The organism is Nocardia sp. NPDC050412 (genome assembly GCF_044458825.1).
In the GTDB taxonomy this organism is placed as follows: domain Bacteria; phylum Actinomycetota; class Actinomycetes; order Mycobacteriales; family Mycobacteriaceae; genus Nocardia.
Genome location: NZ_JBITIJ010000004.1, coordinates 149,075 through 205,286 on the forward strand (window position 1 = coordinate 149,075; position 56,212 = coordinate 205,286).

The following is a 56,212-nucleotide window of genomic DNA, read 5'->3' on the forward strand; positions in this document are numbered from 1 at the left end:
GGCCCTGCGTGGCTACGCAAGCTACCGCCTCCGGGCCCGTCGCTCACACCGCTGTGTCCAATTCGCGATGTCGCGGGGCCCTGCGTGGCTACGCAAGCTACCGCCTCCGGGCCCGTCGCTCACACCGCTGTGTCCAATTCGCGATGTCGCGGGGCCCTGCGTGGCTACGCAAGATACCGCCTCCGGACCCGTCGCTCACACCGCTGTGTCCAATTCGCGATGTCGCGGGGCCCTGCGTGGCTACGCAAGCTACCGCCTCCGGACCCGTCGCTCACACCGCTGTGTCCAATTCGCGATGTCGCGGGGCCCTGCGTGGCTACGCAAGCTACCGCCTCCGGGCCCGTCGCTCACATCGCTGTGTGCTTCGGCGTGTTGTCCGACACACCGTTCAGGTTCAGGGTTTTGGTCGACCAATCCCAGACTTCCTGGAACAGCGCCTGGTTTTCCGAGAGCTTCACGCCCAGCGAGGGCACCATTTCCTTCAGCTTGGGTGACCAGTCGGCGTACTCGCGCGGGAAGCAGCGCTGCAGCACGTCGATCATGGCGGTCACACAGGTCGACGCGCCGGGCGACGCGCCGAGCAGACCCGCGATGGTGCCGTCTTCGGCGGCGATAACCGCCGTGCCGAACTCGAGCACGCCGCCCGCACCCTTGCGCCGAATGACCTGCACGCGCTGTCCTGCGGTGATCAGCTCCCAGTCGTGACCGTCCGCGCGCGGAATGAACTCCTCCAGCGTGGCCACCTTGCCCGCCTCGGACTTGAGCAGCTCGCTGATCAGGTACTTGGTCAGGCCGAGTTCGGTGACGCCGACGCCGAGCAGCGAGAAGATGTTGTTCGGCTTGACCGACTTGAACAAATCGGTGTTTTTACCGTCCTTGAGGAACTTCGGCGTCCAGCCGGCGTACGGGCCGAACAGCAGGCCGGGACGGCCCTTGATGATGCGAGTGTCCAAGTGCGGCACCGACATCGGCGGCGCGCCGACGGCGGCCTTGCCGTAGACCTTGGCCTCGTGCTTGTAGATCAGGTCCGGGTTGGTGCAGCGGATGAACTGACCACTGATCGGGAAGCCGCCGAAACCCCTGGCCTCCTTGATGCCCGCCTTCTGCAGCAGCGGCAGCGCACCGCCGCCGGCGCCGACGAAGACGAATTTACTGATGAGCGTGCGGGTTTGGCGGGTGCGCAGGTTGCGCACCTTGACCAGCCAGGAACCGTCGGACTGCTTGGTGAGGTTGCGCACCTCGTGACCGAAGGCCAGATCGACACCGGAGCGGCCGAGGTAGGCCAGCAGTTCGCTGGTGAGCGAACCGAAGTCGATATCGGTGCCCTCATCGGTCCAGTTGAGCGCGATCGGATCGGAGAAGTCGCGGCCCCTGGCCATCAGCGGCAGCCGCTTGGCGAATTCGTCGGGGCTGTCGATGTATTCCATCGTCGAGAACAGCGGATGCCGCGACAGCGCCTCGTACCGCTTGCGTAGGTAGTCGACGTTGTCCGCGCCGTGCACGAAGCTGACGTGCGGGATGGGGTTGATGAAGGCGGAGGGATCGCCGAGGATGCCGTTCTCCACGCCGTAGGACCAGAACTGGCGCGAGACCTGGAAGCGCTCGTTGATGTCGATGGCCTTGCTGATATCGACCGAGCCGTCCGGATTCTGCGGGCTGTAGTTCAGCTCGCATAGTGCCGAGTGTCCGGTGCCCGCGTTGTTCCACGGATCGCTGCTCTCGGCGGCGGCCGCGTCCAGCCGCTCGAACAGGGAGATCGACCATTCCGGCTGCAACTGCCGAAGCAGTGCGCCGAGAGTGGCACTCATGATGCCGGCACCGATGAGTACTACATCGGTCTTTTCAGTGATGGCAGCGTTCGGCACGGGTAGATCGACTTCCTTGTCCTTCTGCGCACGCCCACCCCCACGGTGGGCCTGCTGGGCACGGGCGCTATGTGGTTGTTGCGAGTCCTGCGTGACTCGGCGGGGTGTAGGTTACCCGCCGTTCACCTAGCCCAATTGTGCACCTCACCTGTTCGAAGTCCGGCAACGAACCCAACGAATGTGACATACATTCCTTCCGGGCTTCGATCTTCGAAACGGCGCTGACGTCGCCTACATTGATCGTTGTGACGAACGAAGTCTCGCTCAGCGTGTCCGATATCACGGCCCCGGCCACCGAGCGCTGGCAGCCCGATGTCCTCGGCGCGGGCTATGAGCAGCGCACTCTGCCGCTCGGTCCGGACCCCGATGGTGAGGGCGAGGCCGTGGCAACCCTCGTTCGCTATACCCCCGACACCGATGCCGCCGCTAGCGATCGCTTGCGGGTCACTCGAAACGACACAGCCACCGAGCCCGCGGTGCTCTACGTGCACGGTTTCACCGACTACTTCTTCCAGCAGCATCTTGCCGAACACTTCGCCGGGCGCGGGCATCGCTTCTACGCGCTGGATCTACGCAAGTGCGGTCGCTCGCTGCGGGAGGGCCAGACGCCGCACTACGTCACCGATCTGGCGCTCTACGACGCCGAACTGAACGAGTCGCTACGCATCGTCCAGGAGGAGGCGGGCGACAACGTGCTGCTGGTCGCGCATTCGACCGGCGGACTCGTCGCGGCGCTCTGGCTGGACCGGCTCAACAAGACGAATGGCACGGCCAAATCGGGCATCGTCGGGCTGGTGCTCAACAGCCCGTGGTTCGACCTGCAGGGTCCCTCGTACTACCGGACCATCGGCACCCCGGTGATCAGGTTGCTCGGCCGGTTCCGGTCGATGTTCGAACTACCCGGCGCCAAGATCAGCTCCTATGGTGACAGCCTGCACCACAGCGTCGCGGGCGAGTGGCATTACAACCTGGATTGGAAACCGCTCGCGGGCTTCCCGGTCCGGTTGGGCTGGTTGCGCGCGATTCGCAACGGGCACGCGCAACTGCAGGCGGGTCTGTCGGTCGGCGTGCCCGCGTTGATTCTGCGTTCGCGCATCACGAAATTCGCGCGCAAATACGGTCCGGCCGTCGATGTGGCGGATGCGGTGCTCGATGTGCGCCAGATTCAGCGCTGGTCGGGCTGCCTGGGCGATCGGACCAATATCGTCCCGATCGACGGCGCGCGCCACGATGTCTTCCTGTCCTCGGCCGAACCGCTGACCAAGGCCTTCGCCGAACTAGACAGCTGGCTGGACTGGTTGACGGTTTTTCGCAAGAAGACCGCGGGTTCACCAGAGGCTGGTGCGTAACACGATCTCGGTGGCCAATTCGTGGTCGGCCTCGGTCGCCACATTGTCGACATCGATCTCCACCACCCGGAATTCGCCGTAGACGTAGCGACCGGAGGCATCGGCGACCGAACGCGGCAGATTCTTGGTGACCAGCACGGTGGCGGCGACCTCCACCGGTCGACATGTCGGGTCCGCCACGGTGCCGTCGGCGGCGGGTATCGCGGGATGGCCGCGGTCGGCGACGACAAGGCTGATGAACCGGCCGAATCCACCCGCGCAGACCTGCCAGCCCAACTGCGCGCCCGCGCCGCGTCCGGCGACATTCACCCAGGGGATGCCGAGTTCGTCGAGGATGGCGTGCACGCCCGCCGGATCCAGGTCCGCCACCGATTCCACCGCGATGGTGCGCAGGTCCGAGGTGTGCAGGCGCGCACACACCTGGTCGTAGACGTCGACCGGATCACCGGCATCGGGCAACAGCAGCACGCTGTGCCGAGACTCCGGGCCGTCGACCCGTACGGTCCATGCCCGGTCACCGACCGTGATCCGCCGAGATTTCATGCCGGAGTACGCTACACGCCCGAACTGAACGGGACCGCGTGTCAGTTACCCGCGAGTCAGGAACATAAACATTTCGGTTATTGTCCGCGCAGGTCAGAGGGGACTGCTGCCGACTGCCAGGCCGGAGACGATGGTCGGCGGATCGGCAGGTCCGCCGTCGGTGAGCAGGCGTTCGATGTGGGCGATATCGAGGTGCTGTTCGATCAGGTCGGCGAGCAGGTCGAGTTGGGACGAGCGGATCGCGGCTACCGAAATGTTGTCGGCGACGACGAAACCGTGCCGCCCGGCGTGGGCGGCGACTATGCGGAGCCAGGAGCGACGGAACTCATCCGATTCCAGTAGGCCATGCAGGTGGGTGCCCCAGATCGCCCCGCGCACTGTGCCCTCGGGTGTACTGTCCACCTCCAGCCAGGCCGGATCACCGCTGCGCTCAACACGACCGTGGTGAATCTCGTAGCCGTGCACGGGAATTCCGTTACCCCGTCCGGCACTTCGCTGCAGCACCTTCGGATCGGCGAATTCGATCTCCAGATCGAGCAGACCCAACCCCGCGACCGTCCCCGCATTCGATTCGACCCGATCGACGATGCGACTGCCGAGCATCTGATATCCACCGCAGATGCCGAGAACCGGCCGACCCGCTACGGCCCTAGCCCTTAGCGCATCGGCAATTCCGGTGCGCCGCAACCACTCCAGATCCGAAACGGTCGCCTTGCTGCCCGGCAGCACCACCAGATCCGCATCGGCAAGCCGGGACGGGTCGCTGACCCAGCGCACCGCGACACCGGGCTCACACGCCAGCGCTTCGACATCGGTGGAATTGGAGATGCGCGGCAGACGGATGGCGGCGACCGTGAGCCATTCGGTGCCGCGCGGCGGGCCGGAGCGGCCGACCGGTGCGTCGGCGATGGTGCCGAGGGAGTCTTCCGCGTCGATCCACAGTTCGTCCGCGTACGGGATGACGCCGAGGGTCGGGCGCCCGGTCAGCTCGGTGAGCCGATCGAGTCCGGGACGCAGCAACTCGACATCACCGCGGAACTTGTTGACGATGAATCCGGAAATCAGTTGCTGGTCTTCGGGTTCCAGTACCGCAACGGTGCCGAATAGGTGCGCGAGCACGCCGCCGCGGTCGATATCGCCGACCACGAGGACCGGTAGTCGCGCCGCCTGGGCCAGACCCATATTCGCCAGATCGGTGGCGCGCAGGTTGATTTCGGCGGGCGAACCCGCGCCCTCGCAGATCACCACATCGAATTCGGTGCGCAGCGAATCCAGTTCGGCGGTAACGACTTCGCGCAGATCCTGGCGGTGCTGGAAATAGTCGCGCGCGCCGACGGTGCCGATTGCCTTGCCGCGCACCACGAGTTGGGAGCGTCGGTCGCTGCCGGGTTTGAGCAGGACCGGGTTGAACCGCACGCTCGGCTCCAGCCCACACGCTGCCGCCTGCAGCGCCTGCGCCCGACCGATCTCGCCGCCGTCGAGGGTGACCACCGAGTTGTTCGACATGTTCTGCGCCTTGAACGGCGCGACTCGAACGCCGCGCCGGGCGAGCATGCGGCAAAGTCCGGCCACTACAACGCTTTTCCCCGCGTCGGAGGTTGTTCCGGCGATCAGCAGCGCGCCTTTCAATGCGCTGGCTCCGTCAGCGGTGCGTACGCCACATCCCCGGCATCGCACCGCGCACGAGCCGACCCCGGGCACGCGCGCGCATGACGGGCTCGCATCACGGCAGGGTCAGGATCTCGGCGCCCGCCTCGATCACGACCCAACAGCGCGAGCACAGAACTGCGCGGTCCACACGTCACGGCAGGGTCAGGATCTCGGCGCCCGCCTCGATCACGACCCAACAGCGCGAGCACAGAACTGCGCGGTCCACGCGTCATGGCAAGGTGAGAATTTCGGCGCCCGTGTCGGTCACGACCAGCGTGTGTTCGAATTGCGCTGTCCACTTGCGATCCTTGGTGACCACGGTCCAGCCGTCGTCCCAGATCTCGTAGTCGATACCGCCGAGGTTGATCATCGGCTCGATGGTGAAGGTCATGCCGGGCTCGATCACCGATTCGATGGCGGGCTGGTCGTAGTGCAGGATGACCAGGCCGCTGTGGAAGGTGGGGCCGACACCGTGCCCGGTGAAATCGCGCACCACGCCGTAGCCGAACCGGTTGGCGTAGGACTCGATGACGCGCCCGATCACATTGAGTGCCCGGCCCGGCCGAACCGCCTTGATCGCCCGCATCGTCGCCTCATGCGTGCGCTCGACCAGCAGTCGCACCTCCTCGTCGACATCACCGGCCAGGAAGGTCTTGTTGGTGTCGCCGTGCACGCCGTCGATGTAGGCGGTCACATCGATGTTGACGATGTCGCCGTCCTGGATCACCGTCGAGTCCGGAATGCCGTGGCAGATCACCTCGTTCAGCGAGGTGCAGCACGACTTCGGAAAACCCTTGTAGCCCAATGTCGATGGGTATGCGCCGTGGTCGCACATGTACTCGTGCGCGATCCGGTCCAGCTCATCGGTGGTGACCCCGGGCGCGACCGCCTTGCCCGCCTCTTCGAGCGCCTGTGCGGCGATCTTGCCCGCGATCCGCATCTTCTCGATGGTCTCGGCCGTCTGCACCCAGGGTTCGCTGCCCTCGTTCACGGTCTTCTTCCACGCATACTCCGGACGCTCGATCGAGCGCGGAACCTCACGGGTGGGCGAGAGCGTGCCGGGAACAAGCGGCTGGCGGGAACGCACTGACATGGACCAAGAGTATCCGCACCGGTCAGCGCGCATTGTCCTTGCCCGCGCCACGAACCCGCGGTCCATAGATGGAATAGTTGCGGACCATGGTCCGTTTAGGCTAGTGGTTGACGTAGAAACTACACACGAACAGGACTCGAGCTGTGGAACTGGGACTCACGACTTTCGCGGAGCTATACCCGGTCGGCGACCGACCTGCGCCCACCGCGGCCGAACGGCTGCGCGAGGTCGTCGACGAGGCGGTCGCCACCGAGCGCGCCGGACTCGATGTCTATGGCGTCGGCGAACATCACCGCAAGGATTTCGCGGCATCCGCTCCCGCGGTGGTGCTGGCCGCAATCGCGGCACGGACCGAGCACATTCAGCTGACCAGCGCGGTGAGCGTGTTGAGCTCCGATGATCCGGTACGGGTGTACCAGGATTTCGCTACGCTGGACGGACTCTCGAACGGTCGCGCCGAGCTGATGGCCGGACGTGGTTCGTTCACCGAGAGCTTTCCGTTGTTCGGTTACGACCTGAGCGACTACGACGAGCTGTTCGAGGAGAAGCTGGCGCTACTGCTTCACATTCGCGCGGACGAACCGGTGACCTGGAACGGCAAATTCCGTGCCCCGCTGCGCGATGCGGTGATCTACCCACGCACCGACAACCGGCCGCTGCCGGTCTGGATCGCGGTGGGCGGCAGCCCGGAATCCGTGGTCCGCGCCGGACTGCTCGGCTTACCGCTGGCGATCGCGATCATCGGGGGTCAGCCCGCTCGCTTCAAGCCGCTGGTGGACCTATACCACCGCGCACTCGAAGAGGGCGGCCACGAGAAGCAGCCGGTGGCAGTGCACGCGCACGGCTATATCGCCGATACCGACGAACAGGCCGTCGCCGACTTCTACGAGCCGTATGCCGGGGCGATGAGCACCATTGGGCGCGAACGCGGTTGGGGCCCGATGACCCGCGCGCAGTTCGATGCCCTGCGCTCCCAGAGCGGTTCGCTCTTCGTCGGCACGCCGGACTATGTCGCCGAAAAGATCACCGATATCCGTGACACCCTCGGCCTGGACCGCTTCATGCTGCACACCAGCGTCGGTACGCTGCCGCATGAAAAGGTGCTGCACAATATCGAATTGCTCGGCGCGAAGGTCGCACCCCAGCTGCGCTGAAGAACCCTCACGAGGTCAGAACGTTCTGCCGGTGCCGGGGTTGCGGTGTCGGCAGCACGGTGAGGACTCCCAAATCCGGTCGCGCAGGCGTTGTAAAACCTTGCCGGTCACGGTTTTCGGCTGCGCGGAAAGCCATACGATGGCCCCATGTCAGCACTGCCCCTGATCTTCACCGCAGGCTGGGCGAGCGGGGTCAATGCCTATGCGGTGGTCCTGCTGCTCGGGCTATTCGGCGTGACCGGTCTATCCGATGACGTGCCCGAGGCGCTGCAGCGCACCGATGTGCTGATCGCCGCCGGTGTGTTGTTCCTCATCGAGGCCGTCGCGGACAAGGTCCCCTATCTCGACAGCTTCTGGGATGCGGTGCACACCATCGTGCGCCCCGCATCGGGTGCGGTCGTCGCCGCACTACTCGCGGGCCAGGACGGATCGCTGCCCCAACTGGCAGCCGGAGCGGTCGGCGGAACCACTGCCCTGGCAAGTCATCTCGTGAAGGCCGGGACACGGATGGCGATCAACACCTCGCCAGAGCCCGCGAGCAATATCGTGATGAGTCTCGTCGAGGACCTGACCGTCGGCGGCATTGTCACCATCGCGATCTTCCACCCGGTCGTGGCGGCCATCTGCGCGGGCACACTGCTGGTGATCGGTGTGATCCTGGTGTATCTACTGGCGAGCCGGATCCGCCGCTACCGAATTCGCCGCAGACAGCGCCGCGAGGCCAAGCGCGCCGCGGCCGTCTAGGCCGGTTTGCGCCACACCAGCGAGTAGCGCCAAAAGACCAGCCGCCGCACCCGCGCACCGGGCAGAATCGACGCGACCCGCGCCCGCACCTGCCGCGTCGTCAGCGGCGGATCGAGCACAACCGGCATGACATCGTGCGTTGCCTCGACCGCATACCAACTCCCCCGCCCACGCGCCCGAAGAATCCGAAACACGATCCCGAACAACCGATGCCCGATCACGGCCGCCAACTCGACGGGCAATTCCCGAAGGAGATCGGGCCGGGGCAATGCCACAGCGGCGATCACCCCACCCGGCCGAACTGCCCGCGCCAACACCGGCAGCACCTCATCGAGCGGCATATGGTGCAACGTGCTGATCGATACGATCGCGTCATAGGAACCCTCGGCGAGCGGCGCTGTCAGCACATCCCCGAGGATGCAGCCGACATTGTCCGGCGTCGCCTGCTTCGCGGCATCGATCATCATCGGTGACCGGTCGATCGCATCGACATGCTCGGCCCGCCGCGCAAGTTCTCCCGCGAATGCCCCGGCCCCACAACCAACGTCCAACACCCGAGTACACGGGGCGGGCAGCTGCCGCATGAGAAAACCTTGGTAGTAAGCGTTATGGCTCCAATTGAGCTTGCTCATCGAAAACACTTTGCCACGCGTGTGCCGAAACTTCAGCCGCGTCCGAGTTTATGTTCCGATCGCGGCGGAATTCCGTTGCGGGGCAGAGGATATTGATCGGCCCCCTGCTGCGCGGCGGGTGATCGACACTGAGCTGGCACGAACTCGGATGGTCCGGGTGCCATTCTTCGATCACACCATTGGAGACAGTATGACCGAGTCGGTCATCCAGCTGCCCACCGCTGGAGAAACGGTTCTCGAAACCTATGAGCGAATCGCTCGACGCGGGCCACTGGTTCCGATCGAGCTGACCGGCGGCGTCGCGGCTTGGAGCGCGGTGAGCTATCGGGCGGTGAGCGAGGTGCTCGCGGGCGACGGCACAATCTTCAGCAAGAACGCCCAGAAGTGTCCGGCGCTGCACGATGGCACCATTCCAGCGGATTGGCCGATGCGCGCGTTGACCGATATCGACCATATGCTGAACAAGGACGGCGAGGACCATCGGCGGTTACGCAAGACGATCAGCGCCGCATTCACACCCGCTCGGGTGGCCGGGCTCGAGCCCCGGATTCATCAGATCGCCAACGAAATGATCGATGACTTCGCCGACGAACAGGGCGAATTCGACCTCGTCCAGCGATTCACTACCCCGTTTCCCGTGCGGGTGATCTGTGAACTGTTCGGTGTGGAGAAGGCGGACCGCGCCCGAATCCGGGACTGGTCCACCACGATCGTGTCGCACACCAGCACCATTGAGCAGATGCAGACGGCGATGGGGGAGATGATCGCGTTCTTCACCGAGCTCATCGAGGGCAAACGACGCGAGCCGGGCGACGACCTCACCTCCGCCTTGATTGCGGCCAATACCGACAATCTGACCACCGACGAGCTGGTCAATATGCTGTGGCTGGTGATCGTGGCCGGACACGAGACAACCGTGCACCTGCTGGCCAACGCGATCATCGCCCTCAGTGAGAACCCCAGGCAACTGGACAAGGCCCTCACCCAGGACCGCTGGCCGGATGTGGTCGAGGAGGCATTGCGTTACCGGTCGCCGGTGTACAGCGCGAATCTCCGTTATGCCCAGCAGGATGTCACCATCGCGGGCGTCGACCTGCCGAAGGGGGCGATCGTCATCTGGTACGGCGGTGTCGGACGGGACCCGCAGCACTACCCGAATGCCGATGTCTTCGACATCGATCATGATCACCGCGGTCAGCTGGCCTTCGGGCGCGGGCCGCACATCTGCCTCGGCGCTCCGCTGGCCCGGCTGGAAGCACGTATCGCGCTGTCCACGCTTTTCAACCGCTTCCCGCTGTTACATCTGACGCAGGACTCGGCGTCGCTTCCGGTCAGCCCGCAAATCCTCACCGCGGGCCCGCTGACTCTGCCGGTGCGGTTGTATCCATCCGAATGACCGCCGGTGTCGGCTGGTCGATGGTCTCGGCCAGCCGGCGTTTGCGGAATTCCCTCGGGGTTTCGCCGTAGCGCGTCTTGAACGCGGCGGAGAACCACGTCACGGTGAATCCGCTGCGCTCGGCGATCTCGCCGATTGTCAGTGTGGTGCCCGGGTTTTCGAGCATGGCGCGCGCCGCACGCAATGATTCATCCTGGCGCACTTCACGATACGTGGTTCCGGCGTGCTCGAGCGCGATGCGTAACTGCCGTGGCGACCAGCTCAACGCCCGCGCCACCGCGGCCAGCCGCAGATCGGCGACCCCGATATTGTCGCGCACATACCGGCGCACCGCCTCAGCCGTCTCGGCCAGATGTGCCCGTTGCGGACTGCTATCGCCGACGGCCATCATGCACAGCAGCTCGGTGGTCCGGTCGCAGACCGCATTGAATTGCCGGCCGGTGAGCCGGGATCGCTCGGCATGGGTTTCGCGGATCATGGTGCGGGCGATGCGCCCGAGTCCGGATTCGAGGTCGAATACCGGTCGGCGCGTACCCAACGGTGCTATCGCGTGGTCGACGTCGGTGCGCGGGATCTGGAAGCCGAATGCCACCGAGCTGGGTACCCATAATCGCAGCCTCTGGTCCAAGCCCGTAAGAACAGCCTGTCCCGGTGCGACACAAGTGATTTCGTGATCATCGGCGACAGTGAACGAGCCGCGCTCCGGGATCACCAGCCAGTAGAAGTTCTCGGCGGGCATCCGGCGGATGTGTGACGGCGTGCGGAAGGCCTGTCGGTCGCCCGGCTGATCCCAGCGCAGCAGGTTGTAGCTCGTCGTGTGCTGCGTGATCAGCGTGACCTGCCACTGGCTCCGATCTCGGTACCGGTGGTCCATCGGAACGATGCTGTTGGCCACAGCGGTCCATTCATCGACACCGGTCACGTACAGTTCGTCGTATCTCATGTCGACACACTCCGATCGCCTCGACGAATAACGATATCCGCCCTGCTCACGGTGAACAATCGGGTGGATTCGCCGACCGAATATCCTGCCCTACAGCCGAACTCGCGTATCGACAATCTTCCCGATAACACAAGTTTCCTGCCCCGAAACATAAAATGGGTGGGCGGGCCGACCGCACTGCCGAGCGACTGCCTTCTACTCGGACTCCGACCGGGCACGTAAGCTCTCTGCCCCACAACGGAATTGCGCGCGCTCGCCGATCGTCGAGTTCGGGCGACTGCCCGGCCACGTTGACACAGGTCCGGCTCGCGGGTTACGCATGAGTCATGCACAACGACCGGCGAATCTGATCGTGGGCACGCTACTGGCCTTGGTTTCCGCATTGAGCTATGGGCTGTCGGATTTCGTGGGCGGAGTCGCGTCACGGCGCATCGGATTCGGGCGTGTTGCCCTGTTGGGCCAGCTCGGCGGGTTCGTCGCCACTGCCCTCGTCGGTCCGTTCGTCTCCCACACAGCGCCTCAGCCGATGGATCTCGGATGGGGAGCACTATCCGGTGTCGGGACCGGTATCGCGATGACCTTCCTGTTCCGCGGAATCAGCCGCGGGGCAATGTCGGTGGTGGTACCGGTCAGCGCCGTCGGTGGTGTCGCGCTGCCGGTTCTGATCGGAACCGCCCTGCTCGGTGAACATCCGGCACCATTGGCGTGGGTCGGGATCGTGCTCGCACTGCCCGCGCTCTGGCTCGTCGCGGGCGGCACCACCGGCAGCGGTCTGATTGTCGGTGCCGCCATCGGTGACGGACTGATCGCCGGTCTCGGCATCGCCGTGCAGTATCTGGCGCTGGCACAAGCCGCGCCCGCGGCCGGAATCTGGCCGGTGACGGCGGGCCGGGCCGCGGCCGTCCTCCTCGTCGCCCTGCTCGCATGGCAACTCGCATCCGAATCCGGGGATACCGCACCGGCCCAACGACATCGAAACGACCTCTTAGCCGCATGTTCCGGCATCCTCGCCGCCGTAGCGCTGGTGTCCTACCTACTCGCGACCCGGACTCAGTACCTGGCCGTCGCAGTTGTGCTGTCTTCGCTCTATCCGGTAGTCCCGGTAATTCTGGGCGTGTCCGCCCTGAAGGAGCGACTGCGCCGAGGCCAGGTCATCGGGCTGGCCGCGGCATTGATCGCCAGCACGATCATCGCCACTTCCTGATACGTCTCAATACGGGATGCTGCTCACAGCAGCTGGGACAGCATGATGAACCCGACGGTGATCGCAAGGACAGATGCGAGCCACGATAGCCGCATACCGAGCGTTCGGCCGGTACCGATGTGCTCGGCCCGCTGTCTTCACAGGGCAATCTGAAAAGGGTTCCGTTCCAGGGGCGCTCGACATATATTCGAATGCATGTTCGAAGCACTGAGCGGAGTCGGTGCAACCTCGGTCCCGCCGGTTCGGCGCTATCCGATGCATCGGACATATCCTCACAGCACGGATCGAACGGTGGCGCGATAGAGGGGGTTCTCGAAGGATGGCGGTACAGGCGACGAAGTTGTTGCGGGATATCGAGCCGTTGACGGCAGCCGAGCGACAGCATGCGATCGCGGCGGGGGCGTTGCGTTTGGCGGGGAGGCCTGAGCTCCGGCAGCTACTCGCCGAGCTGGCGGGGCGGGGGTACTACGAGCGGGTCATCGCGATTCGTATGGCTGCGGTCGTCGCGGACGTCGCGGTCGTCGCGGACCATGAGCATCTGCTGGCCGAACTCGATTCGGGCGGACCGGAATTCGGTACGCGAGCGGTTGTCGGGCTGGTGCGGACGGGCGTAGATCCCGAAGTGCTGATCGAGCGGCTGCTCCGGATGTCACAGCGGATACGGCGAACCATGTATCGAGCCCTCGGCTACGGTCAGCGCTCCCAACTCGCCGATCCCCTGCTCCCGCAAGTGCGACGCTGGTTCGGCGATGCCGAGGCCGCGCGGGTACTGCCGAATTGCTCACCTCCGGTGGTCGCCAAGTATTTGCCCGAACTCGATTACGCGGTCGAGAACTGGGCAGCGTTGGGCCGCAGGCATATCGATGCGGTCCTCGACCATGTCGAAGGACTGGCAGCGGAAGCGGGCGAGTCGGATTGGCCGAATCTGTGGCGATGGATTGCGGCCGGATCCGTCCCGGCCGCCCAACGCCACCCGGATCGGCTGCTCGCCCTCGCTACCAGGGCAGTCCGGTACACCTCGATCTATGAACTGAGTTCGGCGGCCGGACAACTCGCCCGGCACGACCCGGCCCGGGTTGCCGAGCTGATTCTGGATCCGACCGCCAATGGCACCGGCTTGAGCGGAACCGCCCTGTGGCGGGCACTGGGCGGACTACCCGACGATCGGCTGGTCGCACTGGGCACGGTCTACTCCGGATACCAGCGCGACCGGTTTCTGCGCACACTTCCGCTGGCCCGCCGCACCATCGTGGTGCGGCAGGTCTTCGCCCGAACCGGCGTCGATCCGGACCAAGTCCCGATGACCGCGCTCGATGCCCTACCGCACCAGGAACGTACGGCCCTCGCGCGGGAACTCCTCGACCGGCCCGGTGGGGCCGATGTGCGCGCGGTCCGCGAACGGTTGATCGCTCGTCTGCCCTGGAACGAAGCCGAACCGATATTGGCCGAGGCGATTCGACGCCCGACCGTGGATGAGCGGGCGCAGGCATACCCGCTGTTCATCACGGCGGCCGCGGGCACTCGCGATCCCGCGGTCGTCGCCACCATGCTCGAATCCCTGCGCCGCCTGCGCAATGAACAGGACCCGGTGCGCTACACCGCACTCCAGGCGGTCAACAACCTTCCGCCATCACTGCTGCGCGCCGAACACCTCACCGTCCTCGAACAACTCGGCACCGAGGCACTGCAAGCGCGCGACTGCTCCTACCCGACCAGGACGACCATCTCCGGACTGGCACGAACCCTGCTCCGCCGCGGCGTCGAGATTGATGACCCATCGTTCACCGACACCGCACTGCGCCTGATCGAAAGCCTTGCGACCCACGCGGTTTTTCCCGATCTGAATGACCTGGACCGATCGCTGCCACATGGCACGGAACAGCGGATCTTCGCGGCACTTCGCGGACGAATCGACAATGACGCCGCCCGCGACCAATGGCGCCTGACCCTCGATTTGGCCGATGGCCTCAACAAGCGCTCCTGGAAGATCCCTGCCCTGCAACAACTCCTGATACGAGCATGCGGAGCTCGCGACGACCAGGTGGTCCGGCGGGCGGTGCGACTGGCACTGAGCAATCCGTCCACTCGCGACCAGACCCTCACCACCTTGCTCCACCGGGACCGCTCCCTGATCACGCTGGATATCGTGCAGCGGCTGATCGCCACCCGACGCACCGATCTACTCGATTCGCTCCTCGGCTCCGCGACCCCCGGCCGCTTCGCATCGCCGAAAGTGCGGTTGGTGCCCGACTTCTACTCGGGATTCGACCGCTGGACTCCACCGCAGGTCGAATCGTATGCCCGACTGCTGACCAGCCACTTCGAGTCGAAGAAGTCATCGCAATACGAGAAGGTGCGGGCGGTAAGGATTTTGGGTCGGTTGCCGGGCAGCGCGGACCGCCTCGCGGAATACACCGAGCATCCCGATATTCCCATCGCCGAGGCGGCACTTACCGCATTGGGACGCAGCGACCAAACCGAAGCGGCAATCGAATTGCTCGCCCGCCACGTCGACACCGATCGAGCGCGTGCGGCGGTCAGCAGCATCGCGACCTGCGCTAAAAGCCTCGGCCCCGATAAGGTTGCGAACGCTGTCGCACCACTCGTCGACTCCCCCAAGATCACCTCACGTAAGGAAGGTGTCCGGCTGCTCGCCGAACTGCACGCCCCCGACGCGATGGATGCGCTCCAAGCGCTGTGGGCGCAGCCGGATCAGCACCGCGATGTCCGTCGCGCCGTAGTCTTCGCCTGCCGCTGGCTATTGGACACCGACGCGGCCTGGCGAATATTCGCCGATGCCGCAGCCGATCCCACGGTCGCGGATGAAATCCTGAACCTGAGACCGGAACTGCTCCCAATCGCCCAGCGCCACCGCATGGCCGAGCTGATCCGGCAGATAGCGAGCGGCACCGACAGTCAACTCGCCGCTCGGGCAATCCCGGTACTGCACCGCTGGAGCCGCTGGAGTCCGCCCGACACGGCGATAATGTTGGCGCACCGGATCTGCGATCTCGATGAACTCGGCCTGTGGTTACCCGCCACCCAGGCGCTCGTCGACAACATCGCGACCACCGCAGATGATTCGGCGCTGACGGCCGCCGTCGATCGGCTACTCGCAGCGGGCGATCACGTCATCCCGGGACGGGACCTACCCGCCCTACAGCGCCTGGTCGGACTGACCGCCGCACTCGGCACGGCGGCCGAACGCTCCGATGCTGCCAGGTCCGCGGCGAGCGCCCTCGCCGATCGGTTGTCGACCGAGCCGTTCTGGCGCGAATCGGCCATCAATCTGTATCTGGCCCAAATTCGCTGGGCGGAAAGCAAACCGACCGCGCGGTTGATTCAGCAAGCAGGTGCGGTCGCGACTGGCGCGCTGGTCGACTATCCCGCGCGGCGAGTGGAGGCGACGTTGCCGAGCGTGCTGCGCACCGCACGGCCGGAGACAATGCATGCCATCGCGGGCACCCTATCCCGTAGCGACGAATTGGCCGGCCTGCTTGCCGCGGTGACGCTGATCCAGCAATGCGGGAATCACTTCGGCTGGTCGACACCGTGGGTCGATCTGCTCGCGGCACTGCGCGCACATGACACGATCGATATTCGCGTCGCGGCGGCAGCGGTCTGGATGGTTGCCGAATGAGTTCGGACACTGTCGAATTCGCTATTAACGGTGAATTCGTGGCGGGCGTGCCGCGCCAGTCGACCACGCGGCACGCCGGGCGGGGCGCCCCGTTGCGCCCGCCGTCACTGTGCCGGCGACGTTAGCTTCCGGGTCGGGCCATTGGTCGGATAACGCCGACCCGGGACGTCGCCAATTGAGCAGTAACGCTGTCGGGGCAGTGTCACTATTGCGGACGGAGGTCGCCGTCAGGACTTCACTGTTCAGGCAAACGGCGGCGGCCACCGGCCACGTCGGTCACCAGATCAGTGTAGCCGTCGACGAGTTCTGCCAAGTGGTACCAGTGTTTATGGGTATTGTCGCTGCGCGCGCCGTCGACATCGATGGCGGTGTTGGCGTCTACCCAACTGCGCGCCATCCGATCCACCACCGCGCCGAGGCTCTCGGTATGTAGCGAGGCACCATTGCGATGCTGCGGGATCTCCTGAGCAATCCACTCGTTGATATCATCGATGAGTTCACTACGACGGCAATCGATTTCGGCCACGAGATTCATGTCCTGAATCTCGGCACGGCGTGCGTGCAGTTCGGCGAGAGCGTGTGCGGAACGCAGTAATTCACGATCTTGAAAACGTCGTCCCTGGAATGCACACAATATCTGCGGAGCGGTCGGCAGCACCCCCACCGTAGGCGCGCTCATCGCCGTACTCCGAATTCACCCGACACCAACGCGCTTTGTACCAACATGATTGGCTCTCGATTCGGTAATCCCGGTCATCGGATCGGTTCTTCACAACTAGCGTAGCTGGATCATGCTCTTACAAATGCAAGAACGCAAGAGTGCGTTCTCATTGCTGCGGTCACGACCCTGATCACCGAGTAGCGAGCCCACAGCCAGTTGGTGACAACGACTTTCACGCTCGATACTCGCCAGGAGCTGGGCCGGTGGCCAAGAGTTTGCCACATCATCGGCCCGCGCGTGGGCAGTATGCGATCGCCGCCTGCGGCCGGTGAGTCCCGAGGTAACTAGTTACCCCACCCGCTGGGCGCGAGGATCGTCTCCCACGTCGGTAGCGCCAGATCCGGGTGACGCAGCCGCAGGATCTCGCCGAAAGTGTGCCCAGCGGCGCTTGTTCGGATTCGCGACGGTCTGCGCTTCGATGGCCGCCGTGACCGCGCGTCCGCCCAGTCACGGATACGCGCGACGCACCCGATCGGCGTATCCCGGCTGGCAGATCGGCCGGACCGGCCCGACGTCGATCCCGATGCCCGACACCGCGATCCAGGTCTCCGCCGGACGCCGACGCCGGAAGACCGGCGACTTCTGAGCCCGGTGGTATGCGCGGCAATCCCGTCCCGCATGATATCCACTCGCCCATCGGTGAGGCTGTCCTCGAGGAAATTCACAGCGAAATCCGCGCCGTCCATTTCGAATCGCTGCGCACCGTTGGCTATTTCGGCGAGGCCGAGATCGTGCAGTACACAAATCAGGAACATCAGTTCTTCGTCGTAGTCCGCGCCGGGGCGGATACCGGCCTGCTCGGTGAGCGCACGCCCGAAAAAGATAGCCGCGCACATTGTGATTTCGCAGCGGTGTCGCCAGCTCCCGCGTGACCAACTCCTGTGTGGCACGAGCCAACGGAGTCGAGCGATGGATCAACGAATCTGGTTGTGCCGCACCATGTCTTGCAGCCACAGCGTGGTACCGGCCACTCCGACTCCGAGGACAGTGCGACGTTAAATAGGCATGGGTCAACCCCTGATCTATTCGTGCAGTGCCGAATTCGGAATAGTTCGCTACGAGGCGTGAAAGCGATGGCGATAATCGGTTGGCGTAGTGCCGAGTAATTTCAAGAAGATGCGCCGCATCTTCTCCTCGGAACCGAAACCACAGAGCCGCATAATGGTGGCCGCCCCGTCGGTTGACGATTCGAGCAATGCCTGGGCAGCCAACACCGCACCTGCTCGACGTAGCGGCCCGGCGATATTCCGATTTCCTTGGCGAACAACCGCATCAGTTGACGTCCACCGAGCGCAGCGCGCTCGGCCATGGCGGCAAGAGCGTGGTCGGCCGCCGGATCCGCGACCACGGCGGCGACCACCTGGCGCAGTCCGGGCGCGCACGGCGTGCCGATGCTGTTGCCGACGCTGAACTGGGATTGACGACCGGTGTCTGCACCGGAATACGACCAGATGTTTCGCAAGTGCGCGCAATTCAGCGCCGTGGTCCTCCTCCACGAGCGCGAGTGCCATATCAACACCCGGCCCGAAGGCAGCACCTGCACCGACCCGGCCACATCGAGCAGCAGCACACCGTCCGAATCCGCCACCACGATGTCGCCGTGCTCCACCGAACCCATGCCCCCGGTCGCGGGTAGGCGGCGCCGCGGCTACCAGGACGAATGCCCCACAGATCCGGCCGTCGACCGACGATCTGCCGCTAGGAGGCATACCGCACCGAAAACTCCGAACTTCATTGCTGCAAATGGCGGTAGTCTCTCACCACGCTGCGATTGCATATTCGCGGTGTATGGCGGGCACCCACTACAGACATGTACGCAAGAGTGCTATTGGGTGCGCCGGGCGAAAGGGTTGTCATGGCAGGCAAGCGCACAGTCCTCACCGCGGGTTTGCGGCGGCTCTCGGTGCTACTGACCGAGATGCGCGAACACGCGGGGCTCAGCAAAGAGGACGTCAGCGGCAAGACCGGCATCAATATCACCACGCTGTACCGCATCGAGACGGCGCAGGCGCGCCCGCAACGGCGCACGCTGATGGCGATGCTGGATCTCTACGACGTCACCGAACAGCAGCGCACCGATGCGCTCGAGCTCCTCTCGGACGCACTCAAGCCCGGCATGTCCCGCCCGTACGAGGCGACGCTGACCGAGGTGCACGCGGCCTATATCAACTTCGAATCCGAGGCGCTTTCAGCCCGGCACTACCAAACCTCCTACATCCCAGGGCTATTGCAGACTTCGGAGTACGCCGAGGCGGTCATCGACACCAATATGCCGAAGCTGGACAGCGACACGGTGTCGCACAATGTGCGGGCGCGGATGGATCGGGCCATGCATCTCACCAAGCCGGATCCGCTAGAACTGTGGGTGGTGCTCGACGAAGCGGCGATCCGGCGCATGGTCGGCGGCCCGGATGTCATGAAGGCACAGCTGAAGCGGCTGCTCGACGATTCGCAGATGAAAAACGTAATTCTGCAGATACTTCCGTTCAGCGCGGGGGTGCATCCGGGTATGGCCGGATCCTTCACGCTTTTGGACTTCAAGGATCCGGCCGATCCGGAACTGGTGTATGTCGAGGGCATCGCGGGCGATCAACTGATCGAGGGCCATCCTCAGATCCGACGCTTCGGCATTATTTTCGACCAGTTGCGCGCCATGGCGCTCAGCCCGCGCGACTCCATGGCGCTGATCGACAAGGCCTCCAAAGAGATGAGCTGATCAGCTGCGGCTGGCCCGCCGATAGCCGACCGCCGCGGGAATCGAGAAGACGACGAGCCCACCGACACACCAGGCGATGGTGGCCAATAGCGAATCACGCACCGGGCCACCGAGGGACAGTCCACGCATGGTGTCGATGGCGTAGGACATCGGCTGATGCCGCACGATCGGCCTGGCCCACGCCGGGTAGGCGAACAGCGGGACGAACCCGGTACTGAAGAACATCAGCAGCGACGAGCCGAGCGAAACCGCCTCCACCAGTGCGGCTTTCGCGCTGAACACGGCCACTGCGGTGACCAAGGTGGCGAAGGCGATGCCGTACAGCAGCGGCACACCGAACAGCGCGATACCAGCGAGCAGCCCCTGTTGGAAACGGAAGCCGAGCGCCACCCCCACCGCGTACATCACCGCGGTGCACAGCAGGATCCGGATCCCCTCCGCAACGATGCGGGCGGTGAGTCCGGATGCGCGGTGCACCGGCAGCACCCAGAAGCGGGCCAACAGACCCTCGTCGCGCTCGCGTCCGAGGGTGATGGCGCCGGCCACTGAACCGGACATCACGCCGACCAGCGCCACCATCGGCACCGAACCGTAGAGCGCGTTCTCTCCCGTGACGGACGAAATCTGTTGTCCGAGAACGGTATTGAATACGAAAAGCAGTAGCCCGGGAAAGACGAGCGACTGCACGACGGTCAACGGGTCACGCCACCAGCGCACCAAGAGCCGCTTGGTCTGGATCATCGTCTGCGGGATCAGCAAACGCCAGGTCTCGGTCCGACCGGTGACCTTGGGCAACGCCGGAGGATCCAGTACCCGAGTCATGACGACCTCCGTATCGAAATGAATACCGCTCCGACGCCGAACACCACGACGGTGCCGAGTGCCCAGGCCAGCGCGGGCCCGAAGATCGACCAGCCGACCACACCCGCGTGACCCGATGGGTCACCGGCCAGTGCCCGCAGCCCGTACACGTATTGCGAGACCGGCTGGTTGCGTGCGAAGCCCTGGATCCAGCTCGGGAATTGGCGGGCCGGCGCGAATCCGGTCGAGACCATGCCGAGAATCAACTGCGGCAGGATGAGCGCCTGGGTGGTCGCCTCCGGACTCTTGGTCACGCTGCCCAGCAGATCCGCGCCCAGGCACAGCGCCAGTGCTATCAGCATCGCGAACCCGATGAAACCGACGGTATCCCACCAGCTTCCATAGAAGCGGAAGCCGATCACATGGGCACACACCAGCGCCGCGGTCAGCGAGACCGCCGCCCGGTACATCGCGGCCGTGACCCGTGCCGCGAGCGGGACCGCCGAAACCATCGCCATCGATCCGAACCGCGTATTGAGCCCGTCCTTGGCATCGGAGGCCGCCCGGAACGCGGCCGTGATGGCGCAGAAGGCGACCGCCTGCATGACGATCATGGGCGTGAGGAACTGGGCGTAGCTGCTCAGCCCGTGCCCCTTAATGGTCATTACGAAATTCAGCGGCACATAGAAGCCGACGGTGAAGACCGTGGGCGCCAGCAGTGCGGTGATCAGCTCACCGTTGCGCCAGGACGGCCGGACCAGGCGACAGGTCAGCGCCCACCATTGCGCCACCGTCGCCCTACGCGGCGGTGGCGCGTCCACCAGCCGCTCGCTGCTCAGGCGGCGGGTTTCCCCGACGTCGCGTTCCTGCTGGACGGTGCTCGATACCGCGTCGCTACCGATGCTCATCTGCACGCTCCCATCCTGCGCGTCAACCGTGCTTGTCGGTGGGGAACCGGCTGTTCTCAGCATGTCGCACCCAACCGCAGCCGGTACAGCTTTCCGCACTCTTCGAGTACGTACCGCATGGCCGATCTCGCTCGCTTCGTCCCCTGCCCACCGAAATCGGGCGCGCCGCCGCCGTTCGGGGCGATCAGGTCGCCGTCCAATCTCGCCGCACCGACAACGTTTCGATACCGCCCCCGGGTGTCGGAACGGCACTCCGAGGGGGCGATGAATCCCACCAAGGTGTGTGCCGATTCGAGCCGAACGCTGCCCCATGGGCAGGTGAATTATGCAGTGTAGCTATCGTTTTCGACGGAATGCCCGATTCGCGAGGTGACTACCGCGCACCGGGTGAGTAATGTATGCCCCGATGACCAGCATGGAAGCTCGTTTCCGTGAAGCAGCGCGGACCGTGCCCCTCCCCAGTCCTTGGAATCTGTCCGCCTACCTCGCAAATGTCGCCGCGCACCGTGGTCGCTCCATCTCAGTGCAGCCGATCCCCGCGGCCGCGCTCGCGGACATCGGCTGTCGTGGCAGCGGACTCTGGATGGCGCGCGGTCACGACGACATCATCGTCTACGACGCGTCCGCCACCGAGCGCAATGCGGATCACATCATCCTGCACGAGGTCGGCCACATGCTGCTCGGGCACGGCAAGGAAGGTACAGGGGCGGGCGAGCCGATCACACCGTCGCTGGCCGCACTGCTGCCGTCCATCTCGCCGTCGTCCATCAAGCACCTACTCGGCCGCGAGCATTTCGGTGCCGACCGCGAACGGGAAGCGGAGGTCTTCGCCGATATGACGATGGTCTACGCAACCCTGCCGCGCCGCCCGGCACGTTCGTTCCGACTTTTCGGGCGCGGACGCTAGCCGCCGGGTAAACGGCGGGTGCCCTCGCGTAGTCCGTCGATGAGATCCTGATAGCTATCGGCCAGCTCGTTGAGCTGCACCCACGCGTCATAGAAGACGGCCTCCGGCGCCGCGGACAGTGGCAGGAAGGCCTGCGTGGTCATTCCGGCCAGCCGATCCACCAACTGGCCGACGGTTTCGGAGTGCAACTGCGCCTGCGAGCTCGGCACCGGCATCACCAGCGCCACCCACAGGTCGATCGACCGCACCAGTTGGGCACGCCGCCGATCCTGGTTGGCCATCTCGGAAACCGGCGTCTGCTCGCGAATTTCGTGCAGCTGCGCCAACTCCCCCGCCGCCTCCAACATCGGATGATCGTCGTGCGGTAGCCCCCGGCATGCGGCCAGCAACATATCCCGCCCCGGAACCATCCGGTAATTTCCGACATTCATCATCTGAGCCTCCCGCTGACGCCGGAACGCGCCGCCGTCGGCGCCCACTCCCGACCAGCAACGCCGTTTCCGCACCGCACGACCACACGCGACGCCTCGATTATCGACCCAGATCCGCGCTCGCGACCGGAAACCGTCGATATCAGTTTGTTACAGACACGGGCGTGCGCGGCAAATACACAGTAACCAAGGCTATGGTCCGACGGTCAGCAAGCGAGAAGCCTCCACTAGGCAGGTATGCCCTCGGCCGCGCCGTCCGCCAGATAGTCCTGACCGCCGACATAGAACGTGCGACCGGATTCGCTTGCGGCACTTGCGGCCTCGCCGACGACGGCGGCGAACTCCTCGACGGTCGGCAGTGCGCCGTGATCGCGGCGAGCCGAAACCGCGTCGGGATTGCGACGTTCCAGCAGGCGGACAATGATCGTGCCATCGATCATGTCACCGGACACCACATTCAGCCCGATGCCGCGTTCGGTCAGCTCCGGAATCATTGCGCGCAAGGCATCTTCGCCCGCACGCTTGCTCGCGGCGATCGGCTCATAGTCCGCCGGAACGGGTTTGCGGCCGTGAAAGTGCGCCTGATGGCTGGTCACGAAGACGATCCGGCCGCCGGATGGCAGGTGCGGCAAGGCTTCCCGCACCAGACGGACCTGTGCGTCACGGTTCAATGCCATAGCGTATTCAGGCGCGGCATTACGCTCGAGACCACCGGATGCGTTGAGCACCAGGACATCCAGCCGCCCGAACTCCGCCACCACATCGGCGATCAGCGCCGCTGCTGCATCCGCATCCGCGATATCCGCCCCCGTGATCGACGCACTGCCACCGGCCGCGCCGATCTCATCGGCGATCGTCTGGGCGCGCTTGCGTTTCTCCCGATAGTTGATGATCACGTGATCACCACCCGCCGCCAGCACTTTCGCCGTCTCGGCCCCTATCCCCCGCGACGCGCCGGTAATCAGCACAATCCGTCGTTCCGTCGAGTCGCCCACCATCTGCCTCTCACCTCATCAGCCCACAGCAATGCTTCTAATTTAGAATCACTATGGTAGTTCGAAATGAGAAGTGCAAATGGAGCCAAGCCGTCGCGCGGGCGAAACGACCCGGCGAACGCGCCCATGCTGGCCACCATGGAGCTCATCGGCCAACGCTGGATCCTGCGCGTCCTGTGGGAATTGGAACCCGGCTGCCTCGGATTCCTCGAACTGCGCCGCCGCATGGGCAACTGCTCGTCGAGCATGCTCTCGACCCGGCTGCAACACCTACAGACCGCAGGCGTGATCACCAAGAACGCGGACAAAACCTACGAACTCACCCCGGCGGGCCTCGCCCTCACCGCAGCCCTCCAACCACTCTGGGACTGGTCCGAACGCTGGACCTCGCCATCCCCCGATCCCGAGTAGTACATACGACAAAGGCGGTCCCCACCCGGGAACCGCCTTCGCCTACGTATGGGTTACTTCAAGCGGAGCTTGCCGAACAGACCTTCCTTCTCGTCCTCCGGGCCCGCGGTGAAATACAGCGAATCGGCATCGCCAAGGCTCTCGCCATTGCCGAACATCAAGGCCCACAGACCTTCGATCTCGACCGGCTGCCCCTTCTCATCGCGCAGGTAGTCGACGAACTTGCCGGTGGCGTCGTCGTAGGCGAGCACATGGCCGAGGCCGCCGAAGTTGCCGACCAGCAGTTTGCCGCTGAGCGGACCGAAGTTCGCGGGAGCCACCACGACACCCCACGGCGCATTGAGGCGACCGTTGTCATCGAGGATGCGGACCAACTTGCCGTTGCCGTCGAATTCCGCGACCTTACCCTTGGCGGGCTTACCCTTGGCGTCCTTCTCCTGATCCTTGTCGAGCGAATCCTCTTCGGCCTTGTCGAACTTGGACGCATCCTGCTCATCGGGCTTGGTGTCCGCATAGGAGACGAATACGCGGTTGCCGATGGTGGTCACATTGAACGGCGCGGGGTCGCCCGGCTTAGCCTTCTTGCCCTTATCCGGTGCGGCCGCATCGATCTGATCGCCGGTGGCGAAGGGGTTGGCGAAGCCGACGGTCGGGATCAGCTGCCAGTCCTTGTCGAAGGTGCGGATCTGCGGGTTCTCGCCGAAGTCGGCGGCGAGCAGCTTGTCACCGGACGGGGCGAGCGCGATACCGAAGAACGCCATGCCCTGCGATTCGCCATCGAAGACCAGATTCGCGGGACCATCGTGCCGGATGATCGCGCCCTCGGGCCCCTGCTCGGTCCAGGCCGAGATCTTGCCGGAGTCGGTGGCGAAGATGAACCGCGACGAACCGGTCAGCGACACCGGCGCACCGTCGACATCCACCGGCTGGTCACGCACCACGAACAAGTCGGAGGTGATGGGAGCGCCGTTGAAGACGACACCGGTGGTCTTGCCGATGCTCTTATCCGAGGTGTCGGCGTCCGCGCCCGGAATCGTGACGATCTTCAGCGGATCCTGGAACAGCTTCTGCACCTTGGGATCCGCGGACGCGCTGACATCGCCGACGAATTGGAAGGACTTACCGCCCGCGCCAACCCAGAAATGCCCGCCCGCACCCTTGGGGCGATCGGCTAGTCCCCACGCGTTCACCATGTCCGGAAAGGTGTACTGCGCCTTGTATTCGGCATTGTTGGCGGCGAGGTTGGTCTGCGCGTAATGATTGCCGTCGAGGGCAGCCACTTCATCGTTCGATGACTTCGAATCCGAGCATGCCGCGGCCACGACCAGGGCAGCGCCGAGCACCGATGCGCGCAGCAGACCGTTGCGGGTCCGCGACCGCCAGGCACCGTTGCGGCGCAATTCACTAAGGCGTGCGTTCAACTTCTTCGTCCTTTCCAGCCACTCGCAACCCTCATTTGGCGATTAGGCGACGCTAACCTTAGCTGGGGGGAATTTCGACCGTATGGGAACACCCCGGTTTCGACAGGTTTAAGCTGTCGCGCGTGGTCGCCCCCCAGCCTTCTGTCGCCCCCCATCCGGATATCGCTCCGCTCGCACCATTGCTCGGCACATGGCGCGGACCAGGGCACGGTGAGTACCCGACCATCGAGTCATTCGACTATGTCGAGGAAATCAAGTTCGGCCACCTCGGCCGACCGTTCCTCACCTACCGACAGCGCACCCGCGCCGCCGATGGCAGCCGGCCGATGCACGCCGAAACCGGTTATCTGCGTTGTCCGCGCCCCGATCACGTCGAACTGATCCTGGCGCACCCGACCGGCATAACCGAGATCTGTGAGGGCAGCCTCACCATCGTCGACGGCGAACTGCGGATGGAATTCGAATCGACCAGCATCGGCCGCAGCAGTACCGCGAAAGTGGTGACCGCCCTCGGCCGTTCGATCGTATTGACCGGCGACACCATCGAATACACCTTGCGCATGGCCGCGGTAGGCGAACCGCTGACCCACCACCTAGCGGCAACCCTGAACCGCGCCTGACGAGTCGTGTCGGTTGCGCACCGGATTACGTCGTCATACCCGCTCAACCGCATGGGTGTGGTGACGAATTCGCGCAGAGTGCTCGCGGCGGGTCAGTCGCGTGTCGGGTCCGGGTGCCAGGGCACGTAGGTTCGTCCTTCGGCCTCGGCGGCGACCGCAGCCGAGTGCAGCTGATAGGGCGTGATGCCGCCCGCCTCCCAAGCCCCCACAGAACCCGCGGTGACGGCGTCGGGTGACTTCGCGGTCAACCCGATCTCATTGCGCACCACCGCGATCGGCCGATCGGCCAACGTGAACCAGTCCAGGTCCAGGAAATCGTGGCTGCCATGAGTGAGTGCGCCGCGGCGCATGGCATCGCCCAGACGCGTCGCCATGCCCGCGGTGCGCAAATGTCCTTCGTTGGCCTCGAACAATCCGGCTCCGGCAGGTAGGTAGCCGGTTTCGAAGAGCGAAATCACCATGGCGAGCAGGCTGAACGCGCGCGGGTCGTCATTGGCGCGCGCCATGAAGGCGAACACCTCGATCTCGTTCTCCAGCGTGGTGCCGTACCCGGCGAGCACATGCACCCAGTCGTGCTGAGCGAGCAGCGGCGGCGCGGAACCCGGCAGGCCGGGCGTGACGAAACCCCGATCGGCATAGAAATCGGCGACGCCGCGGCCGAGCGTTCCGACGGGTAACTCGCGCAGGCCGGCCCACTGCGCGGCCAAGGCCGGATCATCGCTGACCTGTCCCCAGGACGAATCCAGACTTTCGGTGTGCAGTGCGGTCAACCGGCTCGGGTCCAGCCCACCGAGGTACCCGTTGCGGTCGAAGTCGACCACGGCGAGTTCGATCGCACCCTCGGCGTACTTCTGCGCCACCGCGATCATCTCGTCGTCGACCTCGAGCGCGTCGGCGAACTCCCGCAGTTTGGTCGCGACCGCGGGCGGCAACGGCCGCACCACCAACGCAGACAGCAGCATGGTCTGCACGATTCGCTCGCGGAAGATCCGGTTGCGCCGGGCCAGCCCGACCGCGAAGGTCTCTGCATCGATGGGCGGCAGCGTTTCCAGTTCGACCCGATGTCCGGTCATCGACAGGAACAGCGACGGAACCAGCAACTGCTGCAGCGGAGTCAGCCCGTCCGCACCGGACGCCGCGGCGACCACACCACTGGCCAGCAGCGCCACTTCGGCCGCATCGGGCGGGGTCAGCAGTACATCATCCATCCGGTCAACTCCAACAAGATCGCCGACGAAATCCACCGCAGCGGTGGACGATCCCATTATCGATCCGAATTCGGCACGGCGCGTAATCATTTCGCCGACGGCGTAGTGCGGGCACGGCGCGCCATCAGTGCGTATGCTGAACTCCATCGCGTGACGCTTCCGTCGGCGAAACAGCCGTGGGGCAGCGGCGGTCCGGAAGCGGCTTGCGTTCGGAGGGAATCTGGTGGGCTCTGCGGGCTCGAATCGACCGGCACTCGATATTCGAGTGCTCGGACCGGTGCGCCTGCTGGTCGACGATCAGGCGGTGCCATTGCCGGGCGCCAAACTGCGCGCGCTGCTGGCCATGCTCGTCATCAATCGCCGCAGGGCCGTTGCGAAAACCACACTGGCGAACAGCATCTGGGAAGAGGAGATGCCCAATCGCTCCGTCGACGGCCTCTACGCCTACGTCTCGAATCTGCGCACGATTCTGCGTTCGGCCGGGGTGGACGATCGAGCCGTCCTGCGCACCGTGCACGCCGGGTACCTCCTCGATATCCGCGAGGACCAATGCGACGTCGGCCGTTTCGAGCGGGCCAGGACCCAAGGCTCGCTGGCCTTCACCACCGGCGATCTGGAAACAGCGGCCGAATGTTTCGCCGACGCGCTCGCGCAGTGGAGCGGTGAGACGGTCGCCGGATTGCGCGGCCTGCGCTTTGCCGACAATTTCGCCACCGATATGGACGAACGACGGTTGAATGCCATCGCCGATCGCCTCGACGCGGATATCGCGTGCGGTCGCGAGGGCGCGGTCCTGGGCGAGCTGACCGCATTGACCGCTGAACACGCCGTGAACGAGCGACTCTGGCGACTGTTCATCTCCGCGCTCTACCGCGCGGGCCGCCAGGCCGACGCACTCGCCGCCTGCCTGCGCATCCGCCGCAACCTCGCCGACGAGCAGGGCATCGATCCGGATCCACGCACCCTGGCACTGGAGGAAGCGATCCGCAGCCAGCAGGCACTGCCGACGGTCTCTTCCTCACCCGGGGTGACCAAACAGGACCTGCCCGACCTGCTGCGGCAGGCCTGGTTGCGGGTCGGCGACGGCGAAGCGATCGCCATCCCGGCGACCGGGCTGCGGATCGGCCGCGAATGGGATAACGACATCGTGCTCGACGATGCCCGGGTCAGCCGCAAGCACGCGCGCATCGTGCCGCGCGACAACCGGATCTTCATTCGGGATCGGGATTCGGCCAATGGCGTCTACGTCAACGGTGTGCCGATCGGTGCCGATACCGCACTCGCGGACGGTGATGTCATCCGAATCGGTTCCACCACACTGCGTTATGAAATGCCCGACCGCGGCACCCCGCCGGAGTCCACCAGTCGCACCAACTCCAGGCGCGTTCAGTAGCCCGCGGGCAGGGCGGCGAGCATATCGCGCGTCACCGCGACGGCATGATCCGAACTGCCACCCTTGACCAGCAATGTCGCGAAAGCCAGATCCCCGCGATAGCCGACGAACCACGAATGCGAGCCGCCGTCGACCTCGGCCTCCCCGGTCTTCCCGTACACCTCGCCCTGGTCGGCAACACGTTCGGCGGTACCGCCGGTGACCACCTTGCGCATCATCATGCGCAGACCATCGATCACCTCCGCACCGATGGCCGGACGATCGCCTTTGATCTCGGTGATCCGCCCGGCGATGAGATACGGCACCGGCGCGGACCCGTGCGCGACGGTCGCCGCGAGCACCGCCATTGCGAACGGGCTCACCACCACCTTGCCCTGGCCGATACCGTCCTCGGTGCGCTGGATCATGTCGTCGGCCGGTGGCACCGAACCCGATTCGGTCGGCAGGCCGGGAACCGTATACCCCTGTCCCACACCGAGTTTCGCGGCGGAATCGTGCAGCGCATCGCTCGGCAGCTCGCTGGCCAATTTCGCGAATGCGGTATTGCAGGATCGCTCGTAGGCGGTGGCCATCGGTACGTCACCGAGTTGGAACAGGTTGTAGTTCGGAATTGTCCGGTCCCCGATGACAATTCGGCTCGGACACGGCAAAACCGTTTCGGGCGTGGCCTTTCCGAGTGACATGGCGGCTGCCGCGGTCACCGTCTTGAAGACCGAGCCCGGCGGATACTGGCCGATGGTGGCCACCGGACCGTCGCGGTCGGCCGCCCTATTCTGTGCGACAGCGAGAATCGCGCCGGTCGAGGGCTGCAGCACCACCATCATGGTCTGTTCCTCGCGGCCACTGACGGCCCGCTGTGCGGAGTTCTGCACGTTGCGGTCGATGCTGAGCGAGAACGACGGGGCGGGTTGTGCGGGCACCTCGGTGAGCACGTCGGTATCGGCGCCGTTGGCGTTCATGGTGACAACGCTCCAGCCCGCCTTACCGTCCACCTCGGCGACCACCGTCTTGCGCACCTGCGCGAGCAGATCCGGTGCGAAATTCCGGTCGGTGGCGACCATATCCCACTGTTGGGTCAGCGTTACCCCGGGCAGGCCGATGAGATCAGCACTCACCTGGTCGTATTCGTACTCGCTCAAGAGCGCGACGGTGTACTCGCCCTTGGCGGCGTACGCCGCATTCAGGATCGACACGGGGGTGAGCCGCTCGTCGAAGCGGTTCAGCGCCGCCGCCAGCGAGGTCGCGGTGTAACCCGGATCCGGGGCGGAGGCCGCGGTGAACGCGACCCGAGATACCTTGCCCGGCACCAGCACATCACTGCCGGACTGCTCGTTCACCCTGGCGCGCGGGGCCTGGTTGGCGCGCAGTGCCATGGTCTGGGTATCGCCGAGTTTGGGGTGGATATCGGAGGAGGTCCAGCGCACCATCCAGCGGCCGTCACTGCGACCCATCTGCAATTGACCGGAGTACTTCCAGATGCGGTCCTTGGGCAGGTGCCACTCGTAGGTGTAGTCGACGGTCGCGGTATCGCCGATGACCCTGGCCGCGCCGGTATGCGCGATCAACTTCTCGGCCTGCAACTCGCCCCATGCCGAACGCAGCGCGGCGGTCGCCTTCTCGGGCTGACTGGTGAGTTCGGCCGCGGCCGCGCTGTCGTGGTCGGCGAAGGCGGCCAGGAAGGCATCGGCCGCGGGCACCGGTCCCTGCGGGTTGGCCGAGCAGGCGGTCCCCACCGCCGCGAATGCCGCGACGGCCAGCGTAATGAGCATGCGAGTCGACATCGGGACCGATCGTATAGTCAACAGCAAGCAAACGGCTGTGGCGCACCGATGTTCGGCGCCGCGTTCAGTCGAGCAGAACGGTCGCGAAGGTGGCGATCTGCCGGAACCCGACTCGGCTGTAGGCCCGGCGGGCAATGCCGTTGTAGTCGTTCACATACAGACTGGCGGTGCGGCCCGAGGCCACCACCGCATTCGCCACGGCGGCCGTACCACGGGTGCCGAGACCAGCGCCGCGCCGTTCGGGATGCACCCACACGCCCTGGATCTGCCCGGTACGCCGGGACAGCGATCCGACCTCGGCCTTGAACACGACTTCGCCGTCCTCGAAACGCGCCCAGGCGCGGCCGGATTCGATCAGACTCTGGATCCGGCGCCGATAACCGCGGCCGCCGTCGCCCGCGCGCGGGTCGACGCCGACCTCCTCGATGAACATGGCGATCGCCGCGGTGAGATAGCGCTCCAACTCATCCGGCCGGACTCGGCGGACCTGCGTATCGGCGGTGGCCAGAGCGGGCTGGCCGAGGGCTAGTAGCGGCTGTGCACCGCGTAGCTCGCGTTCCGGTCCCCAATGCGCGGACAACATCTCCCACAGCGGCAGCGTCAGTTCCTGACGCCCGACCACCGACGAACACACCCGCGGCCAGCGGACCGCCCGCGCGGCGAAGGCGCGCAACGCATCCTCATCGCCGCGCAGGGGCACCAGATTCGCACCGGAGAAGCACAGCGATTCCGACGGACCACCCCGACTCCACAGTTCGCCGTGCCCGACGCCGGTATCCAAGCCGAATTCCTGTAACCGCGCCGCCACCATGCACGAGGCGATCGGATCGCTATCCAGCACCCGCAGCACCTGTGCCAGATCTCGGTTCGCGAGCTGACGCGCGGGGGCATCCTTGGCCCGCCGCGCGGGCTCCAGCAGACTCCGCACATCGACAGCCTGCCACGAATCGGCCGAGTCCGGTACGGCTACTCGGGAACCCGTGCTACCCGACGGTGACGACGGGTTCGCCGGCGCCGGGCGTCTCGCCCATCTCCTCGGCGATGCGCATGGCCTCTTCGATCAGGGTCTCCACGATCTGCGCCTCCGGCACGGTCTTGATGACCTGCCCCTTCACGAAGATCTGGCCCTTGCCGTTGCCCGAGGCGACACCGAGGTCAGCCTCGCGTGCCTCACCGGGTCCGTTCACCACACAGCCCATCACAGCAACCCGCAGCGGCACCTCCATGCCCTCCAGACCGGCGCTCACCTCATTGGCCAAGGTGTACACGTCGACCTGGGCACGACCGCAGGACGGACAGGAAACGATCTCGAGCTTGCGCGGGCGCAGATTCAGCGACTGCAGGATCTGCCCGCCGACCTTGACCTCCTCGGCCGGCGGCGCGGACAGCGACACCCGAATGGTGTCGCCGATGCCCTCGGACAACAGCGCACCGAACGCGACGGCGGACTTGATGGTGCCCTGGAAGGCCGGACCGGCCTCGGTCACCCCGAGGTGCAGCGGGTAATCGGACTGCGCGGCCAACTGGCGGTAGGCCTCGACCATGACCACCGGATCGTTGTGCTTGACCGAGATCTTGATATCGCCGAAGCCGTGCTCCTCGAACAGGCTCGCCTCCCACAGCGCCGATTCGACCAGCGCCTCCGGGGTCGCCTTGCCGTACTTCTCCAACATCCGCTTATCCAGCGAACCGGCATTCACGCCGATGCGAATCGGGATGCCCGCCGCGCCGGCGGCCTTGGCCACCTCACCGACCCGTCCGTCGAATTCCTTGATATTGCCCGGGTTTACGCGCACCGCGGCACAACCCGCATCGATGGCGGCGAAGATATAGCGCGGCTGGAAATGGATATCCGCGATGACCGGGATCTGGCTCTTGCGCGCGATGGTCGCCAATGCGTCGGCGTCCTCCTGGCGCGGGCAGGCGACGCGCACGATATCGCAGCCCGAGGCCGTCAGTTCGGCGATCTGCTGCAGGGTGGCGTTGACGTCATGGGTCTTGGTGGTGGTCATCGACTGCACGGAAATCGGGTGATCGCTGCCGACGCCCACATTGCCGACCATCAATTGGCGGGTCTTGCGGCGAGGCGAGAGAACGGCCGCGGGTGCGGTCGGCATCCCCAATCCGATTGTGCTGGTCACTTTCGGCTGCCTACTTTCGTGCGTACTTTTTCGGGCCGTTCGCCTACCGAGCTTAGCCGCGTGCCGCGGCTGCTCACCCTGTGAGGGCCATGACATGAGTCATGACACACAGATGTCCCGAAATACCAGCAATCCGGCGTTCGCGGGGGTTATCGCGACAGGTTAGCGCTCAGCGGAACAACTGGATCGGATTCACGATGTCGGCGACCAGCGTGAGCACCATATACGCACCACCGATCACCACTGCGACGTAGGTCACCGGAAGCAGTTTCAGGTAGTCGACCGGACCGCCCGGCGCCAGCCCCTTCCAGCCACGGACGGTATTGCGGATCTTCTCGTAGAGCACCACCGCGATATGCCCGCCGTCCAGCGGCAGCAGCGGCAACAGGTTGAAGGCGCCGAGGAAAAAGTTCAGGCTGGCGAGGACCAGGATGAACACACCCCACAGGCCGCGCTCCGCGGTCTCGCCACCGATCTTGCTCGCGCCGTAGACACTGACCGGGGTTTCCGGATCGCGCTCACCACCGGTGACCGCGGTCCACAGCGCGGAAACCTTCTGCGGCATCTGGGCCAGCGATTCCACCGTGCGCACGAACATCTGCCCGGTATATGCGCCCGCGGCCGGAATCGCGGCCAACGCGTTGTACTTCAGGGGTTCGTAGTACTCCGAACCGACGCCGACCGCACTGACCTCGCGGCCAGGACCGCCGTCGTCGGGATAGCGAGTGATGCGTTCCGGAGTGACCTCGATGGTCTTGGTCTGACCGCCGCGCTCGATGGTGTAGGTGAACGTACCGGTCTGCTTCTGGGTTTCGGCGGTGAACTGCTGCCAGGTCGTCACCTTCACGCCATTGACGGCCTTGACCACGTCACCGCGCTGCATACCGGCCCGCTGCGCCGGACCGGTGCCCTGGCAGTCGGCAAGCGACTTATCCGGATTCTGCTGGGCTACGCATTTCATCGCACCGATGGTGGTGGCCGGCGGCTGGTCGAAGCGCGGCAGGCCCCAGCCGATAGCAAGCACGACCAGCAGGAGGAAGCCGAGCACGAAGTTCATCGCGATCCCGCCGAACATCACCACCAGGCGCTTCCAGGTGTCCTGGCGGTACATGGCCCGGTCGAGTTCCTCGGGTGCGAGTTCGTCCAATGCGGTCATGCCCGCGATATCGCAGAAGCCGCCGAGCGGGAGCGCCTTGAGGCCGTATTCGGTTTCACCGCGCTGGAACGAGAAAATCTTCGGACCGAAGCCGATGAAATAGCGTCGCACTTTCATGCCGGTGGACTGGGCGGTCCACATATGCCCGCATTCGTGCAGCGCGATCGATATCGTGATGCCGAGGGCGAACAGTACGAACCCCAACGCGAACACCATTTGCTGTACAGCCCTCCTGCGTTGCGCAGCTCGCCTCAAATGAAGTGCGGCCGCCCGCAGCGGCCGCGATTACCCGCACAGGCGCGTCCGTCCGCGCCGCGAGCACCCCGACCACAGTAACCGGACGCCGACCAACCTTCGCTCCCAAGTCTGCCAGGCCACCATTCGGCGGCGCGTCCGATCGCATCGAAGGCCGTTCGGGGCCGACGATCCGCCCGGCCACGCACTTGCGTACGCATGCCGCAAAAGTCACCGGATAGCGCGGGAAATACGCGCTCAGGCGGGGTGGACCAGCGCGCGGGCGTAGTCGCGCGCCCAGGTGTCGGCCGCCAGCACGTCGTCGAGTGTCTCGGGCTCGGCCTGCCACCGATCGGCCGCCTCGACCGCGCGGGCGACGGTGCGCACGATATCCGGGAACCGAATGATCCCGTCCAGGAAGGCTTGCACCGCAATCTCATTCGCCGCGTTGTATACCGCGGTGACGCTGCCGCCCGCGGTGCCCGCCTGCCTGGCCAGCTCGACCGCCGGGAATACCGCATTGTCGACCGGCTCGAATTCCCAGGTCGACGCGGTGCTGAAGTCGCAGGCAGCCGCCGCGCCCGGCACCCGGTCGGGCCAGCCGAGGGCAAGCGCGATGGGCAGCTTCATATCCGGCGGGCTGGCCTGGGCCAGCGTGGAGCCGTCTTTGAAGGTGACCATCGAGTGCACGATCGACTGCGGATGCACCGTGACATCGATGCGGTCATAGGGCACCCCGAACAGCAGATGCGTCTCGATCAGTTCGAGGCCCTTGTTCACCAGCGATGCCGAATTCAGCGTATTCATCAGCCCCATCGACCAGGTCGGATGCGCCTTCGCCTCGGACGGATGCACCGATTCCAGCATTTCGGTGCTCCAGCCGCGGAACGGACCGCCGGACGCGGTGAGCACCAGCCGGTCCACCTCCTCGGCCCGGCCGCCACGCAGGCACTGGGCGAGCGCGGAATGTTCGGAATCGACCGGCACGATCTGGCCGGGTGCGGCGGCGCGGGTCACCAGCGAGCCGCCCGCGACGAGGGATTCCTTATTCGCCAGCGCCAGCCGGGTGCCCGATTGCAGCGTGGCCAGGGTCGGCTCCAGGCCGAGCGAACCGACCAATGCGTTGAGTACTACATCGGCCTCAGTGCGACGCACCAGTTCGGTGACCGCGCCGGGACCGCTCAGTGCCAGTTCGAGTCGGGTGCCCGCAGCCGGATCCGCGACCGCGACATTGCGGGTCCCGGTGGCGGCCATCTGCGCCGCGAGCAACTCGGTATTGCCGCCGCGCGCGGCCAGGCCGACCACCTCGAACTTGTCGGGATTGGCGGCAATCACCTCGAGCGCCTGGGTACCGATGGAACCGGTGCTGCCGAGCAGAAGGACTCTCACGATGTCGGACACGGCCCCATTGTGGCAGCGGAGCCGGCGACGCGCCGCGAGGCGGTAGCCTGCGTAACCACTCCGCCGATCAAACACAGCCCTGCTGGCTACGACGAGCGGTCGTATGCCACGATATCGGCAGCAACGCCCACACCGAGCTAAGGAGCGATCGTGGCCGCCACGGAACTCGAACCCACCAGTGACCGCGCAATCGTCACCCACGTGGATACCGCCGAGGTTCCGTCCGCCGAATGGGGCTGGAGCGGGGAATCGCGCCGGACCTTCCGTGTCGCGGGCTGGATCGTCTGCGTGATCCTGGTGGCCATGACGATCGGCAACCACAAGGGCCACATCGAGGACGTGTTCCTGATCGGTTTCGCCGCCGTGATCGCGGGCATCATGATCCGCGACTCGATCCTGCGCCGCAAGCCTCGGTAGTCCACACCGAAAGGTATTGACTCGCTTGGGGATACGCCCGCCTAACGCCCTCGTCGTTTGGCGGGCTTTTTCTTGGCTGCGGTGGTCTTGACGACATGTTTTGTCGAGCGCTTGGCGGTGGTCTTCTTCGGCTCGGTCTTCTTGCGCTGAGCCTGGGTCCGTGAGCTGCGTTCCGAGCGACCGCGCACGATACCGACGAAGTCCTCGATCAGGTCGGTGGTCTGTGCGGCGGGCCAGGCCAGGGCGATTTCGGTATCCGGGACGCCCATCATCGTCCGGTAGACGAGGTCGCGGCGGGCATGCAGACGGGCGATGGAATGCGGGACGATGGCGACGCCGACACCGGCCGCGACCAATTCGATAGTGCTCGCGATCGCATCGATATCGCTCGAGTCCTGGATTCGTTCGCCCTCCAGATCGCCCATGCCCACCTGTTCGAACAGCGACAGGGTGTGATCCTTGGGCAGCACGACGACAGGAAGCTCTCGGTAGAGCGGAATCGCGCTCAGACCTGCGCGATCGATGGGTAGGCGGACGAAGCAGGCCTCGACGCGCCCGTCCCGCAGCGCGGCGAGTTGTTCGGCCATCGGGATCGCGATCACCTCCAGCGGGGAGTCCGGAAACCGCTCAGCCCAGATGCGCGTCCATTTGGAGACCGTGACGCCAGGTACGAAGCCGACCCGCAGTGCGACATCCTCCGGGGCCACCGGCTCGGGCTTTTCTTCGGCGCGCGCGATGATGTCCCTGGCATCGCGCAGCAACTGCTGTCCGGCCTCGGTCAGCTGCGTCGGCTGCGCACCGGGCACAAAAAGTTTGCTCCCGAGTTCCTGCTCCAAGCCGATCACCGTGTGACTCAACTTCTGCCGCGAAATGTGCAGCGATTTCGCCGCGCGGGCGAAATGCAGTTCCTCGGCAACCGCAACAAACCAGCGCAGACGGGTCACGTCGATGGACTCGGGGTTCATTCGTATGAGGGTATTGCCATCAGGGCTGTCGACTACCGAGGCGGGTGGTCTGAGGGCGAGACCGGGCCGGATACGCTGTACCGGTGAGCCCGGATAAGAAACCGCAGACCATGAAGCCGCTTACCGCGGCGAACAAGCTCGGCATCTACCTTCCGGCGACGCCCGAGGAATTCCGCAACTCGCCGATCTCCCGCGCCGAACTCGAACAGTTGCGCACCAATCCCCCGGCCTGGCTGACCGAACTGCGCAAGACCGGCCCCTTCCCTCGCGATATCGTCGCCCGCAAACTCGGAGTTTCCAATACCGGCCTGGCCCGCGCCGAAGTCTCCGATGCGATGAATGCCGAGGAAATCGCCGCGCTGCTCGCCGACCCGCCGGAATGGCTGATCCGCGAGCGCGAGAACTACGCCGCGGTGCGCGAGGAAAACGAGCGCATCAAAACCCAACAGGCCGAACGCCGCGCCGCCGCCAACCGGCCCGCCAAGAACCGCGCCTAGCACAGCCGCACCCATCTCGGGTGCGGCTGCGTTTCAGCGGAAGCGGTTATGTCGCATCGGGTTTCGTGGTGACCAGTTGGCAGCTTCCGTCGGTGCACGAGCGCTGTAATCGGCCACGGGAGAGGGTCTGGAGCAGGCCGATCGCCCAGCACGTCGGGCAGCCGCGCAATGCGACGAGGCCGACCGGTAGGAGCAGCATGCTGACGAGGCCAACCGCTGGCATCAGCGCGAAGGAACCGATTACAGCGCCGAATCCGATTGCGCCACGGACCAAATGGCGAGATAGCGACGCACTGGCGAATTCATCGCGCCCACCCGGTGCTCGACCACCACCTCTCATGGAATCGCTACGCGATGACTTCCTCATTACCGACCTCCAAACTCCGCTGCACCGCCGCACGCGCCCGATGCAGCCGTGATTTCATCGCCGCGGTGCTCAGCCCGAGCAGATCCGCGACCATTCGACCGCTGTACCCCTGCACATCTCGCATGATCAGCACCCGTCGTTGATCGCCCGGCAGCGCCGCGATCGCCGCGGCCACCCGCTCGGCCTCCAGGCGATTGATCGCCTCCTCCTCCGCCGACGCGATGGCCGAGTCGGGAATCGGCTCGGCCCGACGCACATGGAACCGCAGTTGCCGCAGACATTCGTTGCGCACAATCCGAAACATCCACGAGGCCAACGCACCCGATGCCCGCAAGGTCCCGATCTTGCGGTACAGAATGATCAACGCCTCCTGCGCCGCGTCCTCGGCATCCTCCGGCGACGCGCACAGCGAGTACGCGAATCGACGCACGTGCGGATGCGATCCGGACACCAGCGTGGTGATCGACTCGATATCGCCAGCCCGCGCCGCGGCGACGAGATGTTCGTCGGGCCAGCACACCTCGGTCACTTCGACCGGCTCCGCCGCCGCAGCACGGTGATGCTGCACGCGCAAATGAGCAGCGCCCCAACAACAATCGTGGCAATGATCACGACAAACCTCCGATCTCGTGCCGACCGTGTTGCCGACACAGGTATGAGAGGTGTGAACCCGCACAAAGGATTCACCGCCATCGAGTCCCGCAGCTCGATCCACGCGGACAAACGACCAGTCGTTGTTACCATGTGCCCAGGGATATCAAAGGGAGGTGCGGTGGCTGAGGCCGATCGGGCGCCGGTGCGCGTCGATCCATCCAAGCCGAACGCTGCTCGGGTGTACAACTACCTGCTCGGCGGTAAGGACAACTACGAGGTGGACCAGCGAGTCGCCGAGCGAATGCTCGCGGTCGCGCCGGACACCAAGACGACGGCCTGGTTCAGTCGTAAATTCCTCCTCAACGCTGTGGAAGACGCGGCCCATGCGGGGATTCGGCAGTTCATCGATATCGGTGCCGGAATCCCCATCTCACCCAACGTGCACGAGGTGGCACAGAAGGTCGACCCCTCGGCACGCGTCGTGATGATCGACTACGACCCGGTCGTGTACGTGCACACCAACGCGCTGCTGTCCGGTACATCCGGTGTCGCATCGATACTCGGTGATATTCGCCGAACGGACGAGATCATCGAGAAGGCGCGGACCGAAGGACAGATCGACTTCGACCAGCCGGTGGCGATTCTGATCGTCGGTGTGCTGCACTTCGTGATGGACGACGAAGCCCCGGCCGGGATCATCGCGAAACTCCGCGATGTGATGGCACCGGGCAGCATCCTGGCCTTCACCCACGGATCGGTCGACACATACTCGGAATTCGTCGCGCAGTCGACCGGCGATACCAACGGCAGCTCGGCGCAGGTCCAATTCCGGACCCCGGATATGGTGGCCGCCTTCCTGGACGGTTTCGAGGTGGTCGAGCCCGGTCTGGTGCCGGTACAGGATTGGCTCGACGATGACCTGCCGCGCACCAAGTTGGTGCTTTTGGGCGGAATCGGGCGCAAGCTCTAGGTCGCGGCGAGCGTATCGGCGCGTGCCGCGAGCGCGTCGGCGATCGGACGCGGACGGCGGCCGAGTCCACACGCACTCGCGACGCCGTCCACCGGTCTGCCCAGGGCGTTCTCGATCAACCGTAAGGTCTCGACCTGCTCTGCCACCGTGGGAGTGTCGTGGACTAATCCCGCATAGAAATTGGTGCCCTCGTCGATTGACAGGTCCGCCAGGGGTGCGTAGAACCCGGGATCCGCCGACGGCGGCATCTCTCCCGCCGCGAACGGACCGTGCACATAGGTCAGCGGTCGATCCGAAGGCCACTGCCGGACAACGGAATTGGCCAGGTCCACGAAGGGGCGCAGATCACGCATGTTGGCCCTGGACTTGTTGTGCATACTGCCGACGCACAGGTGCACGCCGAATCTCGTTCCCGCAGGCGCGGATTCGGCCAGCGCCGCAATCCCCTCGCCGAGGCGCAATGCCGTCTCCACTCGCTGGTGCAATGGCTGTGTCTTCGCCATGATCACCATTTCCGCGGTGGCCTCCAATTGCACGACCACGTCGGGACCGACCAGTTCGTGGATGGCCGCGATGTCGCGCACGGTCGCGTCCCGGAACGCCTTGCGGTGCGACCTGACTCCGGATATGCCCATGGCGACGAATGCCAGGGTGAAATCGGTCGGCATCCCGATCTGGAGGGTTAATTCGGGCAGCTCGCGCGCCGCGCGCAAATCCCGAAATATCGGGAGTGCCTCCTCGGCCTCGGCGAGATAACCGAGGTCCATCATGTCGCCGGTCAGTTCGCGACCGGATGCGACGCGATGGATGGTGCGTTCTCTACTGGACCGCCACGTGCCCGGCTTCTTCACTTCCAATGCGCCCTGCGCCACCAGATCCTCGATGATCGGCTGAATATAGAACTCGTAGCGGCGCGTTTCCCCGGTAGGGAGCGTGCGTAGCCGCGGTCCTGCGGCATCGAGCATCGCACGCATAGCGTCGTCCGTACTCGTACCCGGAAAGCTACCGACGAAATGCACACCACGCGAACCCATGTCGTGCATCGTAGATCGCATCTTCGCCACGCAACCCCATAGCTACGGATCTTCGTGTGCGGTATGGTAATTCGCCAGAAGATGGCGCAGCGCACGATATTTCCCATTCGGAGGGAACGCGGTGACGAACAAGCTCTACGCCCGGATGCTGGTGGCCGCTACCGCGGCGGCGACAATGCTCGGTGTCGTACCGGGCGCGGCCGGTGCCGATCCGGCGGCCGCACCCGACCGTTGTCAGGAGATCTCTTTTCCGGTACCGGAGGGGACCTTGGCCGCGACTCTGTGCCTGCCGGACCGGCCGACCGACACCGTCATGGTGTTGATGGCGGGCTCCAATTACAACCACACCTACTGGGATTTCCCTTACGCCCCAGAGACTTACAACTTCCGCCGCGCGATGAACGCCGCGGGTTACGCGACGCTGGTGGCCGATCGACTCGGTAACGGCGCGAGCACCCGTCCGCCGAGCATGTCACTGACCGCGACCGCCACCGCGGAAGCCCTGCACAACATCGTGCAGGCCCTGCGCCACGGGCTCGCGGGCGCACAACCGTTCGGCAAGGTCGTCACCGGTGGTCATTCGCTGAGTTCGGGCACCTCGGTCATGGAGGCCACCACTTACCACGACGTCGACGGCGTACTGCTCACCGGATACTCACACACCCTGAGCGTGCCGGATGTCCTCGGTGTCATCGGCACGTACTACCAGGCCGTGCGGGATCCCGTATTCGCCAGCCGCGGATACGATTCGGGCTATCTCGTGACGCAGCCGGGCACTCGGGCCAGTGATTTCTTCGGGCCGGATAATTTCGATCCGCAGGTGCTCGCGATCGACGAGGCGACCAAGGAAACCTTCTCGCTCACCGAATATCCCGACGGGCTCACCTCCACCCTGCCCGGGATGTCGAGCTTCATCACCGCCCCGGTCATGCTGGTCAATGGCAGTTTGGACCGGTTGTCGTGCGGACCCGCCTATTCGATCTGCGCCGATAGCGCGACTCTGCAAACCGCGGAGGCGGCGTTTTTCAGTCCGGCCGCGCGGTTGCGCACCTTCGTGCTGCCCGGCAGCGGACATTCGGTGAATCTCGCACGGAACACCGCGCAGTATCAGGCCGCCGTCGTCGACTGGATGAAGTCGGCCGTCGGATAGCTCAATCTGCCTGCAGTAGTTGACATTCCGCGATCACAACCGGCTGTCCTGCGGAAGGTACGGACGCACCACCGCGGCCGCACGACCTTGCGCCTCGGGATCGCACAGGTAACGCACCTGCTGACCTTCGGCGAGTGCGCGATAGCCCGGCACATCGATATGGCTGTATTCGACGAACACCGGCCACTGCCGGACACCGTCGGGTTCGATGAAGCCGAACCCACGCTGTTCGTCGAACCAGGCCACCGTACCGGTCAGCCATACCGAGGTCGGATCGATAACGCTGCTCATCGTAGCCTCCGCGAGGTCGGGATCGGCGATACCCCCGCATCCGGCCTACCCGCGAATGGCACTGGTAAACACTACTTTTCAGGGCGCGAGATCGTCGCGCAACCGGGAGACATCAACTCGATTAGTCGACTCGATCCGGGGTAGGTCGCAGATGTGGTCCGAACCGGGGCCGCAGATAGTTCCAACTACCGAAAAGGAGTGCCGACCATGGCAGATCCGAAGAACCCCGGGCAGTTCGGTAATCGCAAGGACACCCAGGAGCAGGCCAGCAAGGGTGGAAAGGCCAGCACCGGCAGCTTCGGCCAGAAAAACGCCGCAGACCCGCATGAGGCCGGTCGTAAGGGCGCACAGGCGCAGCCGACGGCGGCCAAGCAGAAGGGCGGCCAGCACAGCCACAGCGGCAGCTAGCTCCACCTGTCGAACGGGCCTCGGTCATCTCGATCCGGGGCCCGTTCGTATGCGTCGAATATCACCGGCGAACCTGGGTAAGCGCCGGACATGGTCACCTTCGGATATTTCTTAGCCAGCGAACAGTTCGGGCCGAAAGAACTCGTCGAGCAGGCCAAACGCGCCGAACAGGCCGGATTCGAACGGCTGTGGATCTCCGACCATTTCCATCCGTGGAATGACGCCCAAGGGCACAGCCCCTTCGTGTGGGGCACCATCGGAGCGCTCTCGCAGGCCACCGACCTGCCGATCACCACGGCGGTCACCTGCCCTACCGTCCGCATTCATCCCGTCATCATCGCGCAGGCCGCCGCGACCGCCGCCGTCCAACTCGACGGCAACTTCGTTCTCGGCGTCGGCAGCGGTGAGGCACTCAACGAGCACATTCTAGGCGATCCGTGGCCATCGCCCACGGTCCGGCTCGAAATGCTGGAGGAGGCGGTCCAGCTGATTCGGCGGCTGCACCGCGGCGGTAACGTCAACCACCGCGGCCAGTACTACACCGTGCAGGACGCCAGAATCTATACCCTGCCCGATGCTCCGGTGCCGATCTATATCTCCGGATTCGGCCCGCAGGCAACGCAATTGGCGGCCCGCATCGGTGACGGCTTCTGCACCGTGCTGCCCGACGCCGATGCGGTCGACACCTTCCGTACCGCGAGCGGAGGCGCGAAACCGGTACAGGCGGGCGCCAAGGTCAGCTGGTCCCGCGACGAGGAGTCGGGTCTGGACGCCGCACATCGCCTTTGGGCCAATGAGCTGTTGCCGGGCCAACTTTCCCAAACACTGCCGCGGCCGCGCGATTTCGAGGACGCGATGAGCCTGATCGATCGCGAATCCACCCGCGACCACTTCGCCACCGGGCCCGATCCGGAACGTCATATCCGCCAACTTCAGCAGTATCTCGATGCCGGTGTCGACGAACTGTACGTCCAACAGATCGGGCCCGATCTGGATGGCTTCTTCACCGCATGGGAGAAGGAGATCCAGCCCGCCCTGAACTGACCCGAGGCTTAGGGCTGAACCGAGACGGTTAGGGGTGAACCGAGACGGTCAGGCCGGTACCGCGACGGTCGCCCGGTTCCAGACCCGGTGCCGGGCAACCGCATTCGCGAATGCCTCGATGAAGTCCTCGGTCACGCCCGCACCGCTGGCGGTCGTGGTGAAGACGCCTGCTTGCGCGTCCTGATCGGTATCGGATAGGAGACCGACGACCCGCAGCAGCGTGACACCGTCGCCGAAGCCGCCGATCGCTTTGACGTGTTTGAACGCCTCCAGGACGAAATGCACCGCCGCGCCATTGCCCACCAGCGTGTCGGCGGACTGTTTTCCACCCGCGACGAGCACCGCATCGTAGAGAACCGACGCGACGGTGGCCAGCGACCGGTCCACGGCGAGGGTTTCACCGTCACTGCCGTCACCGCCCAGCGTACCGGCATGCGGCGCAAGCACTTCGGGGATGGCACCACGCTCGGTCAACCACGATTTGATGCGGCGTACACCGAGGGTGTCCACCCCGTCAGCAGCGAGTATCGCGATCTTGCGGGTCGCGATGGTGTCGGTGACGGTATTCAGTTGCGACAGTGCGGGAGATACCACCGCCTCCCGATCGCCCGAGTCCGGTTGCGGTACCGGCATACCCAGTTCACCCGCGACCCGCTCGGCCAGCTCCGGCTCGATCTGCACCAGATGTTCGAGCACCCTGGCCCGGATGGCCACCCGCTCCACCTTGCCGAGTTCGAAGGCGAAGGCGGCGACGATATGATCGGCCTCCGGCGGTGACATACTGCGCCAAAACATTCGCGGCTGGCGGTAGTACTCCCGAAAACGGTTGGCACGCTGACGAATAGCTGATCCTGTAAGTGGCTCAGCGTAGTGCTGGAACATCTCGGTGTTCGCCAATGCCGGACAACCGCCGCCGATGGTGTTCTTGGTATACGCGGCCTCGCCCTGCGGAATGGCGTGTTGGCCGTAGCCATCCTGCTGGTGATTGCGCACATCGGCGACCGGCCGGTTGATCGGCAGCTGGGCGAAGTTCGGCCCGCCCAAGCGGATCAACTGGGTGTCCAGGTAGGAGAAGTTGCGCAACTGCAGCAGCGGATCATCGGTGAAATCGATACCGGGCACCAGATTGGCTGTGTGGAAGGCTACCTGCTCGGTCTCGGCGAAGAAGTTGTCCGGATTGCGATCCAGCACCATGCGGCCGACCGGCTGCACCGGAACCTGTTCTTCCGGAATGATTTTCGTCGCATCGAGCAGGTCGAAGTCGAAGCCGAATTCGTTCTCGTCCGAGACCAGCTGCACGCCCAGCTCCCACTCCGGATACTGGCCCGCCGCGATGCAGTCCCACAGATCGCGCCGATTGAAGTCGGGATCACGTCCGGCGATCTGCTGACACTCGTCCCACACGAGCGAATGCACGCCCAGTTTCGGTGTCCAGTGGAACTTCACGAAGGTGCCTCGGCCCTCGCTGTTGACGAGTCGGAAGGTGTGCACACCGAAGCCCTGCATCATGCGATAGCTGCGCGGCAATGCCCGGTCCGACATCAGCCACATGATCGCGTGCAGCGTCTCCGGTTGCTCCCCGACGAAGTCCCACAGGGTGTCGTGCGCGGAGGCAGCCTGCGGAATCTCGTTGTGCGGCTCGGGCTTCACCGCATGCACGAAGTCCGGGAATTTGATTCCGTCCTGGATGAAGAACACCGGGAAGTTGTTGCCGACAAGATCGTAATTGCCCTGGGCGGTATAGAACTTCGTCGCGAAGCCACGCACATCGCGCACGGTATCGGCGGATCCGCGCGATCCGGCGACAGTCGAAAACCGGACGAACACCGGTGTTTCCACGCTCGAATCGGTGAGGAAGCGGGCGGTGGTGAAATCGCTGAGCCAGCCATCGTAGGGCCGGAAGTGTCCGTAGGCGCCCGCACCTCTGGCATGGACAACCCGCTCCGGAATCCGCTCGTGATCGAAGTGGGTGATCTTCTCTCTGGCATGGAAATCGGCGAGCAGCGTCGATCCGCGCTCCCCTACTTTCAGGGCGTCATCGGTGCTGTCCACCCGTACGCCCTGCTGTGTGGTGAGCTTCCCCTGTTCGCGATCTACCCGGTATCGGTCCAGCTGGCGCTGCTTCTCATTCGATGCGCCGTTCTTGTTCGTCGCGTCGGTCACGCCGCTCACCCCTCGGTCTTGCGGCGCCAATCACGCACCGCGTCGCGAATCCGATCGAAGAGCGCAAGTGGCGGTCCGGCAACAATATTCACCAGTGCCGACTCACCCGCCTCCGGATGCGGCCGGGTCGGGGCGACGGCCTCAGCGACCCGCACGACATCGGCGAGCACCGCGCTCTCATTGGCGGAGATCTCTTGGCGCAGCTGGTCGAATTCCTCCTTCTCCTCCAGATCGGCGTGTTCGATCACCGATTCGGCGAAGGAGCGGAACTTGGTATCGAAGTCCTCATGCTGCACACCCATGTCGTAGAGCTCGGCCAGCACGTGCTTGGCCTCTTGCTCTTCGTGCAACCTGCTGTCGACAACGCTGGCGGGCACCGATGTGCGCCGTGATGCCGGATGCACCACTTCCTCTTCGGCGCTCTCGTGCACCGCCAGTGCGCGAACCAACTCCTCGAACGGCTCCCGCTTGGCCGCACCCTGCGCAAGCTGCACTTTTTCGATCAGGCCCTTGATCAGTTCGTGCTGTGCCAGCAAGAGCGTGACGACGTCTTCCTTCTGACCGGTGGCCATTGCGTACCTCCTCGATCGGGGACGGAGCCACCGCGGCTCCTCTCGTCCGCGCATACCCGCAAGCGGAACACTCACACCTGAGACGGAGACAGTGCGGACGAGCCGGAGCCGAGCCGGATCGCAGGTCGCGGTCAGTCCGTAGACACCGCCTCCACCACGCCGCCGGTATCGGCATTGCCGAGCGCGACGGCCACATCGGCCTGCGCCACAATGCCCACCAACTGGTCGCCGTCGAGCACCGGCACCCGGCGGATCTGATGCACCGACATCACATTGAGCACCTCATCGGCATCAGTGCCCGCCTGCACCGTGATCGGTGTGCCCTCGGCCAGTTCTCCGGCCTTGACGCCGAGCGGATCCTTGTTCTCGGCAAGTACCTTCACCACGATGTCGCGGTCGGTCAGCATGCCCTCGAGCCGATTGTCCTCACCGCAGATCGGGAGCGCGCCCACACTCAGCTGTTTCATCAGCTTGGCGGCCTCCACCACCGAATCGCTGGATCGCACGCACTGCACACCTTCGGTCATGAGTTCACGAGCGGTTGTCACGGTTGTCCTCCCAATTCGTCGCGAGCAATTCGGGTTCGCGGTACCCGTCGCGTTGCCCGATACACCCTTGATTGATCCCGAACATCCGGGGTATCCGCACGAACGAGACGATCCATCCGAACGGAGAGGACGCCATGTTTCCTGGACACGACCAGCCCGAATCCGATCGGCTGCGCTCCGACTTCCCGGACCGCGCACGCAACACCAGAAACCACGCGGGCGAATTGATCGCCGACACCCACAACTGGCCCGGCGTCATCCTGGTGCTGCTCGGCGTAGTCGCTGCCGCCCTGACACTCACCGCCGCAGGCTACGGATTCGCCGGTTGGGCCATCGTGGCAGGAATCGCCACCGTCGTCTGCCTGATCTGCGGCGGCGGGCTAATCCTCGCCGAACACCGCCGAGTCAAGGCCGACGAGGGCCGCGACCTGCTCGAGCCGGGCGGTCACTGACACACACTCACCTGCGAGGACCGGCGCTACGCTCAGATGTCGCGCCGAGATTCTGGCCGACCTGGACACCGTGGACGCGTGCAGCAGCGTCATCGACAGGTGCCCAGCTCTGGATCAACCACTGTGACTTCGGGGAACTGCCTACCCCTCTGCGGCCAGCTGTCCGCAGGCGGCGGCGATTTCCTGGCCCCGCGTATCGCGCACCGTGCACGGCACGCCCTGTGCGTTGACGCGCCGAACGAATTCCTGCTCAACGGGTTTCGGGCTGGCATCCCACTTGCTGCCCGGCGTCGGGTTCAGTGGGATGACGTTCACGTGCACACGGGAGCCGAGGGCCTTGTGCAGCTTGGCGCCGAGCATATCCGCACGCCACGGCTGGTCATTGATATCGCGGATCAGCGCGTATTCGATGGACACCCGACGGCCGCTCTTATCGGCGTAATAGCGGGCGGCATCGAGGACCTCGGCGACGGGCCAGCGGTTGTTCACCGGCACCAGGGTGTCGCGCAGTTCGTCATCGGGGGTGTGCAGCGAGACCGCGAGGGTGACCGAGAGGTCCTCGTCGGCGAGCTTGCGAATGGCCGGAGCCAAGCCGACGGTGGAAACGACCACGTTGCGCTGAGAAATACCGAAGCCGTCGGGCGCGGGTGAGGTGATGCGGCGAACCGCGGCGACCACCCGCTTGTAATTGGCCAGCGGCTCGCCCATGCCCATGAAGACGATATTGGACAAGCGGCCCGGACCGCCCGAGACCTCACCATCGCGCATAGCGGCGGCCGCTGCACGAACTTGGTCGACGATCTCGGCGGTAGAAAGGTTGCGATTGAGCCCACCCTGGCCGGTGGCACAGAACGGGCACGCCATACCGCAGCCTGCCTGGCTGGAAATGCACAGGGTGGCATGGTCCGGATAGCGCATCAGCACGCTCTCGAGCAGGGTGCCATCGCCCGCGCGCCACAGGGTCTTTCGTGTCTCGCCGCCATCGCACGCAACATGCTTGACCACCGACATCAGCGGCGGAAACAGCGCTGCGCCGATCTTTTCGCGCACCGCGGCGGGCAGGTCGGTCATCTGGTCCGGGTCGGCCTGCAGGCGGCCGTAGTACTGGCGCGCGATCTGATCGGCACGGAACTTCGGCAGACCGAGCTCCTCGACCACGGCCTTGCGCCCGTCGGCATCGAGGTCGGCGAGGTGCCGCGGCGGCATGCCACGGCGTGGAGCATCGAAGACGAGGGGCAGGGAGACGGTCATAATCTCTCCAGTGTCCCATCTCGCGTATGCGGCCCGGACCGAAGGTGACCATCACGACGCCCGACGCGACGAAGGTCACGTGCGATCAGGGCGGGTGAGCAGCCCCTGCCTCGACATAACGACATACCGGTCAGCGCCCAGAAATGCGTGCACCCGGGATAGCGATCGGCAATGATCGAAGTATGACCAGTCACGCCGAGTCGTCCGAGCCGGAGCGCACCGATGATGTCGCACCTGCGTCGACGGGCCGTGAGACGGTCGAGCCGACCGACCGTAGAACGGTGGAACCGACCGGTCGCAAGTCGCTGGCGAAGAGCCGGACCGGTGACACCTGGGTCGCCCTCGTCGCCGCGACGCTGATCGGGATCGTGCTGCTGATCTTCATCCTGCAGAACCTGGAACAGCAACGGGTGGATCTGTTCTTCTGGAGCTTGTCCCTGCCGGTCGGCATCCTGGTGCTGCTGTCGGTGATCGCGGGCGCACTGGTGATGGCGCTGGTCGGCGGCGTGCGGATCATTCAGCTTCGGCGGGCGGCGAAGCGGTAGTACGCGGTTCGCACTTACCGCCCATTCTTGCGTCGAAAATTCAGCTCGAGAATGGACGCTGACTCAGATCAAAGTGGACAGCACCAACCAGGACACGAAGGCCGAGGGCAGCATCGAGTCGAGGCGGTCCATGATGCCGCCGTGGCCGGGCAGCAGAGTGCCCATATCCTTGATGCCCAATTCCCGCTTGACCTGGGATTCGATCAGATCGCCCACGGTCGCCACCAGCACAAGGCCGACGCCGAGCACCACGCCGATCATCGAATTGGCTTCCAGCAGCAGGGTGACGGTGAGCAGACCGCCGATCACGCTGAACACCAGCGAACCGCAGAAGCCCTCCCAGGACTTCTTCGGGCTGATCGCGGGCACCATCGGATGCCGCCCGAACAGCACACCCGCGACGTAACCGCCGACATCGGAGCAGACCACCAGAATCATGAAGGTCAGCACCCGCAGATTACCGTCGGGCTCGAGCAGCAGCAGCGTCGCGAACGAGGCGAGCAGCGGGATCCAGGCCAGCGTGAAAATCGTAATCGCGGTGTCGCGCAAAAAGTTTCGCGGCGCGGTACGCAAGCCGTGATCGAAAAGACGCCACACCATGCAGATCAGTGTGGTCGCGGCGAAGGCGCCCGCCACGCCGCTGGCGCCCCACGGCCAGCCGAGCCAGAACACCGCCTGACCGCCGACGATGAGCGGGATCCGCGGGACCAGGACATCCGCCTCCCGCAGCCGCTTGGCGACCTCCCAGGTGGCGACGCCGACTCCGGCGGCCGCGACGCCGATGAATACCTTCGGCACGAACAGCAGGATCGCGATGAGCGAGAGACCGAGGCCGAAGCCGACGGCCAAGGCGGCGGGGAGATTGCGGCCGGCGCGCGAGGCGGGGGCTGCGGGTTCCGCCGAGTTCTCTTGCTGGACGGCGGGATTCACCGGCGCGGTCGAATATTCGGGGTTCGCGGATCCGTCGCTTTCGGAGCCGGGCGTCACCGGCCCCCAGGTCGAGGGCCCATCGGTGGCGGTTCCTGGGATCGCGGTGCTATTGGTCGCGGGTCCCGGTGCCGCGGGTCCATCGGCCGCAGGCCCGGGTGCCGGGGGTCCATCGGCCGCAGGCCCGGGTGCCGGGGGTCCATCGGCCGCAGGCCCGGGTGCCGGGGGTCCATCGGCCGCAGGCCCGGAACCAGCGGGTCCATTGGCGGAGCGTCCCGGTGTCGCAGGTCCATCAGTCTCGGGAACGGGCGCTGAGGGTGCGGCGGTCGAATCTCCCGAAGTCGCGGGCCGACCGGGCGAGGCCACCGGCGAACCGGATTCCCGACGCGCAGCCTCGGACGCAGCGAAGTCGGTGCGCACGGGTTCGGGAGGTGCGGCTTCGGGAATCGCGGCATCGACCGCGCGCCCGTCCGTCGCATCAACTGTGCCGTTGGCCGGCCTCGGCTCCTCGGCCGCACCGGTCGCGGCGGCGTTCTCGGCCACGATTGTCCCGTCGCTCAACTCGTCGTTCCGTTCGTCCCCCGCCCGGGCGGGCCTGAAAGATCCGGCCTCGGACCTCAGACCTCGAGCAGTTCAGCTTCCTTGTGTTTGACCAGTTCATCGACCTGGCCGACATATTTCGCGGTGGTCTTGTCGAGCTCCTTTTCGGCGCGCCCGACCTCATCCTCACCCGCCTCGCCATCCTTCTGGATCCGCGACAGTTCGTCCATGGCCTTACGGCGGACATTTCGAATCGAGACCTTGGCGTCCTCGCCCTTACCCTTGGCCTGCTTGGCCAGTTCGCGCCGCCGCTCTTCGGTCAGCTGCGGAACCGAGATCCGAATGATGTCACCGTTGTTGGTGGGGTTGACACCGAGATCCGAATTGCGGATCGCGGTTTCGATCGCGCCGAGCGTCGACTGCTCATACGGTTTGATCACCACCATCCGCGGTTCGGGCACGGAAATGCTCGACACCTGGGTAATCGGGGTCGGCGAACCGTAGTAGTCGATGACAATCCGTTGGAACATACCCGGATTCGCCCGACCGGTACGGATGGACCCGAGGTCGTCCTTCGCCACCGTGACGGCCTTCTCCATCTTCTCCTCGGCGTCGAAGAGCGCTTCTTCAATCACGACCGTTTCCTCCACAGCGTCGTCATCGTCATGATCCGCGGGCGCGGGGTCAGGACCGAACCAAGGTGCCGATCTTCTCACCGGCGACCGCACGGGCGATATTGCCCTTCGTCAACAAATTGAACACCAGCATTGGCATCTGGTTGTCCATACACAGGCTGAAGGCCGTCGCGTCGGCGACCTTCAGATCACGCTCGATGACCTCTTTGTGCGTGATTTCGGTGTACATGGTCGCGCTCTCGTCGACCCGGGGATCCGCGGTGAAGACCCCGTCGACGGCCTTGGCCATCAGCACCACGTCGGCGTCGATCTCCAGTGCGCGCTGGGCGGCGGTGGTGTCGGTGGAGAAGTAGGGCATGCCCATGCCCGCGCCGAAGATGACCACACGGCCCTTCTCCAGGTGCCGCTTGGCGCGCAGCGGCAGATACGGCTCGGCCACCTGGCCCATGGTGATCGCGGTCTGCACGCGGGTGTCGACGCCCTGCTGTTGCAGAAAGTCTTGCAGCGCAAGGCTGTTCATCACGGTGCCGAGCATGCCCATATAGTCCGAACGGGCGCGTTCCATACCGCGCTCCTCGAGTTCGGCGCCGCGGAAGAAATTGCCACCGCCGATCACCACGGCCACCTGAACACCGCTGGAGACCACCTCGGCGATCTGCTCGGCGACCGTCTGCACCACATCGGGGTCGAGCCCGACCTTGCCGCCACCGAACATCTCCCCACCCAATTTGAGGAGCACCCGGCGATATCCTGGGCGGTCGGTCCCGGGGTCCGTCATGGGTGTTCGTCTCCTTCGGCGATAGATTTCGGTCTGTCGACACAGCACGTGGGCCGGATGGCAACGCGGAGGCTCAATACGGAGCGCCCTTATCCTGCCCTACTCGGATTCGATGTGGGTAGAAGACCCCCTCGGACGCAACGAACCAGCCCGGTCAGGCTCGGGAATTGCGGATGAACGGCCAGCGTCCGGACAGGCGAAACCCCTCGTACACCGTATCCGGCGCACGAGGGGTTTCGCGGGGCGTGATCAGGCCTGGCCGACCTCGAAGCGGGCGAAGCGGGTCACGGTGACACCGGCCTCCTCCAGCAGCGCCTTGACGGTCTTCTTCGAATCGGTGACCGATGCCTGCTCCAGCAGGACGACATCCTTGAAGAAGCCGTTGACGCGGCCCTCGGTGATCTTCGGCAGCGCGGCCTCGGGCTTGCCCTCTTCTTTGGCGGTCTGCTCGGCGATGCGGCGCTCGTTCTCCACCACGTCGGCCGGCACATCCTCGCGCGTCAGGTACTTGGCCTTGAGCGCGGCGACCTGCATGCCGACCGCACGCGCGGCCTCGGCGGCGGTGTCACCCTCGCCCTGGTACTCGACCAACACGCCGACGGCGGGCGGCAGGTCGGTGGCACGCTTGTGCAGGTAGACGGCGACGGGGCCGTCGAAGGACGCGACCCGACGCAGCTCGAGCTTCTCGCCGATCTTGGCGGCCAACGCCTGCAGCGCATCGTCGGCGGTCTGGCCGCCCAGGTCCAGGGCCTTGAGGGCGTCCAGATCGGCCGGCTTGGCGGCCGCGGCGGTGGTCACGATCTTGTCCGCCAGACCCTGGAATTCGGCGTTCTTGGCGACGAAGTCGGTCTCGGAGTTGATCTCGATCAGCACGCCGCCCTTGGCGGCGACCAGACCTTCGGCGGTGGCGCGCTCGGCGCGCTTGCCGACGTCCTTGGCACCCTTGATGCGCAGCACCTCGACGGCCTTGTCGAAATCGCCGTCGGTCTCGACCAGCGCGTTCTTGCAGTCCATCATCCCGGAGCCGGTGAGCTCCCGCAGCCGCTTCACGTCAGCGGCGGTGTATGTCGCCATGGGTGGCGATCCTCCTGTGTGTTGTTTCGGGTGGTAACACCACCTTGCCGACCGCTCCTATCAGGAGAGGTCGGCAAGGTGAACAAACGCCCGCGGTGGCAGCTACGGGGCCGGAGGCGGCAGCTCGCGTCACCCTGTAGGCACCCGCTGCCACCGCCATCAGGCACCGATCAGGCGTCGGCCGGAGTGGCGGGGGCCTCGGCGGCAGCCTCGGCCTCGCTCGCGGCGGGGGCGGCCTGCGCGAGCAGCTCCTGCTCCCACTCGGCGAGCGGCTCGCCCGCACCGGCTTCCGGCTTCTCGTCACCGGAGGAGATACCGGCCCGCGCCTGCACGCCCTCGGCCACCGCGGAGGCGACGACCTTGGTCAGCAGAGCGGCGGAACGGATCGCGTCGTCGTTACCCGGGATCGGGTAGTCGACCAGGTCGGGATCGCAGTTGGTGTCCAGGATCGCGATGACCGGGATGTTCAGCTTGCGCGCCTCGCCGACGGCGATGTGCTCCTTGTTGGTGTCGACGACCCAGATGGCCGAGGGCACCTTGGCCATATCGCGGATACCGCCGAGGGTGCGCTCCAGCTTGTTCATCTCACGCGTGAGCATGAGGATTTCCTTCTTGGTGCGACCCTCGAAGCCACCGGTCTGCTCCATCGCCTCGAGTTCCTTGAGGCGCTGCAGGCGCTTGTGCACAGTGGAGAAGTTGGTGAGCATGCCACCCAGCCAACGCTGGTTGACGTAGGGCATCCCGACGCGAGTCGCCTCGGCCGCGATCGACTCCTGGGCCTGCTTCTTGGTGCCGACGAAGAGGACGGTGCCACCGTGGGCGACGGTCTCCTTGACGAACTCGTAGGCCTTGTCGATGTAGGTCAGCGTCTGCTGCAGGTCGATGATGTAGATGCCGTTGCGGTCGGTGAAGATGAACCGCTTCATCTTCGGGTTCCAGCGCCGGGTCTGGTGTCCGAAGTGTGCGCCGCTGTCGAGCAGCTGCTTCATTGTTACGACAGCCATGGTGCCGTATCCCTCTTTCGTTGCCGGTTGCCGCGGCGAATCGGTGATCCGCCGCCCTGGCGCCTCCGGATCATCGGACCCGATCGCTAGGATCAGGACCAGCCGATGATTCCCTGCTTCGCATGCACTGCCGATTCACGAAGTCGAGCTCCGGTTCGAACAGCGCCGTTACGAGCAAGCATGGGGTGGCGCGCGAAGTCGGTCAGTGCAGGCACAGACCGCTCGACCAGTCTACGGGCTGAGGGGGTCAGTTTCTAAATCGCCCTGTCATGGGTCGAAACGAGCCCTCTCCACAACCGAGCAAGTTGTCCACACTCGCCGAAGCTAGGGTACTGCGGGCGTCATGCGCGGCCGACGCTTGAAGCATGAATCGCATAGCTATCTCGATAACCATGCTCATCCCACCGCTATTCCTGCTGTCACTGGTTCTGGCACAGCCGGTTTCGGCCGCACCACCGAACAGCTCGACTGCCGCGGCGTTGCCTTGGGGTCCGCTGGCAACCACTGGGCATGATGGCGGTTTCCCTGGAACGGAAGTCGTGTTCGGGGATTGCACGGGTTCGGCTTGTTCGGCGGGTGGCGGACTCACGTGGATGCCCGCTCCGCTTCGGGTTGCACCGCTCGTTGTGAATGTCGCGCCCGACGCACTCCGTGTCGATATCGCACCAGATGCACACCGTGCGGACCTCGCACTCAACGTGCCCAATGTGGACAGCGCGTTAGAGGTACGTCCGACTGAAGGGGTAGAGACGCCGATCTCTGCGGAGGGCGCGACGCCGCTCGCCACCGATATCGCGCGTCGGGGCGGTACCGGATCGGCGAGTTCGTTGCCGCGGGTTTTCAGCGATCTGCTGTCGCGGCTGCTGGATCTGGTTCAGCGGGCTCCGCTCCCGCTGCGGCGCTGATCTCGGATGCATCGCCTCGGCTGGGTCGGCGGGGTCTATCGTCGGCGCCTGATTTCGATCATCCTCGGCGTCATCGCTCTGCTGGGACTCGTTGCGGAGCAGTCGGTTTCGGCTGCGCCACACGGGGAGTTCAGCTGGCCGCTGCAACCACGGCCCGCAGTCGAGCGGCAGTTCGACAAACCGGCGCAGGACTGGCTTCCTGGGCATCGTGGTGTCGATCTGGCAGGTGCGCCTGGGCAGGCGGTCTTCGCGGCCGGTGCGGGAATCGTGGTCTTCGCGGGAACGGTCGCGGGCAAACCAGTTGTGTCGATCGACCATTCCGGCGGTCTTCGCACGACATACGAGCCGGTACAAGCCGAGGTTTCGGTGGGCCTGCGAGTTGCGCGCGGAATGCGAATCGGCACCTTGGGGGCAGGACACGAAGGTTGCGTGGCGGCGGCGTGCCTGCATTGGGGTGCGAGACGAGAAGCGAGTGGGCACAGCCGACGTGAGTACATCGATCCACTCGGACTACTGCACCCGACTCCCCTGCGACTGAAGCCCGTGCCATGAATCAGGGGCCGAGCAGCGGGTTCGACGGGCGCCCTTCCGCCGTGACCATTCCGGGACGAGGATCGGGTTATGGGATATGCGCTCGGAGATCCGCCGTTCACCTATACCGAGGTCGGCGCGACGAAGGGGGTGTCACCTGCGGGCTATCACCGGTTTCGGCTGCGCCGCCGCATCGGATCCGGGCGGGCGCTGTTCGAGCGCGCTGGTGCGGAGATCCTGGCATATCGAATGCAGAAGGGCACCGGCATCTTTCGGGAGGCCGACACACCGACCGCGGAGCCAGGGACGGGACTGACGGTGCGGTTGGGCATCGGTCCGGTCGGCATCACCGCACCGTGCCGGGTCGTGTACGTCCTCGACGAACCCGACCGGCGCGGCTTTGCCTACGGCACGCTGCCCGGACATCCGGAAATCGGCGAGGAACTCTTCGCCGTCGAATACGACACCACCGACGCCGCCGTCTACGGCGTGGTCACGGCCTTCTCCCGCCCGGGGGCCTGGTACGTCCGGCTGGGCGGACCGGTGGTTCGAGCCATTCAACGCATCATCGCCGGAAAGTACATCGATACCCTCCCGACCTCCGCCTAGTATCCGTCCACCGCTTATTCGACTGCGGCACAGCCGAATTCGGTGCTATTTCCTCGATGGCCAACACGAAAACCTGCGGGTGATCGACGTGCTTCGCAGCCATCCGGGCCTCGCGCCCACGGCTCTGCACGTACACAGCACCCGGCGTCGGGTACCTAGAGCTGCACCTCGAGCGCGGCAGCTTCGGCGCGCAACAGATCGCCGTGATCGGAGCGGCCGAGAGCGTCGTATTCGGCGGCGGCATGCTGTCGGTCGGCGATTTCGGCGCGGACGATCTGTTCGATATCGGCCTCGGTGAGATCGCGGCGGCGAGCTTCGGCGGCGCCGAGTCCGACCGCACTGGTCTCGATGGCACCGGCCTTGATGTCCACGGTGTCGATGGCTTCGGCGTTATCGATGGCACCGAGGGCTGAGCGCAGCCCGGAGATCGCGCTGCGGTCGCGGGTCTTCATCGCAGCGGACAGCGCAGTGCGGAGGCGCTCA

57 protein-coding genes (1 of these 57 only partly in view) are annotated in these 56,212 nt (G+C 65.2%); 24 read left to right on the forward strand and 33 right to left on the reverse strand.

The genetic code is table 11. The features are described from left to right. Nucleotides 1-347 precede the first annotated feature (347 nt). Nucleotides 348-1,865 carry a malate dehydrogenase (quinone) gene (gene mqo / locus ACIBI6_RS12165; protein ID WP_364341594.1) on the reverse strand — a complete coding sequence of 506 codons (1,518 nt, stop codon included), beginning with the start codon at nt 1,863-1,865 and terminating at the stop codon, nt 348-350. A gap of 245 nt (nt 1,866-2,110) precedes the next feature. On the opposite strand from mqo, the gene ACIBI6_RS12170 reads away from it, so the two are divergent. Next, nucleotides 2,111-3,214, forward strand: coding sequence for an alpha/beta hydrolase (locus ACIBI6_RS12170; RefSeq protein WP_364341596.1), 1,104 nt, complete (start codon nt 2,111-2,113; stop codon nt 3,212-3,214). On the opposite strand, the gene ACIBI6_RS12175 is transcribed toward ACIBI6_RS12170, so the two are convergent. The 3 genes from ACIBI6_RS12175 to map form a co-directional block, all read right to left on the reverse strand. Next, nucleotides 3,194-3,757 (reverse strand): alpha/beta hydrolase, encoded by a 564-nt coding sequence (locus ACIBI6_RS12175; RefSeq protein ID WP_364341598.1) that lies wholly within the window; start codon nt 3,755-3,757, stop codon nt 3,194-3,196. The genes ACIBI6_RS12170 and ACIBI6_RS12175 overlap by 21 nt on opposite strands. A 93-nt stretch (nt 3,758-3,850) precedes the next feature. Next, on the reverse strand, nt 3,851-5,386 hold the full coding sequence (locus tag ACIBI6_RS12180) for a cobyric acid synthase (protein ID WP_364341600.1): 1,536 nt from the start codon (nt 5,384-5,386) through the stop codon (nt 3,851-3,853). A 250-nt stretch (nt 5,387-5,636) separates the two neighbouring features. Then, nucleotides 5,637-6,500, reverse strand: coding sequence for a type I methionyl aminopeptidase (gene map, locus ACIBI6_RS12185; RefSeq protein WP_396956079.1), 864 nt, complete (start codon nt 6,498-6,500; stop codon nt 5,637-5,639). A gap of 143 nt (nt 6,501-6,643) precedes the next feature. Here map and ACIBI6_RS12190 point away from each other — a divergent pair, with 143 nt between their 5' ends. Then, complete coding sequence (locus ACIBI6_RS12190; RefSeq protein WP_364341604.1) at nt 6,644-7,654, forward strand: LLM class flavin-dependent oxidoreductase; 1,011 nt, start codon at nt 6,644-6,646, stop codon at nt 7,652-7,654. A 147-nt stretch (nt 7,655-7,801) separates the two neighbouring features. Further along, nucleotides 7,802-8,398: a DUF4126 domain-containing protein gene (locus ACIBI6_RS12195; RefSeq protein WP_396956080.1), complete on the forward strand. Its 597-nt coding sequence runs from the start codon at nt 7,802-7,804 to the stop codon at nt 8,396-8,398. On the opposite strand, the gene ACIBI6_RS12200 is transcribed toward ACIBI6_RS12195, so the two are convergent. Continuing rightward, nucleotides 8,395-9,030: a class I SAM-dependent methyltransferase gene (locus ACIBI6_RS12200; protein WP_396956081.1), complete on the reverse strand. Its 636-nt coding sequence runs from the start codon at nt 9,028-9,030 to the stop codon at nt 8,395-8,397. The genes ACIBI6_RS12195 and ACIBI6_RS12200 overlap by 4 nt on opposite strands. A 190-nt stretch (nt 9,031-9,220) precedes the next feature. On the opposite strand from ACIBI6_RS12200, the gene ACIBI6_RS12205 reads away from it, so the two are divergent. Then, nucleotides 9,221-10,426 carry a cytochrome P450 gene (locus ACIBI6_RS12205; protein ID WP_396956082.1) on the forward strand — a complete coding sequence of 402 codons (1,206 nt, stop codon included), beginning with the start codon at nt 9,221-9,223 and terminating at the stop codon, nt 10,424-10,426. Here ACIBI6_RS12205 and ACIBI6_RS12210 read toward each other — a convergent pair. After that, nucleotides 10,377-11,369, reverse strand: coding sequence for an AraC family transcriptional regulator (locus tag ACIBI6_RS12210; protein WP_396956083.1), 993 nt, complete (start codon nt 11,367-11,369; stop codon nt 10,377-10,379). The genes ACIBI6_RS12205 and ACIBI6_RS12210 overlap by 50 nt on opposite strands. A gap of 319 nt (nt 11,370-11,688) precedes the next feature. Here ACIBI6_RS12210 and ACIBI6_RS12215 point away from each other — a divergent pair, with 319 nt between their 5' ends. Both ACIBI6_RS12215 and ACIBI6_RS12220 read left to right on the forward strand, forming a co-directional pair. Next, a complete protein-coding gene (locus ACIBI6_RS12215; RefSeq protein ID WP_396956084.1) occupies nt 11,689-12,573 on the forward strand; it encodes an EamA family transporter in 885 nt (294 codons plus the stop codon). A 319-nt stretch (nt 12,574-12,892) separates the two neighbouring features. Then, the gene (locus ACIBI6_RS12220) at nt 12,893-16,213 is read left to right on the forward strand and encodes a HEAT repeat domain-containing protein (RefSeq protein WP_396956085.1); all 3,321 of its coding nucleotides are present in this window, start codon (nt 12,893-12,895) and stop codon (nt 16,211-16,213) included. A gap of 235 nt (nt 16,214-16,448) precedes the next feature. On the opposite strand, the gene ACIBI6_RS12225 is transcribed toward ACIBI6_RS12220, so the two are convergent. Beyond that, nucleotides 16,449-16,892: a DUF4254 domain-containing protein gene (locus ACIBI6_RS12225; RefSeq protein WP_364341618.1), complete on the reverse strand. Its 444-nt coding sequence runs from the start codon at nt 16,890-16,892 to the stop codon at nt 16,449-16,451. Between the two features lie 469 nt (nt 16,893-17,361). Between ACIBI6_RS12225 and ACIBI6_RS12230 the strand changes: the two genes are divergently transcribed. Together ACIBI6_RS12230 and ACIBI6_RS12235 are read left to right on the forward strand one after the other, a co-directional pair. Then, the gene (locus ACIBI6_RS12230) at nt 17,362-17,520 is read left to right on the forward strand and encodes a hypothetical protein (RefSeq protein ID WP_396956086.1); all 159 of its coding nucleotides are present in this window, start codon (nt 17,362-17,364) and stop codon (nt 17,518-17,520) included. Between the two features lie 10 nt (nt 17,521-17,530). Beyond that, entirely contained in the window at nt 17,531-17,806 is a 276-nt protein-coding gene (locus tag ACIBI6_RS12235) for a hypothetical protein (RefSeq protein ID WP_396956088.1), read from the forward strand. Between the two features lie 236 nt (nt 17,807-18,042). On the opposite strand, the gene ACIBI6_RS12240 is transcribed toward ACIBI6_RS12235, so the two are convergent. After that, nucleotides 18,043-18,504 carry a hypothetical protein gene (locus ACIBI6_RS12240; protein WP_396956089.1) on the reverse strand — a complete coding sequence of 154 codons (462 nt, stop codon included), beginning with the start codon at nt 18,502-18,504 and terminating at the stop codon, nt 18,043-18,045. Nucleotides 18,505-18,744: 240 nt separating this feature from the next. Here ACIBI6_RS12240 and ACIBI6_RS12245 point away from each other — a divergent pair, with 240 nt between their 5' ends. Next, the gene (locus tag ACIBI6_RS12245) at nt 18,745-19,650 is read left to right on the forward strand and encodes a helix-turn-helix transcriptional regulator (protein WP_364341620.1); all 906 of its coding nucleotides are present in this window, start codon (nt 18,745-18,747) and stop codon (nt 19,648-19,650) included. Here ACIBI6_RS12245 and ACIBI6_RS12250 read toward each other — a convergent pair whose 3' ends face one another. After that, nucleotides 19,651-20,472 (reverse strand): ABC transporter permease, encoded by an 822-nt coding sequence (locus ACIBI6_RS12250; protein ID WP_364341622.1) that lies wholly within the window; start codon nt 20,470-20,472, stop codon nt 19,651-19,653. Continuing rightward, nucleotides 20,469-21,359: an ABC transporter permease gene (locus ACIBI6_RS12255; RefSeq protein ID WP_364341624.1), complete on the reverse strand. Its 891-nt coding sequence runs from the start codon at nt 21,357-21,359 to the stop codon at nt 20,469-20,471. The genes ACIBI6_RS12250 and ACIBI6_RS12255 overlap by 4 nt, the downstream gene beginning before the upstream one ends. A gap of 406 nt (nt 21,360-21,765) precedes the next feature. Here ACIBI6_RS12255 and ACIBI6_RS12260 point away from each other — a divergent pair, with 406 nt between their 5' ends. Continuing rightward, entirely contained in the window at nt 21,766-22,266 is a 501-nt protein-coding gene (locus tag ACIBI6_RS12260; RefSeq protein ID WP_364341626.1) for a hypothetical protein, read from the forward strand. Here the strand turns inward: ACIBI6_RS12260 and ACIBI6_RS12265 are convergent. Together ACIBI6_RS12265 and ACIBI6_RS12270 are read right to left on the reverse strand one after the other, a co-directional pair. Next, complete coding sequence (locus ACIBI6_RS12265) at nt 22,263-22,700, reverse strand: DUF4254 domain-containing protein (RefSeq protein ID WP_364341628.1); 438 nt, start codon at nt 22,698-22,700, stop codon at nt 22,263-22,265. The two genes, ACIBI6_RS12260 and ACIBI6_RS12265, sit on opposite strands and share 4 nt — an antisense overlap. A 224-nt stretch (nt 22,701-22,924) precedes the next feature. Then, nucleotides 22,925-23,695 carry an SDR family oxidoreductase gene (locus ACIBI6_RS12270; RefSeq protein WP_396956093.1) on the reverse strand — a complete coding sequence of 257 codons (771 nt, stop codon included), beginning with the start codon at nt 23,693-23,695 and terminating at the stop codon, nt 22,925-22,927. A 63-nt stretch (nt 23,696-23,758) separates the two neighbouring features. Between ACIBI6_RS12270 and ACIBI6_RS12275 the strand changes: the two genes are divergently transcribed. After that, the gene (locus ACIBI6_RS12275; protein ID WP_364341631.1) at nt 23,759-24,103 is read left to right on the forward strand and encodes a helix-turn-helix domain-containing protein; all 345 of its coding nucleotides are present in this window, start codon (nt 23,759-23,761) and stop codon (nt 24,101-24,103) included. Nucleotides 24,104-24,156: 53 nt separating this feature from the next. Here the strand turns inward: ACIBI6_RS12275 and ACIBI6_RS12280 are convergent, their stop codons facing one another. Beyond that, nucleotides 24,157-25,461, reverse strand: coding sequence for a TIGR03118 family protein (locus tag ACIBI6_RS12280; protein ID WP_396956481.1), 1,305 nt, complete (start codon nt 25,459-25,461; stop codon nt 24,157-24,159). A gap of 176 nt (nt 25,462-25,637) precedes the next feature. On the opposite strand from ACIBI6_RS12280, the gene ACIBI6_RS12285 reads away from it, so the two are divergent. Next, a complete protein-coding gene (locus ACIBI6_RS12285; protein WP_364342030.1) occupies nt 25,638-26,144 on the forward strand; it encodes a peroxynitrite isomerase in 507 nt (168 codons plus the stop codon). Nucleotides 26,145-26,236: 92 nt separating this feature from the next. Here ACIBI6_RS12285 and ACIBI6_RS12290 read toward each other — a convergent pair whose 3' ends face one another. Beyond that, a complete protein-coding gene (locus tag ACIBI6_RS12290) occupies nt 26,237-27,499 on the reverse strand; it encodes a hypothetical protein (protein WP_364341633.1) in 1,263 nt (420 codons plus the stop codon). A gap of 76 nt (nt 27,500-27,575) precedes the next feature. On the opposite strand from ACIBI6_RS12290, the gene ACIBI6_RS12295 reads away from it, so the two are divergent. Beyond that, on the forward strand, nt 27,576-28,745 hold the full coding sequence (locus ACIBI6_RS12295) for a BTAD domain-containing putative transcriptional regulator (RefSeq protein ID WP_364341635.1): 1,170 nt from the start codon (nt 27,576-27,578) through the stop codon (nt 28,743-28,745). On the opposite strand, the gene ACIBI6_RS12300 is transcribed toward ACIBI6_RS12295, so the two are convergent. From ACIBI6_RS12300 to dxr, 5 genes are all read right to left on the reverse strand, one after another. Then, nucleotides 28,739-30,526: a penicillin-binding transpeptidase domain-containing protein gene (locus ACIBI6_RS12300; protein ID WP_396956096.1), complete on the reverse strand. Its 1,788-nt coding sequence runs from the start codon at nt 30,524-30,526 to the stop codon at nt 28,739-28,741. The genes ACIBI6_RS12295 and ACIBI6_RS12300 overlap by 7 nt on opposite strands. Before the next feature lie 64 nt (nt 30,527-30,590). Then, nucleotides 30,591-31,454: a GNAT family N-acetyltransferase gene (locus ACIBI6_RS12305; protein ID WP_364341639.1), complete on the reverse strand. Its 864-nt coding sequence runs from the start codon at nt 31,452-31,454 to the stop codon at nt 30,591-30,593. Nucleotides 31,455-31,509: 55 nt separating this feature from the next. Next, entirely contained in the window at nt 31,510-32,667 is a 1,158-nt protein-coding gene (ispG, locus tag ACIBI6_RS12310; RefSeq protein WP_364341641.1) for a flavodoxin-dependent (E)-4-hydroxy-3-methylbut-2-enyl-diphosphate synthase, read from the reverse strand. A gap of 169 nt (nt 32,668-32,836) precedes the next feature. Beyond that, complete coding sequence (locus tag ACIBI6_RS12315; protein ID WP_364341643.1) at nt 32,837-34,039, reverse strand: site-2 protease family protein; 1,203 nt, start codon at nt 34,037-34,039, stop codon at nt 32,837-32,839. Nucleotides 34,040-34,315: 276 nt separating this feature from the next. Then, entirely contained in the window at nt 34,316-35,458 is a 1,143-nt protein-coding gene (gene dxr, locus ACIBI6_RS12320; protein WP_396956100.1) for a 1-deoxy-D-xylulose-5-phosphate reductoisomerase, read from the reverse strand. 150 nt (nt 35,459-35,608) lie between these two features. Here dxr and ACIBI6_RS12325 point away from each other — a divergent pair, with 150 nt between their 5' ends. After that, nucleotides 35,609-35,875 carry a DUF2631 domain-containing protein gene (locus tag ACIBI6_RS12325; protein WP_364341647.1) on the forward strand — a complete coding sequence of 89 codons (267 nt, stop codon included), beginning with the start codon at nt 35,609-35,611 and terminating at the stop codon, nt 35,873-35,875. A 41-nt stretch (nt 35,876-35,916) separates the two neighbouring features. Here ACIBI6_RS12325 and ACIBI6_RS12330 read toward each other — a convergent pair whose 3' ends face one another. Beyond that, nucleotides 35,917-36,840 (reverse strand): LysR family transcriptional regulator, encoded by a 924-nt coding sequence (locus tag ACIBI6_RS12330; protein WP_396956102.1) that lies wholly within the window; start codon nt 36,838-36,840, stop codon nt 35,917-35,919. 83 nt (nt 36,841-36,923) lie between these two features. Here ACIBI6_RS12330 and ACIBI6_RS12335 point away from each other — a divergent pair, with 83 nt between their 5' ends. After that, nucleotides 36,924-37,337, forward strand: coding sequence for a DUF5997 family protein (locus tag ACIBI6_RS12335; protein ID WP_364341651.1), 414 nt, complete (start codon nt 36,924-36,926; stop codon nt 37,335-37,337). A 347-nt stretch (nt 37,338-37,684) separates the two neighbouring features. On the opposite strand, the gene ACIBI6_RS12340 is transcribed toward ACIBI6_RS12335, so the two are convergent. Then, nucleotides 37,685-38,272, reverse strand: coding sequence for an RNA polymerase sigma factor (locus tag ACIBI6_RS12340; protein ID WP_364341653.1), 588 nt, complete (start codon nt 38,270-38,272; stop codon nt 37,685-37,687). Nucleotides 38,273-38,476: 204 nt separating this feature from the next. Here ACIBI6_RS12340 and ACIBI6_RS12345 point away from each other — a divergent pair, with 204 nt between their 5' ends. Beyond that, a complete protein-coding gene (locus tag ACIBI6_RS12345) occupies nt 38,477-39,268 on the forward strand; it encodes an SAM-dependent methyltransferase (protein ID WP_396956105.1) in 792 nt (263 codons plus the stop codon). On the opposite strand, the gene ACIBI6_RS12350 is transcribed toward ACIBI6_RS12345, so the two are convergent. Beyond that, a complete protein-coding gene (locus ACIBI6_RS12350; RefSeq protein ID WP_396956107.1) occupies nt 39,265-40,302 on the reverse strand; it encodes a hypothetical protein in 1,038 nt (345 codons plus the stop codon). The two genes, ACIBI6_RS12345 and ACIBI6_RS12350, sit on opposite strands and share 4 nt — an antisense overlap. A gap of 121 nt (nt 40,303-40,423) precedes the next feature. Here ACIBI6_RS12350 and ACIBI6_RS12355 point away from each other — a divergent pair, with 121 nt between their 5' ends. Then, nucleotides 40,424-41,452: an alpha/beta fold hydrolase gene (locus tag ACIBI6_RS12355; RefSeq protein WP_364341659.1), complete on the forward strand. Its 1,029-nt coding sequence runs from the start codon at nt 40,424-40,426 to the stop codon at nt 41,450-41,452. 33 nt (nt 41,453-41,485) lie between these two features. Here the strand turns inward: ACIBI6_RS12355 and ACIBI6_RS12360 are convergent, their stop codons facing one another. Next, a complete protein-coding gene (locus tag ACIBI6_RS12360) occupies nt 41,486-41,743 on the reverse strand; it encodes a cold shock domain-containing protein (protein WP_364341661.1) in 258 nt (85 codons plus the stop codon). Nucleotides 41,744-41,950: 207 nt separating this feature from the next. Here ACIBI6_RS12360 and ACIBI6_RS12365 point away from each other — a divergent pair, with 207 nt between their 5' ends. Both ACIBI6_RS12365 and ACIBI6_RS12370 read left to right on the forward strand, forming a co-directional pair. Next, nucleotides 41,951-42,151, forward strand: coding sequence for a hypothetical protein (locus ACIBI6_RS12365; protein ID WP_364341663.1), 201 nt, complete (start codon nt 41,951-41,953; stop codon nt 42,149-42,151). Between the two features lie 90 nt (nt 42,152-42,241). After that, nucleotides 42,242-43,195 carry a TIGR03557 family F420-dependent LLM class oxidoreductase gene (locus ACIBI6_RS12370; protein ID WP_364341665.1) on the forward strand — a complete coding sequence of 318 codons (954 nt, stop codon included), beginning with the start codon at nt 42,242-42,244 and terminating at the stop codon, nt 43,193-43,195. Between the two features lie 48 nt (nt 43,196-43,243). On the opposite strand, the gene ACIBI6_RS12375 is transcribed toward ACIBI6_RS12370, so the two are convergent. The 3 genes from ACIBI6_RS12375 to ACIBI6_RS12385 form a co-directional block, all read right to left on the reverse strand. Continuing rightward, the gene (locus ACIBI6_RS12375; protein WP_396956111.1) at nt 43,244-45,358 is read right to left on the reverse strand and encodes a catalase; all 2,115 of its coding nucleotides are present in this window, start codon (nt 45,356-45,358) and stop codon (nt 43,244-43,246) included. A gap of 5 nt (nt 45,359-45,363) precedes the next feature. Beyond that, a complete protein-coding gene (locus tag ACIBI6_RS12380) occupies nt 45,364-45,930 on the reverse strand; it encodes a hemerythrin domain-containing protein (protein WP_364341669.1) in 567 nt (188 codons plus the stop codon). Between the two features lie 131 nt (nt 45,931-46,061). After that, on the reverse strand, nt 46,062-46,478 hold the full coding sequence (locus ACIBI6_RS12385; RefSeq protein ID WP_364341671.1) for a CBS domain-containing protein: 417 nt from the start codon (nt 46,476-46,478) through the stop codon (nt 46,062-46,064). A 134-nt stretch (nt 46,479-46,612) separates the two neighbouring features. Between ACIBI6_RS12385 and ACIBI6_RS12390 the strand changes: the two genes are divergently transcribed. Further along, nucleotides 46,613-46,930: a hypothetical protein gene (locus ACIBI6_RS12390; RefSeq protein WP_364341673.1), complete on the forward strand. Its 318-nt coding sequence runs from the start codon at nt 46,613-46,615 to the stop codon at nt 46,928-46,930. A 141-nt stretch (nt 46,931-47,071) separates the two neighbouring features. Here ACIBI6_RS12390 and rlmN read toward each other — a convergent pair whose 3' ends face one another. After that, complete coding sequence (gene rlmN, locus ACIBI6_RS12395; RefSeq protein WP_396956114.1) at nt 47,072-48,181, reverse strand: 23S rRNA (adenine(2503)-C(2))-methyltransferase RlmN; 1,110 nt, start codon at nt 48,179-48,181, stop codon at nt 47,072-47,074. Between the two features lie 182 nt (nt 48,182-48,363). Here rlmN and ACIBI6_RS12400 point away from each other — a divergent pair, with 182 nt between their 5' ends. Next, nucleotides 48,364-48,726: a lipopolysaccharide assembly LapA domain-containing protein gene (locus ACIBI6_RS12400; RefSeq protein ID WP_396956116.1), complete on the forward strand. Its 363-nt coding sequence runs from the start codon at nt 48,364-48,366 to the stop codon at nt 48,724-48,726. Nucleotides 48,727-48,789: 63 nt separating this feature from the next. Here the strand turns inward: ACIBI6_RS12400 and ACIBI6_RS12405 are convergent, their stop codons facing one another. The 5 genes from ACIBI6_RS12405 to rpsB form a co-directional block, all read right to left on the reverse strand. Next, a complete protein-coding gene (locus ACIBI6_RS12405; protein WP_364342032.1) occupies nt 48,790-49,656 on the reverse strand; it encodes a phosphatidate cytidylyltransferase in 867 nt (288 codons plus the stop codon). A gap of 614 nt (nt 49,657-50,270) precedes the next feature. Beyond that, the gene (frr, locus tag ACIBI6_RS12410; protein ID WP_364341680.1) at nt 50,271-50,828 is read right to left on the reverse strand and encodes a ribosome recycling factor; all 558 of its coding nucleotides are present in this window, start codon (nt 50,826-50,828) and stop codon (nt 50,271-50,273) included. Nucleotides 50,829-50,877: 49 nt separating this feature from the next. Continuing rightward, entirely contained in the window at nt 50,878-51,606 is a 729-nt protein-coding gene (gene pyrH / locus ACIBI6_RS12415) for a UMP kinase (protein ID WP_364341682.1), read from the reverse strand. Nucleotides 51,607-51,855: 249 nt separating this feature from the next. Next, nucleotides 51,856-52,680 (reverse strand): translation elongation factor Ts, encoded by an 825-nt coding sequence (gene tsf, locus ACIBI6_RS12420; protein ID WP_364341684.1) that lies wholly within the window; start codon nt 52,678-52,680, stop codon nt 51,856-51,858. 170 nt (nt 52,681-52,850) lie between these two features. Next, nucleotides 52,851-53,684: a 30S ribosomal protein S2 gene (rpsB, locus tag ACIBI6_RS12425; protein WP_364341686.1), complete on the reverse strand. Its 834-nt coding sequence runs from the start codon at nt 53,682-53,684 to the stop codon at nt 52,851-52,853. A gap of 365 nt (nt 53,685-54,049) precedes the next feature. Between rpsB and ACIBI6_RS12430 the strand changes: the two genes are divergently transcribed. The 3 genes from ACIBI6_RS12430 (at nt 54,050) to ACIBI6_RS12440 (ending at nt 55,729) form a co-directional block, all read left to right on the forward strand. Further along, nucleotides 54,050-54,589, forward strand: a complete 540-nt coding sequence (locus ACIBI6_RS12430; protein ID WP_396956120.1) for a hypothetical protein — start codon at nt 54,050-54,052, stop codon at nt 54,587-54,589. A gap of 6 nt (nt 54,590-54,595) precedes the next feature. Then, the gene (locus ACIBI6_RS12435) at nt 54,596-55,141 is read left to right on the forward strand and encodes a M23 family metallopeptidase (RefSeq protein ID WP_396956122.1); all 546 of its coding nucleotides are present in this window, start codon (nt 54,596-54,598) and stop codon (nt 55,139-55,141) included. Nucleotides 55,142-55,210: 69 nt separating this feature from the next. Continuing rightward, complete coding sequence (locus tag ACIBI6_RS12440) at nt 55,211-55,729, forward strand: DUF1990 domain-containing protein (RefSeq protein ID WP_364341692.1); 519 nt, start codon at nt 55,211-55,213, stop codon at nt 55,727-55,729. Nucleotides 55,730-55,884: 155 nt separating this feature from the next. Here the strand turns inward: ACIBI6_RS12440 and ACIBI6_RS12445 are convergent, their stop codons facing one another. Further along, nucleotides 55,885-56,212, reverse strand: partial view of a hypothetical protein gene (locus ACIBI6_RS12445; protein WP_364341694.1) — the 3' portion only. Its footprint extends 38 nt past the window's final position; only the last 328 of its 366 coding nucleotides appear in the window; its start codon lies off the right edge, out of view — the gene reads right to left on this strand; the stop codon is at nt 55,885-55,887.

Bases quoted from the DNA above. Each gene is read 5' to 3' on its own strand.
- ACIBI6_RS12255 (WP_364341624.1), bottom strand. From the start codon at position 21,359: ATGAGCATCGGTAGCGACGCGGTATCGAGCACCGTCCAGCAGGAACGC.
- ACIBI6_RS12400 (WP_396956116.1), top strand. From the start codon at position 48,364: ATGACCAGTCACGCCGAGTCGTCCGAGCCGGAGCGCACCGATGATGTC.
- rpsB (WP_364341686.1), bottom strand. From the start codon at position 53,684: ATGGCTGTCGTAACAATGAAGCAGCTGCTCGACAGCGGCGCACACTTC.
- ACIBI6_RS12365 (WP_364341663.1), top strand. From the start codon at position 41,951: ATGGCAGATCCGAAGAACCCCGGGCAGTTCGGTAATCGCAAGGACACC.
- ACIBI6_RS12215 (WP_396956084.1), top strand. From the start codon at position 11,689: ATGAGTCATGCACAACGACCGGCGAATCTGATCGTGGGCACGCTACTG.
- ACIBI6_RS12245 (WP_364341620.1), top strand. From the start codon at position 18,745: ATGTACGCAAGAGTGCTATTGGGTGCGCCGGGCGAAAGGGTTGTCATG.
- ACIBI6_RS12390 (WP_364341673.1), top strand. From the start codon at position 46,613: ATGTTTCCTGGACACGACCAGCCCGAATCCGATCGGCTGCGCTCCGAC.
- ACIBI6_RS12250 (WP_364341622.1), bottom strand. From the start codon at position 20,472: ATGACTCGGGTACTGGATCCTCCGGCGTTGCCCAAGGTCACCGGTCGG.
- ACIBI6_RS12220 (WP_396956085.1), top strand. From the start codon at position 12,893: ATGGCGGTACAGGCGACGAAGTTGTTGCGGGATATCGAGCCGTTGACG.
- ACIBI6_RS12290 (WP_364341633.1), bottom strand. From the start codon at position 27,499: ATGGAGTTCAGCATACGCACTGATGGCGCGCCGTGCCCGCACTACGCC.
- ACIBI6_RS12370 (WP_364341665.1), top strand. From the start codon at position 42,242: ATGGTCACCTTCGGATATTTCTTAGCCAGCGAACAGTTCGGGCCGAAA.
- ACIBI6_RS12440 (WP_364341692.1), top strand. From the start codon at position 55,211: ATGGGATATGCGCTCGGAGATCCGCCGTTCACCTATACCGAGGTCGGC.
- pyrH (WP_364341682.1), bottom strand. From the start codon at position 51,606: ATGACGGACCCCGGGACCGACCGCCCAGGATATCGCCGGGTGCTCCTC.
- ACIBI6_RS12330 (WP_396956102.1), bottom strand. From the start codon at position 36,840: ATGAACCCCGAGTCCATCGACGTGACCCGTCTGCGCTGGTTTGTTGCG.
- ACIBI6_RS12275 (WP_364341631.1), top strand. From the start codon at position 23,759: ATGAGAAGTGCAAATGGAGCCAAGCCGTCGCGCGGGCGAAACGACCCG.
- ACIBI6_RS12315 (WP_364341643.1), bottom strand. From the start codon at position 34,039: ATGGTGTTCGCGTTGGGGTTCGTACTGTTCGCCCTCGGCATCACGATA.
- ACIBI6_RS12265 (WP_364341628.1), bottom strand. From the start codon at position 22,700: ATGATGAATGTCGGAAATTACCGGATGGTTCCGGGGCGGGATATGTTG.
- map (WP_396956079.1), bottom strand. From the start codon at position 6,500: ATGTCAGTGCGTTCCCGCCAGCCGCTTGTTCCCGGCACGCTCTCGCCC.
- ACIBI6_RS12270 (WP_396956093.1), bottom strand. From the start codon at position 23,695: ATGGTGGGCGACTCGACGGAACGACGGATTGTGCTGATTACCGGCGCG.
- ACIBI6_RS12205 (WP_396956082.1), top strand. From the start codon at position 9,221: ATGACCGAGTCGGTCATCCAGCTGCCCACCGCTGGAGAAACGGTTCTC.
- ACIBI6_RS12260 (WP_364341626.1), top strand. From the start codon at position 21,766: ATGACCAGCATGGAAGCTCGTTTCCGTGAAGCAGCGCGGACCGTGCCC.
- ACIBI6_RS12175 (WP_364341598.1), bottom strand. From the start codon at position 3,757: ATGAAATCTCGGCGGATCACGGTCGGTGACCGGGCATGGACCGTACGG.
- ACIBI6_RS12210 (WP_396956083.1), bottom strand. From the start codon at position 11,369: ATGAGATACGACGAACTGTACGTGACCGGTGTCGATGAATGGACCGCT.
- ACIBI6_RS12430 (WP_396956120.1), top strand. From the start codon at position 54,050: ATGAATCGCATAGCTATCTCGATAACCATGCTCATCCCACCGCTATTC.
- rlmN (WP_396956114.1), bottom strand. From the start codon at position 48,181: ATGACCGTCTCCCTGCCCCTCGTCTTCGATGCTCCACGCCGTGGCATG.
- ACIBI6_RS12195 (WP_396956080.1), top strand. From the start codon at position 7,802: ATGTCAGCACTGCCCCTGATCTTCACCGCAGGCTGGGCGAGCGGGGTC.
- ACIBI6_RS12435 (WP_396956122.1), top strand. From the start codon at position 54,596: ATGCATCGCCTCGGCTGGGTCGGCGGGGTCTATCGTCGGCGCCTGATT.
- ACIBI6_RS12380 (WP_364341669.1), bottom strand. From the start codon at position 45,930: ATGGCCACCGGTCAGAAGGAAGACGTCGTCACGCTCTTGCTGGCACAG.
- ACIBI6_RS12200 (WP_396956081.1), bottom strand. From the start codon at position 9,030: ATGAGCAAGCTCAATTGGAGCCATAACGCTTACTACCAAGGTTTTCTC.
- ACIBI6_RS12360 (WP_364341661.1), bottom strand. From the start codon at position 41,743: ATGAGCAGCGTTATCGATCCGACCTCGGTATGGCTGACCGGTACGGTG.
- ACIBI6_RS12235 (WP_396956088.1), top strand. From the start codon at position 17,531: ATGCGCGGCAATCCCGTCCCGCATGATATCCACTCGCCCATCGGTGAG.
- ACIBI6_RS12350 (WP_396956107.1), bottom strand. From the start codon at position 40,302: ATGGGTTCGCGTGGTGTGCATTTCGTCGGTAGCTTTCCGGGTACGAGT.
- ACIBI6_RS12300 (WP_396956096.1), bottom strand. From the start codon at position 30,526: ATGTCGACTCGCATGCTCATTACGCTGGCCGTCGCGGCATTCGCGGCG.
- tsf (WP_364341684.1), bottom strand. From the start codon at position 52,680: ATGGCGACATACACCGCCGCTGACGTGAAGCGGCTGCGGGAGCTCACC.
- ACIBI6_RS12225 (WP_364341618.1), bottom strand. From the start codon at position 16,892: ATGAGCGCGCCTACGGTGGGGGTGCTGCCGACCGCTCCGCAGATATTG.